Source organism: Seinonella peptonophila, assembly GCF_900129355.1.
GTDB classification, from domain to species: Bacteria; Bacillota; Bacilli; order Thermoactinomycetales; family Thermoactinomycetaceae; genus Seinonella; species Seinonella peptonophila.
In genome coordinates, this window is sequence record NZ_FQVL01000001.1 from 519,044 (window position 1) to 576,714 (window position 57,671).

Annotated in this window: 65 protein-coding genes (1 of these 65 cut by a window edge); 12 read left to right on the plus strand and 53 right to left on the minus strand. The window is 39.6% G+C overall.

Annotated features, from left to right (window positions below):
• Positions 1-56: 56 nt before the first annotated feature.
• Positions 57-536, minus strand: coding sequence for a ferric iron uptake transcriptional regulator (fur, locus tag BUB71_RS02510; protein WP_073151441.1), 480 nt, complete (start codon positions 534-536; stop codon positions 57-59).
• Positions 537-627: 91 nt separating this feature from the next.
• Positions 628-1,293: a stage II sporulation protein M gene (gene spoIIM / locus BUB71_RS02515; protein ID WP_073151444.1), complete on the minus strand. Its 666-nt coding sequence runs from the start codon at positions 1,291-1,293 to the stop codon at positions 628-630.
• Positions 1,294-1,417: 124 nt separating this feature from the next.
• On the opposite strand from spoIIM, the gene BUB71_RS02520 reads away from it, so the two are divergent.
• The gene (locus BUB71_RS02520; protein WP_073151447.1) at positions 1,418-2,425 is read left to right on the plus strand and encodes a hypothetical protein; all 1,008 of its coding nucleotides are present in this window, start codon (positions 1,418-1,420) and stop codon (positions 2,423-2,425) included.
• Between the two features lie 25 nt (positions 2,426-2,450).
• On the opposite strand, the gene BUB71_RS02525 is transcribed toward BUB71_RS02520, so the two are convergent.
• On the minus strand, positions 2,451-2,987 hold the full coding sequence (locus tag BUB71_RS02525; protein WP_073151450.1) for an NUDIX hydrolase: 537 nt from the start codon (positions 2,985-2,987) through the stop codon (positions 2,451-2,453).
• A gap of 90 nt (positions 2,988-3,077) precedes the next feature.
• On the opposite strand from BUB71_RS02525, the gene mciZ reads away from it, so the two are divergent.
• Together mciZ and BUB71_RS02535 are read left to right on the plus strand one after the other, a co-directional pair.
• The gene (gene mciZ, locus BUB71_RS18795) at positions 3,078-3,224 is read left to right on the plus strand and encodes a Z-ring formation inhibitor MciZ (protein ID WP_084730957.1); all 147 of its coding nucleotides are present in this window, start codon (positions 3,078-3,080) and stop codon (positions 3,222-3,224) included.
• Between the two features lie 463 nt (positions 3,225-3,687).
• Positions 3,688-4,506 carry an inositol monophosphatase family protein gene (locus BUB71_RS02535; RefSeq protein ID WP_073151454.1) on the plus strand — a complete coding sequence of 273 codons (819 nt, stop codon included), beginning with the start codon at positions 3,688-3,690 and terminating at the stop codon, positions 4,504-4,506.
• Between the two features lie 16 nt (positions 4,507-4,522).
• Here BUB71_RS02535 and BUB71_RS02540 read toward each other — a convergent pair whose 3' ends face one another.
• Complete coding sequence (locus BUB71_RS02540) at positions 4,523-5,692, minus strand: M20/M25/M40 family metallo-hydrolase (RefSeq protein WP_073151456.1); 1,170 nt, start codon at positions 5,690-5,692, stop codon at positions 4,523-4,525.
• 478 nt (positions 5,693-6,170) lie between these two features.
• Between BUB71_RS02540 and BUB71_RS02545 the strand changes: the two genes are divergently transcribed.
• Positions 6,171-6,371: a hypothetical protein gene (locus BUB71_RS02545; protein WP_073151461.1), complete on the plus strand. Its 201-nt coding sequence runs from the start codon at positions 6,171-6,173 to the stop codon at positions 6,369-6,371.
• Between the two features lie 48 nt (positions 6,372-6,419).
• Here BUB71_RS02545 and lipB read toward each other — a convergent pair whose 3' ends face one another.
• The 6 genes from lipB to BUB71_RS02575 are packed head-to-tail and all read right to left on the minus strand — an operon-like array spanning position 6,420 to position 12,896.
• The gene (gene lipB, locus BUB71_RS02550; RefSeq protein WP_073151465.1) at positions 6,420-7,064 is read right to left on the minus strand and encodes a lipoyl(octanoyl) transferase LipB; all 645 of its coding nucleotides are present in this window, start codon (positions 7,062-7,064) and stop codon (positions 6,420-6,422) included.
• A gap of 27 nt (positions 7,065-7,091) precedes the next feature.
• Entirely contained in the window at positions 7,092-8,327 is a 1,236-nt protein-coding gene (locus BUB71_RS02555; RefSeq protein WP_073151468.1) for a dihydrolipoamide acetyltransferase family protein, read from the minus strand.
• A 27-nt stretch (positions 8,328-8,354) separates the two neighbouring features.
• The gene (locus BUB71_RS02560; protein WP_073151471.1) at positions 8,355-9,338 is read right to left on the minus strand and encodes an alpha-ketoacid dehydrogenase subunit beta; all 984 of its coding nucleotides are present in this window, start codon (positions 9,336-9,338) and stop codon (positions 8,355-8,357) included.
• 2 nt (positions 9,339-9,340) lie between these two features.
• Positions 9,341-10,333, minus strand: coding sequence for a thiamine pyrophosphate-dependent dehydrogenase E1 component subunit alpha (locus tag BUB71_RS02565; RefSeq protein WP_073151476.1), 993 nt, complete (start codon positions 10,331-10,333; stop codon positions 9,341-9,343).
• 13 nt (positions 10,334-10,346) lie between these two features.
• On the minus strand, positions 10,347-11,759 hold the full coding sequence (gene lpdA, locus BUB71_RS02570) for a dihydrolipoyl dehydrogenase (protein ID WP_073151479.1): 1,413 nt from the start codon (positions 11,757-11,759) through the stop codon (positions 10,347-10,349).
• A 36-nt stretch (positions 11,760-11,795) separates the two neighbouring features.
• On the minus strand, positions 11,796-12,896 hold the full coding sequence (locus BUB71_RS02575) for a Leu/Phe/Val dehydrogenase (RefSeq protein WP_073151483.1): 1,101 nt from the start codon (positions 12,894-12,896) through the stop codon (positions 11,796-11,798).
• A gap of 146 nt (positions 12,897-13,042) precedes the next feature.
• Here BUB71_RS02575 and BUB71_RS02580 point away from each other — a divergent pair, with 146 nt between their 5' ends.
• Positions 13,043-13,291, plus strand: a complete 249-nt coding sequence (locus tag BUB71_RS02580; RefSeq protein WP_175552260.1) for a DUF2627 family protein — start codon at positions 13,043-13,045, stop codon at positions 13,289-13,291.
• A gap of 71 nt (positions 13,292-13,362) precedes the next feature.
• Entirely contained in the window at positions 13,363-13,602 is a 240-nt protein-coding gene (locus tag BUB71_RS02585) for a hypothetical protein (protein WP_073151486.1), read from the plus strand.
• A 72-nt stretch (positions 13,603-13,674) separates the two neighbouring features.
• Here the strand turns inward: BUB71_RS02585 and BUB71_RS02590 are convergent, their stop codons facing one another.
• The 3 genes from BUB71_RS02590 to spoIVB all read right to left on the minus strand — a co-directional run bounded on the left by BUB71_RS02590 (position 13,675) and on the right by spoIVB (position 17,887).
• Positions 13,675-15,252 carry a type IV secretory system conjugative DNA transfer family protein gene (locus BUB71_RS02590; protein ID WP_073151489.1) on the minus strand — a complete coding sequence of 526 codons (1,578 nt, stop codon included), beginning with the start codon at positions 15,250-15,252 and terminating at the stop codon, positions 13,675-13,677.
• A 228-nt stretch (positions 15,253-15,480) separates the two neighbouring features.
• Positions 15,481-16,257 carry a sporulation transcription factor Spo0A gene (spo0A, locus tag BUB71_RS02595; protein ID WP_073151493.1) on the minus strand — a complete coding sequence of 259 codons (777 nt, stop codon included), beginning with the start codon at positions 16,255-16,257 and terminating at the stop codon, positions 15,481-15,483.
• A gap of 193 nt (positions 16,258-16,450) precedes the next feature.
• Positions 16,451-17,887: a SpoIVB peptidase gene (gene spoIVB / locus BUB71_RS02600; RefSeq protein ID WP_422785121.1), complete on the minus strand. Its 1,437-nt coding sequence runs from the start codon at positions 17,885-17,887 to the stop codon at positions 16,451-16,453.
• A gap of 164 nt (positions 17,888-18,051) precedes the next feature.
• Here spoIVB and BUB71_RS02605 point away from each other — a divergent pair, with 164 nt between their 5' ends.
• Positions 18,052-18,960 (plus strand): EamA family transporter, encoded by a 909-nt coding sequence (locus tag BUB71_RS02605; protein WP_073151499.1) that lies wholly within the window; start codon positions 18,052-18,054, stop codon positions 18,958-18,960.
• Here the strand turns inward: BUB71_RS02605 and recN are convergent.
• From recN to spoIIIAA, 23 genes are all read right to left on the minus strand, one after another.
• On the minus strand, positions 18,948-20,651 hold the full coding sequence (gene recN / locus BUB71_RS02610; protein WP_073151501.1) for a DNA repair protein RecN: 1,704 nt from the start codon (positions 20,649-20,651) through the stop codon (positions 18,948-18,950). The genes BUB71_RS02605 and recN overlap by 13 nt on opposite strands.
• A 14-nt stretch (positions 20,652-20,665) precedes the next feature.
• Positions 20,666-21,115: a transcriptional regulator AhrC/ArgR gene (ahrC, locus tag BUB71_RS02615; protein WP_073151502.1), complete on the minus strand. Its 450-nt coding sequence runs from the start codon at positions 21,113-21,115 to the stop codon at positions 20,666-20,668.
• A 3-nt stretch (positions 21,116-21,118) separates the two neighbouring features.
• Positions 21,119-21,994: an NAD(+)/NADH kinase gene (locus BUB71_RS02620; protein ID WP_245815495.1), complete on the minus strand. Its 876-nt coding sequence runs from the start codon at positions 21,992-21,994 to the stop codon at positions 21,119-21,121.
• Positions 21,995-22,018: 24 nt separating this feature from the next.
• Complete coding sequence (locus tag BUB71_RS02625; RefSeq protein WP_073151503.1) at positions 22,019-22,552, minus strand: hypothetical protein; 534 nt, start codon at positions 22,550-22,552, stop codon at positions 22,019-22,021.
• 150 nt (positions 22,553-22,702) lie between these two features.
• Positions 22,703-23,518, minus strand: coding sequence for a TlyA family RNA methyltransferase (locus BUB71_RS02630; protein ID WP_073151504.1), 816 nt, complete (start codon positions 23,516-23,518; stop codon positions 22,703-22,705).
• A 9-nt stretch (positions 23,519-23,527) separates the two neighbouring features.
• Complete coding sequence (gene dxs / locus BUB71_RS02635; protein WP_073152736.1) at positions 23,528-25,414, minus strand: 1-deoxy-D-xylulose-5-phosphate synthase; 1,887 nt, start codon at positions 25,412-25,414, stop codon at positions 23,528-23,530.
• Positions 25,415-25,571: 157 nt separating this feature from the next.
• The gene (locus tag BUB71_RS02640) at positions 25,572-26,462 is read right to left on the minus strand and encodes a polyprenyl synthetase family protein (RefSeq protein WP_073151506.1); all 891 of its coding nucleotides are present in this window, start codon (positions 26,460-26,462) and stop codon (positions 25,572-25,574) included.
• Positions 26,455-26,697: an exodeoxyribonuclease VII small subunit gene (gene xseB / locus BUB71_RS02645; protein ID WP_073151507.1), complete on the minus strand. Its 243-nt coding sequence runs from the start codon at positions 26,695-26,697 to the stop codon at positions 26,455-26,457. The genes BUB71_RS02640 and xseB overlap by 8 nt, the downstream gene beginning before the upstream one ends.
• 7 nt (positions 26,698-26,704) lie before the next feature.
• Positions 26,705-28,060 carry an exodeoxyribonuclease VII large subunit gene (gene xseA, locus BUB71_RS02650; RefSeq protein ID WP_073151508.1) on the minus strand — a complete coding sequence of 452 codons (1,356 nt, stop codon included), beginning with the start codon at positions 28,058-28,060 and terminating at the stop codon, positions 26,705-26,707.
• Between the two features lies 1 nt (position 28,061).
• Positions 28,062-28,478, minus strand: a complete 417-nt coding sequence (gene nusB, locus BUB71_RS02655; protein WP_073151509.1) for a transcription antitermination factor NusB — start codon at positions 28,476-28,478, stop codon at positions 28,062-28,064.
• 61 nt (positions 28,479-28,539) lie between these two features.
• The gene (locus BUB71_RS02660; protein WP_073152740.1) at positions 28,540-28,770 is read right to left on the minus strand and encodes a DUF2273 domain-containing protein; all 231 of its coding nucleotides are present in this window, start codon (positions 28,768-28,770) and stop codon (positions 28,540-28,542) included.
• Positions 28,771-28,781: 11 nt separating this feature from the next.
• The gene (gene amaP / locus BUB71_RS02665; protein ID WP_073151510.1) at positions 28,782-29,339 is read right to left on the minus strand and encodes an alkaline shock response membrane anchor protein AmaP; all 558 of its coding nucleotides are present in this window, start codon (positions 29,337-29,339) and stop codon (positions 28,782-28,784) included.
• A gap of 72 nt (positions 29,340-29,411) precedes the next feature.
• Positions 29,412-29,807 carry an Asp23/Gls24 family envelope stress response protein gene (locus tag BUB71_RS02670; RefSeq protein ID WP_073151511.1) on the minus strand — a complete coding sequence of 132 codons (396 nt, stop codon included), beginning with the start codon at positions 29,805-29,807 and terminating at the stop codon, positions 29,412-29,414.
• Between the two features lie 5 nt (positions 29,808-29,812).
• Entirely contained in the window at positions 29,813-31,165 is a 1,353-nt protein-coding gene (gene accC / locus BUB71_RS02675; RefSeq protein ID WP_073151512.1) for an acetyl-CoA carboxylase biotin carboxylase subunit, read from the minus strand.
• 20 nt (positions 31,166-31,185) lie between these two features.
• The gene (gene accB, locus BUB71_RS02680) at positions 31,186-31,665 is read right to left on the minus strand and encodes an acetyl-CoA carboxylase biotin carboxyl carrier protein (protein WP_073151513.1); all 480 of its coding nucleotides are present in this window, start codon (positions 31,663-31,665) and stop codon (positions 31,186-31,188) included.
• A gap of 137 nt (positions 31,666-31,802) precedes the next feature.
• On the minus strand, positions 31,803-32,342 hold the full coding sequence (locus tag BUB71_RS02685) for a SpoIIIAH-like family protein (protein WP_073151514.1): 540 nt from the start codon (positions 32,340-32,342) through the stop codon (positions 31,803-31,805).
• A gap of 14 nt (positions 32,343-32,356) precedes the next feature.
• Positions 32,357-32,986, minus strand: a complete 630-nt coding sequence (gene spoIIIAG, locus BUB71_RS02690; RefSeq protein WP_073151515.1) for a stage III sporulation protein AG — start codon at positions 32,984-32,986, stop codon at positions 32,357-32,359.
• 12 nt (positions 32,987-32,998) lie between these two features.
• Complete coding sequence (gene spoIIIAF, locus BUB71_RS02695) at positions 32,999-33,604, minus strand: stage III sporulation protein AF (protein ID WP_073151516.1); 606 nt, start codon at positions 33,602-33,604, stop codon at positions 32,999-33,001.
• A gap of 13 nt (positions 33,605-33,617) precedes the next feature.
• Positions 33,618-34,805 (minus strand): stage III sporulation protein AE, encoded by a 1,188-nt coding sequence (gene spoIIIAE / locus BUB71_RS02700; RefSeq protein WP_073151517.1) that lies wholly within the window; start codon positions 34,803-34,805, stop codon positions 33,618-33,620.
• A gap of 6 nt (positions 34,806-34,811) precedes the next feature.
• The gene (gene spoIIIAD / locus BUB71_RS02705) at positions 34,812-35,198 is read right to left on the minus strand and encodes a stage III sporulation protein AD (protein ID WP_073151518.1); all 387 of its coding nucleotides are present in this window, start codon (positions 35,196-35,198) and stop codon (positions 34,812-34,814) included.
• Between the two features lie 12 nt (positions 35,199-35,210).
• Positions 35,211-35,417, minus strand: coding sequence for a stage III sporulation protein AC (gene spoIIIAC / locus BUB71_RS02710; protein ID WP_073151519.1), 207 nt, complete (start codon positions 35,415-35,417; stop codon positions 35,211-35,213).
• A 12-nt stretch (positions 35,418-35,429) separates the two neighbouring features.
• Complete coding sequence (spoIIIAB, locus tag BUB71_RS02715; protein WP_073151520.1) at positions 35,430-35,948, minus strand: stage III sporulation protein SpoIIIAB; 519 nt, start codon at positions 35,946-35,948, stop codon at positions 35,430-35,432.
• Entirely contained in the window at positions 35,942-36,943 is a 1,002-nt protein-coding gene (gene spoIIIAA, locus BUB71_RS02720) for a stage III sporulation protein AA (protein WP_073151521.1), read from the minus strand. The genes spoIIIAB and spoIIIAA overlap by 7 nt, the downstream gene beginning before the upstream one ends.
• Positions 36,944-37,270: 327 nt before the next feature.
• On the opposite strand from spoIIIAA, the gene BUB71_RS02725 reads away from it, so the two are divergent.
• Positions 37,271-37,726 carry a hypothetical protein gene (locus BUB71_RS02725; protein WP_073151522.1) on the plus strand — a complete coding sequence of 152 codons (456 nt, stop codon included), beginning with the start codon at positions 37,271-37,273 and terminating at the stop codon, positions 37,724-37,726.
• A gap of 61 nt (positions 37,727-37,787) precedes the next feature.
• On the opposite strand, the gene BUB71_RS02730 is transcribed toward BUB71_RS02725, so the two are convergent.
• Complete coding sequence (locus BUB71_RS02730; protein ID WP_073151523.1) at positions 37,788-38,153, minus strand: CD1247 N-terminal domain-containing protein; 366 nt, start codon at positions 38,151-38,153, stop codon at positions 37,788-37,790.
• A 177-nt stretch (positions 38,154-38,330) separates the two neighbouring features.
• On the opposite strand from BUB71_RS02730, the gene BUB71_RS02735 reads away from it, so the two are divergent.
• Together BUB71_RS02735 and BUB71_RS02740 are read left to right on the plus strand one after the other, a co-directional pair.
• Positions 38,331-39,599 carry an MFS transporter gene (locus tag BUB71_RS02735; RefSeq protein WP_073151524.1) on the plus strand — a complete coding sequence of 423 codons (1,269 nt, stop codon included), beginning with the start codon at positions 38,331-38,333 and terminating at the stop codon, positions 39,597-39,599.
• A 65-nt stretch (positions 39,600-39,664) separates the two neighbouring features.
• Positions 39,665-40,120 carry a DUF441 domain-containing protein gene (locus tag BUB71_RS02740; protein WP_073151525.1) on the plus strand — a complete coding sequence of 152 codons (456 nt, stop codon included), beginning with the start codon at positions 39,665-39,667 and terminating at the stop codon, positions 40,118-40,120.
• Between the two features lie 12 nt (positions 40,121-40,132).
• Here the strand turns inward: BUB71_RS02740 and BUB71_RS02745 are convergent, their stop codons facing one another.
• The 4 genes from BUB71_RS02745 to aroQ are packed head-to-tail and all read right to left on the minus strand — an operon-like array spanning position 40,133 to position 43,411.
• A complete protein-coding gene (locus tag BUB71_RS02745) occupies positions 40,133-41,275 on the minus strand; it encodes a conserved virulence factor C family protein (RefSeq protein ID WP_073151526.1) in 1,143 nt (380 codons plus the stop codon).
• 32 nt (positions 41,276-41,307) lie between these two features.
• Positions 41,308-41,865: an elongation factor P gene (efp, locus tag BUB71_RS02750; protein ID WP_073151527.1), complete on the minus strand. Its 558-nt coding sequence runs from the start codon at positions 41,863-41,865 to the stop codon at positions 41,308-41,310.
• Between the two features lie 17 nt (positions 41,866-41,882).
• Positions 41,883-42,950 carry a M24 family metallopeptidase gene (locus BUB71_RS02755; protein WP_139278977.1) on the minus strand — a complete coding sequence of 356 codons (1,068 nt, stop codon included), beginning with the start codon at positions 42,948-42,950 and terminating at the stop codon, positions 41,883-41,885.
• A gap of 5 nt (positions 42,951-42,955) precedes the next feature.
• Complete coding sequence (gene aroQ / locus BUB71_RS02760) at positions 42,956-43,411, minus strand: type II 3-dehydroquinate dehydratase (protein ID WP_073151528.1); 456 nt, start codon at positions 43,409-43,411, stop codon at positions 42,956-42,958.
• Positions 43,412-43,557: 146 nt separating this feature from the next.
• On the opposite strand from aroQ, the gene BUB71_RS02765 reads away from it, so the two are divergent.
• Together BUB71_RS02765 and BUB71_RS02770 are read left to right on the plus strand one after the other, a co-directional pair.
• Positions 43,558-44,499: a DUF1385 domain-containing protein gene (locus tag BUB71_RS02765; RefSeq protein ID WP_073151529.1), complete on the plus strand. Its 942-nt coding sequence runs from the start codon at positions 43,558-43,560 to the stop codon at positions 44,497-44,499.
• Positions 44,500-44,524: 25 nt separating this feature from the next.
• On the plus strand, positions 44,525-44,818 hold the full coding sequence (locus BUB71_RS02770; RefSeq protein WP_073151530.1) for a hypothetical protein: 294 nt from the start codon (positions 44,525-44,527) through the stop codon (positions 44,816-44,818).
• A 73-nt stretch (positions 44,819-44,891) separates the two neighbouring features.
• On the opposite strand, the gene BUB71_RS02775 is transcribed toward BUB71_RS02770, so the two are convergent.
• The 12 genes from BUB71_RS02775 to gcvT form a co-directional block, all read right to left on the minus strand.
• Positions 44,892-45,242, minus strand: coding sequence for a protease complex subunit PrcB family protein (locus tag BUB71_RS02775; RefSeq protein WP_073151531.1), 351 nt, complete (start codon positions 45,240-45,242; stop codon positions 44,892-44,894).
• Positions 45,243-45,449: 207 nt separating this feature from the next.
• A complete protein-coding gene (locus tag BUB71_RS02780; protein ID WP_073151532.1) occupies positions 45,450-46,382 on the minus strand; it encodes a patatin-like phospholipase family protein in 933 nt (310 codons plus the stop codon).
• 153 nt (positions 46,383-46,535) lie between these two features.
• Positions 46,536-46,979, minus strand: coding sequence for a transcriptional regulator MntR (gene mntR, locus BUB71_RS02785; protein ID WP_073151534.1), 444 nt, complete (start codon positions 46,977-46,979; stop codon positions 46,536-46,538).
• Between the two features lie 189 nt (positions 46,980-47,168).
• On the minus strand, positions 47,169-47,915 hold the full coding sequence (locus BUB71_RS02790; RefSeq protein WP_073151536.1) for a metallophosphoesterase: 747 nt from the start codon (positions 47,913-47,915) through the stop codon (positions 47,169-47,171).
• A gap of 86 nt (positions 47,916-48,001) precedes the next feature.
• Positions 48,002-49,708: a protein kinase family protein gene (locus BUB71_RS02795; RefSeq protein ID WP_073151538.1), complete on the minus strand. Its 1,707-nt coding sequence runs from the start codon at positions 49,706-49,708 to the stop codon at positions 48,002-48,004.
• A 32-nt stretch (positions 49,709-49,740) separates the two neighbouring features.
• A complete protein-coding gene (locus BUB71_RS02800; RefSeq protein WP_073151540.1) occupies positions 49,741-51,456 on the minus strand; it encodes a hypothetical protein in 1,716 nt (571 codons plus the stop codon).
• A gap of 100 nt (positions 51,457-51,556) precedes the next feature.
• Positions 51,557-52,378 carry a lipoate--protein ligase family protein gene (locus BUB71_RS02805; protein ID WP_073151541.1) on the minus strand — a complete coding sequence of 274 codons (822 nt, stop codon included), beginning with the start codon at positions 52,376-52,378 and terminating at the stop codon, positions 51,557-51,559.
• Positions 52,378-52,854 (minus strand): NUDIX hydrolase, encoded by a 477-nt coding sequence (locus BUB71_RS02810; RefSeq protein WP_175552261.1) that lies wholly within the window; start codon positions 52,852-52,854, stop codon positions 52,378-52,380. The genes BUB71_RS02805 and BUB71_RS02810 overlap by 1 nt, the downstream gene beginning before the upstream one ends.
• On the minus strand, positions 52,851-53,480 hold the full coding sequence (locus BUB71_RS02815; RefSeq protein ID WP_073151543.1) for a DUF4937 domain-containing protein: 630 nt from the start codon (positions 53,478-53,480) through the stop codon (positions 52,851-52,853). Before BUB71_RS02815 ends, BUB71_RS02810 begins: the two co-directional genes overlap by 4 nt.
• 349 nt (positions 53,481-53,829) lie before the next feature.
• A complete protein-coding gene (gcvPB, locus tag BUB71_RS02820) occupies positions 53,830-55,281 on the minus strand; it encodes an aminomethyl-transferring glycine dehydrogenase subunit GcvPB (protein WP_073151544.1) in 1,452 nt (483 codons plus the stop codon).
• A complete protein-coding gene (gene gcvPA, locus BUB71_RS02825) occupies positions 55,278-56,624 on the minus strand; it encodes an aminomethyl-transferring glycine dehydrogenase subunit GcvPA (protein ID WP_073151552.1) in 1,347 nt (448 codons plus the stop codon). The genes gcvPB and gcvPA overlap by 4 nt, the downstream gene beginning before the upstream one ends.
• Positions 56,621-57,671 carry the 3' portion of a glycine cleavage system aminomethyltransferase GcvT gene (gcvT, locus tag BUB71_RS02830; protein ID WP_073151554.1) on the minus strand. It continues 59 nt past the right edge of the window, so only the last 1,051 of its 1,110 coding nucleotides appear in the window; its start codon lies off the right edge, out of view — the gene reads right to left on this strand; it ends in the stop codon at positions 56,621-56,623. The genes gcvPA and gcvT overlap by 4 nt, the downstream gene beginning before the upstream one ends.

Below are 57,671 nucleotides of genomic sequence, written 5' to 3' on the forward strand. Positions count from 1 at the left end.
GAAGGATTTTTTTATGTATCATACAAAATAAAACGCGAGAGCTTTCTACGAAAGCCTCACGTCACTCTAGAACCTACTAATTTTTTAGGATCAGTCACCTGATCCTTACATCGATGACATACACCATGAAAAGTCAGACGATGATCAACGATTTGAAAGTCAAACTCAGTTTCAACCCGGTGTTCAATTGGGCCAAGCAAATCCTCCATAATCTCATCAACCGTACCGCAATTAAGGCAAATTAAATGATGGTGATGGTGTTCAGCACCTTCAGCACGAAATTCGTACCGTGTAACACCGTCTCCAAAATTAAGCTTGTGTATGATCTGTAAATCACTAAGTAATTCCAGTGTGCGGTAAACAGTGGCAAGTCCGATCTCCGGAGCTTTTTCCTTCACCAACAGGTAGACATCCTCAGCGCTCAAATGAGCCTCCTCATTTTCTAATAGCACACGGACAGTCGCTTCCCGTTGGGGGGTCAATTTGTAGCCGTGGGCGGATAATTGTTGCTTAATGTGATTTACCCTTTTTTCCACACTCACACCCCCCTATACATCTGATTCATATTATAGGGGAGAAGACATCACTTCGTCAAATAATATAACAAAAAGTATTAGGTGAGAATCATTATAATAATTTAAGTGCCTGCATTCCAACTTCTGGAACAGTCTGTTTCATCAACCAAGGTGAAAGATATGCTTCCATTCCAGCAGCGACTAATAATGAACCGACTAACATGGTTACGACAAGTGAATAAGAAACAAATTGGGGATAGATTCTCCCGCGATGTTTAATCAGACGATTTCTTACTAAAGTGATTGAAAAATGTAATCCCAGTACAGCAATGATAATCATAGCAGGGATGATAAATAAATTTTGCGGTACAACTGATACAAAAGCAAACCAAAACCCTTTCCAACTGAGTTGATGTACGAGAAAGCCAACCGTAAATCCTACCACAAGTCCTTTCAGGAAAATCAAAATCAATATAACTGGCATCCCTATTATCGAAATCCCTAGTATCCACATGATGCCCACTGTCTTTAGATGATCACCAATTGCATGTTGAAACATAATCTCGGGATCAGCGATCTCATTTTGACGGAGTCCTTGAAAAAAGTACCCTAGATAATTTAATAAACCTTCTTTTTGAGTTCCATCTAAGACATTAACCAGTACTGCACCAAATATAACTCCCATCATCAATAATACCGTCACAAAAAGATAGAGTGATTTTTGTGTTTGGAAATGATGATGTAGTGTTTGATTCCATTGCTTTTTACGAGAACGCATACTCACTCCTCCAATCTCTTCTACTCTATGAAAGAGTAAGCGAAAATATTAAAAAATCATCCTCGCAATACAAATAGAAAAGTTTATAATAAAAGTAGATTTAATCGGGAAGGAAGTGAGAAAATTGGCTACAGCTTTATTGGAAAAAATAGATGATCAGACATTAGCACAAGATGGTGTTCCCAAAGAAACTTATGGAAAAGTAAAAGATACAGCAAATAGCCTTATGAGCTCCTTGGCAGAGCAAAAAAACAACCCTGCTTATTTTCGTAGTCGAGATATTGCACAACAAGAATCTTTTCAAAGTAAAGCCGGTTTTATTAATAGTCTACCTACCAAATATGTCGCTGGTTTAACTGTTCTGCAATCGATAGTCAAATTACCATTTCGGATGTTAAATAGCAATCTATTAGGCACATTAGACTTAACAGGTAATACACCAGCCAGCCATGACAGAGGTGGTAGTGATCTTCAACAAATTCTTAACTACTACTGGTCACGCTATCATAAAAAAATTGAAAAAGAAGCCAAAAATAACGAACCAGATTCTGAAATGCTTGATGAATTTATCGATAGTCTCAAGGACCAATGGCTCACCCCTGAACAAAAAAAGGAGCAACGAGAATCTCCTGAAGGTGCAAACGATCGCAACCGTTCGATTCTGACAGGCGACCTTTCCTATATCTATGAGCCCACAAAACCTCACGAACTACTTACTGCTGATCAACTCTTAGCTCGTGCTTTTAAAGGCAGAGAAGACTTTGTTCGACAAACTGAGCAGCAAATGGGCAAAGGACAACCCAATAGTCAAACACATGAAGAGTTACTCTTGGATGAGGGTCGGTTAGAGCAGGCACGCGTAGGTGAAAAAGGTTTACAACAATTTGAAACGGCAGATCAAATCCTTGCTCGTGCTTTTAATGGTAAAGAAGATCAATTAAGAGACGCCAATACCCAAATGCTAATTGGAGACTTGCTGGAAGGTACACAACTAGGCAAGGTAAATTCAAATTCAAATGAACAGTTGTTGGTAACTCCTGGGGAACGAAATCGAGCTGATGAGAAAGATCGAGCCATGCACTTAGAAATGAATCGCGAACGTTTTCGAGAAAGAGGAGGACGAGAGCGATAAAAAGGACGGTTGTTGCCCGTCCTTTTTATTTTCTTTGCAGTTGCCAATAATAGATGGCTGCAACTGTTTTTGCATCACAAATGAGTCCAAGCTGCATTTGTTCCAAACAAGTCTCTAAATCATACTCTACAAGCTCTACAAACTCGTCGACATCTGGCTGTTGCTCTCCTTTTTCCAGTCCTTCTGCCACATAAATATGTAGAAATTCATCAGCAAAGCCTGGTGATGTGTAAAAAGAGGTAAGATGATAAAGCTTCGAAGCACGATAACCTGTCTCTTCCTCTAACTCACGCAAAGCACATGCTTCTGGTTTTTCATCTTGCTCTAATTTACCAGCAGGAATCTCTAAAATGGTTTTTTCCAGCGCTTTGCGAAATTGTCTAACAAGCACAAGTCGATTCTCGGGAGTAATGGCGATCACGGCTACTGCGCCAGGGTGTTTGATCACCTCTCTTGTGGAATAACTTCCATTCGGCAGTTGAACCTGATCTACATAAAGCTCTACAATGCATCCCCGGAAAATGAGCTTCCGGCTAATTGTCTTTTCTTGAAATTGAGTCAATTCAGCTACTCCTTCACAATTAAAATGTATAATTCCCTTCTCTTTTGCGTAAGCCATCTCTAAATAGAAGTTTAGGAGGGGATTGGTTTTATGAAAATAACGACTGATCGTCAAGGAATACGATGTGTAGGGAAATCATGGGAAATTCGTGCATATTTGCGCAGGTTGGCGTGTCATCAAATCACTTTATATCAATTTTTAAATCGGCAATATTCACATGAGCAAAAAAACAAATAGACAACGTCATGTACTCTCATCTAGCAGCGTTATGGTTACGGGCACTTGTGTTATAGAAGTAAAACCTCCTCTTCAGGCTACAAAGATGTATGGATGGGCACTGCGTCTGTTCGCTCAGCTCAGTATCAACTCAGCTACAGCGTTCATCGTAAGACTTACAGCGTTAGCTGCTTAGCCGAAACTTGTGCGGAGTGTGCAGACAGTACTGCCGCCTATTCTTCGCTATACTTAACAACGCTTTGTAGCGCCTAAAAAAATGCGAGTGAAGAAACATTCTAGATATATTGCGAACCAATTTCTGTTGGGATCGCTACTTGATCTACTCTGCTTTCTCAATGTAAGATTCTTCTTCAGTCTGAAATATTTGATGGAAATATTAATCAACAGAAGGTATTCAAGCCATTAACATAGAATTCTAGTGCCAAAAGTGTATTATACATCTTCTAACCTAAGGGTGATTTCATTGCAGCAACAATATAAAGAAATCTATCAACAAACACTGCATTGGGTTACAGAGGCCAGACATTTGATTTATCAATATCTTGAAAAAGGCTCCATCAAGCATCAATCAAAAAGTCATGTAAATGATCTAGTAACAGAGGTAGATCAGGTAGTAGAGCAATTTTTTGTAGATAAAATTAACCAATTATTTCCTGATCATCAAATTATAGGTGAAGAAGGAATGAATCACTCACAGGTCAGACAATCTGAATATGTTTGGTATATTGATCCGATCGATGGAACAAGTAACTTTGTTACACAACAACGAGATTTTGCTATTTCCATCGCTTTATATCATCAAGGTGTCGGCGTATTTGGTATTATCGATGATGTGAAGCAAAATGAGTGCTTTCATATCTGTAGTGGAATTGGGTGCTTTCATAATGATGAACCTCTTCAGCTAAAACTGCAACCCACTCGACTACTTGATTCGATTTTGGCCATTAGTTTTCATTTTACTTCAACTAATGGGCTTCAATTTGGGAAGCAATTAATCGAAATCGGTCCACATATTCGTGGTATCCGATCATATGGAGCTGCTACTTTTTCATTATTACGTGTTGCCTTAGGTCAAATTCAAGGTTATTTAGTCCCCCATTTAAGTCCATGGGACATTGCAGCAGGTCAATTACTTGTTAAAGAAGCTGGCGGTATTGTTACTGACTTTTCGGGAAAGCCTCTTACTCTTGATCAACCCACAACTCTATTAGCCGCTCATCCATCAATCCATCAAGAGTTACTTGCTTTTATTCAAAAACTCCCACTATATCAAAAAGATTGATATGTGGGAGGTAGCATTAGACTCCAGCTAATTGGTCTGATCGATCTGTTGTAACAGCAATCTCTTTTACTGTAGCCGTTTGTGCCGCCAGAGCTACTACTAACTCAGCAGCTTTAGATAATTCTTGGATAGGCATTCTCTCTTCAGTCGTATGGATTTTTTCATAGCCTAACCCTAAATTCACAGTGGGAATGCCATATGAATTAAAAATATTGGCGTCACTCCCACCAGCGGTCGAGATTAAGAATGGTTCTCTTCCAATCGTTTTTAATGCAGTCATCGCATGTTGGATAACGGCATCTTGAGGAGTATATTCAAAGCTGGCAAAGGAAAGATCCGTTTCAGCCTCAACCGCTCCACCATGAGTCAATGCAGTTTGACGGAATGTTTCTACCATCTGATCGGCATAGTGTCGAAGCTTTTCCATATTGCAACTTCGGACTTCTGCAACAATTGTTGCTTCTTCTGGGACAATATTCATTGCCACCCCACCATGAAATTGTCCAATGTTTATCGTTGTTTCATGATCAATTCTGCCTAATTTGATCTTTGAAATCGCTTTACTTGCTATTTGAATCGCACTAATCCCTTCTTCTGGATTAATCCCAGAATGGGCCGCTCTTCCACGAATTTTAATGCGAGCCTTCATATGTGCGGCGCAGGATGCGATGATCTCACCAACTGGACCATTTGAATCAAGCGCATATCCATGTTCCGCACGGATTAATGCAGGGTTCAAATGTTTTGCCCCTATGAGCCCAACTTCTTCCCCTACTGTAATAATAAATTGAATAAGTCCATGCTCAATTCGCTGCTCCTGTAACAGTCGAATTCCTTCTAATAGCGCAGCGATTCCGGCTTTATCATCACTTCCTAGAACCGTGCGCCCATCACTCATTACATACTCTCCATGAATGATGGGATTTACCCCGTTTCCTGGAGTTACTGTATCCATGTGACATGTAAAATAAATCGGAGTAGCATACATCTGTGTTGGAGGGAGCGTTGCGATCAAATTACCAGCACCTAAACCTGTCTTGCTTGCAGAGTTATCTTCCATGACAGAAAGTCCTAATCGACTTAATTTATCATGCAATCGATCGCATATCTCCCGTTCATTACCCGATTCACTATCTATTTGTACCAGTTCCATAAATTCATCCAGTAGTCGTTGTATCTGTACCACTTTTAGTTCCCCCAATTAATCGAAATCATTTCTTAGGGTGGCATAATATTATCATACCACGATTTTATAAAAAGAAGAGCAAGACTTAAATGAAATATAATGATAACGCTTTCATTTTGTCTTTTCTAAAATATCCCTATTATACATCGATTCTGTTTAAAGTACAATTTATTAGTTACCACGATCATATTTAAATCAATTTATGTACATGCTAGGAAAAGATATGGATTTCCTGCTATTCATCGAGTAGAATATTTTGGTGAGGTGAGTGAAAATGCATCCACGGATGATTCGTTGGGTTGTCTATATTGTGATCTTTTGTCTGTTGGCAAGTTCGTTAGCAGCAGCGATTAGCTCATTTGTACTATAATCTTCATTCTTTTCTTATGTACAAGCACAATTTTTCTGCTTATACTTTAAGAGATGAACTTATACTTGTATCGATCTTTATTGTGTGTGAGAAAGGCAGGTGTATATTATGGAGCTGTTTATGGTTACGTCTTTAGTGATAAGTACCATTCTCGCCGTTTATGGTACAGTTTACAATAAGAAGACAAAGAATATGCCTGGAATGGTTATCGGAGGTGCCTTCACTTTAGGGCTGGGATGTATTGCGCTGCTCGCTGTATATGATTTTATCTTTGGAGTGGACAGCATCCTCCCATATGTACCTTGGTAAAGAAGAGCATACATAAATTGAAAAGCACTCCTGTGATGGGAGTGCTTTTTATTGGCTAAAAATGAGATCGAATGATTTTTTCACCTGATGCATTACCTCTGTTATTTCAATTTTCACTTTCAGTATTTTTTCCATTGAAGTAACACCATACTGTGTAATCCCACAAGGAACGATTGTTTCAAAATATTTCAGTTCTGTATTTACATTTAATGCAAACCCATGACTTGAAATATATCCTCTCCGATGTCGTCCTCGATGAAATTTAACCCCAATCGCGGCAATTTTTTCTTTGCCTACCCAGACACCCGTATATTTTTCTCTTCTTGAAGCAACAATTCCCCAAAATGATAAGGCATCAATCAACCCTTGTTCTAATTGACGGAGATAAGAGCGCGCCAAATTACGTTGCTCACCGAGATAAAGAATGGGATACCCTACCAACTGTCCAGGTCCATGATAAGTAACATCCCCACCACGATCTATCTCAACCACTTCAATTTGTCGTTGGCAATACTCTTCTGTTGTTAATAACAAATGCTTTTGATCAGTTGTTCTACCCAGTGTAATAGTATGTGGATGTTGCAATAAAATCAATTGATTCTCTGCACCATCATCTACTTTTTGAACCCACTCTCTTTGCATTGACCACGCCTCATGATAAGGAATGATGCCGAATCTTTGTTCATGTAGCATGTTGTAATATCCTCCTAAAAAGGCATCCTACAGGATGCCTTTTGTATCTGGTCCATACGCTTCAAGTCGTTGCTTTACAGCTTGTAAAAATCGTCCACTTATCCATCCGTCAATAATCCGGTGATCAATCGATAAACATAAATTCATCATGTCACGGATTGCAATCATTTGGTCGATTACGATCGGTCGCTTCACAATCGCCTCAAATGATAGAATCGCTGCTTGAGGTGGATTGATGATGGGTTGAGATGCTACTGATCCAAATGCTCCTGTATTATTTACAGTAAATGTACCACCTTGCATATCTGATACTTCTAGTTTTCCACGAAAGGTTTTCTCTTTTAAACGATGAACACTTTTTGCTAGTCCCAGTAAACTTACTTCATCAGCATCATGAATTACAGGCACAAACAACTCTCGTTCTGTTGAGATTGCCATAGAAATATTAATACGTTTCTTATGAATAATTTGATCTTCTTGCCAAACAGAATTAAGTTGTGGAAACTCCTTCAATGAATCAACTACTGCCTTAATGAAAAAAGGCATAAAAGTTAGGGAGATTCCTTCTTTCTCTCGAAACTCTTCTTTCATGCGTTGGCGAAATGCCACTAAACCAGTTACATCAGCTTCCATCATCACCCATGCATGTGGAATCTCTTGCTTACTTTTTACCATTCGTTCAGCAATTGTTCGACGAATCGGTGTTAGCGGAATTACTTCATCTTCGGTTTGACTCGAAACAGTTTTTTTCTCAACTGAGATAATAGGCTCCGACTCTTGTTGATCTGTATGTTCAACTGGTGGCTCGATTTCCTTTTTTCCTTCAACGATCCGCAGCACATCTTTGCGCGTAATTCTTCCTCCCATGCCCGTACCACGAACTCGACTCAAATCAATTTGATTCTCCTCAGCCAATCTTAAAACAGCTGGAGTATAGCGTTTTTTCATCGAAGGAGAAGCCTCCTCTAACTCCTCTGTTTCAAATTCTTCAACCACGTCAATATTTGCAATTTCTGGTTCAATCTGCTCAATTTGCAAACGACAAATGACATGTCCAACAGCAACAGTTTCTCCTTCGGCAACAATAATCTCTTGGAGGATACCCGATTGTGTGGAAGGTACTTCTGCATTGACTTTATCTGTAGCAACTTCACAGATGGGTTCATATTTTTTCACTACATCCCCAGGACGTTTTAACCAACGAGCAATCATGCCTTCTGTGACACTCTCTCCTAGTTGAGGCATCGTTAGATCGATGATCATCAGTCCACCTCCTCAAAATCATCTAGATTAATACTCTGCCAATGTACGTATCGCCCGTTCAATTTTCTCCGTATTTAACATAAATTCCCTTTCTAAAACCGCATTAAAAGGCATCGCTGGGACATCTGGTCCTGCTAAGCGCTGAATAGGTGCATCTAATTCATAAAATGCTTCTTCAGCGATCAAAGCAGCAATCTCCCCACCAAAACCACCTGTCTTACTATCTTCATGAATGATGATCACTTTTCCCGTTTTGGCAACCGCTTCTAAGATAGCTTCACGATCAAGCGGAACTAACGTTCGTAAATCTAGAATATGTACTGAAATACCATCCCGAATCAACTCTTCTGCCACCTGCATGGTATGATGAACCATTAATCCATATGTGATCACAGTCACATCTGTACCTTCACGCTTTACAGCAGCTTGCCCAAGAGGAACCGTATACTCTTCTTCTGGAACTTCATCTTTGATCAGACGATAACATCGTTTATGCTCTAAGAAGAGAACAGGGTCCTCATCACGAATTGAGGATTTTAATAAACCTTTCACATCATATGGAGTAGAAGGCGCCACAATTTTTAAGCCTGGTACACTCGCAAACAATGCTTCTATACTTTGTGAATGATAAAGAGCGCCATGTATTCCTCCTCCATAAGGAGCGCGGATCACTAAAGGGCATGTAAAATCATTATTAGAACGGTAGCGCATTTTTGCTGCTTCACTCACAATTTGGTTAAATGCCGGCAAAATAAAGTCGGCAAATTGCATTTCAGCGACAGGTCTTAATCCATATGCGGCTACACCCACTCCAACACCTGCAATTGCCGATTCTGTTAATGGAGTATCTAGCACACGATCAGGACCAAATCGCTCATATAAACCCATTGTTGCTCGAAAAACACCTCCTCGCACTCCAACATCTTCACCTAATACAAATACACGAGAATCGCGTTCCATCTCTTCACGTAATGCTTCAGTGATTGCTTCAATATATGAAATGACAGCCATCTCTATCTCCCCTCATCTGTTGCATAGATATATCGATACAGATCGGAAGGATCGGGATCAGGTGCCTGCTCTGCATATTCTGTCGCTTCATTAATCTCTTTTGTAATTCGGGCTATAACGCGATGTTCATAGTCATCGGATAGAAGCCCTTGCTCTACTAAGTAATTGCGAAACAACTGAATAGGGTCACGCTTTTTAGCTAGGTCGACTTCGTCCCGACTACGGTAACTTGAATCATCGTCATCACTCGAATGAGGCTGTAATCGATAAGTCACTGCTTCAATCAATGTCGGCCCTTCTCCGCGTCGAGCCCGATCTACAGCTTCCTTCATCGCCTGATAGACTGCAAATACATCTGTGCCATCCACAGTCACTCCTGGAAAACCATATCCGTTCGCTCTTGCTGCAATACTCTCTCCGGCCACTTGTTTTCTAAGCGGGACAGAAATTGCATATTTGTTATTTTCTACCATAAAGATAACAGGCAACCGATGAACACCAGCAAAATTACATGCTTCATGAAAGTCTCCTTGATTAGCGGAACCTTCTCCACAAGAAGTAAAAACGACGTGATCACTACCTGTCAGGCGACCTCCATAGGCAATACCTACTGCATGAAGCACTTGGGTTCCGACAGGGGAAGAGCCACTTAATATTCGAAAACGACGGTCACCGAAGTGTCCTGGCATCTGACGACCACCACTATTTGGGTCCTCTTTACGCGCAAATGCAAACAAGAGTTGATCACGACAAGTTTGTCCAAGAGCTAACATTAAACCTAGATCGCGATAATATGGACATACCCAGTCTTTCTCGTGATTAAGTGTATATGCAACGCCCATATGAATTGCTTCATGACCTTGGCAAGAGATTGCGAACGGGATGCTACCTGCACGATTGAGAAGCCACATACGATCATCTAATTTTCGAGTCATCAACATGTAACGATACATTTCCAATACTTGTTCATCCGTTAAACCAAGCGATATATGCATCTGTCTCTCCTTCCTAACCTTTGTAGTTAATCGCTCCGCTCACTTCCTGAAACACCTCTGCTAGAGTCGGGTGCGCATAGATAGCTTGACCCATTTCCCAACTAGCTGCATCAAAAACCTGAGCTAAACCAGCAGTTGCGATCAGCTCGGTTACTTGTGAACCTATCATGTGGATGCCCAAAATATCCTCATTTTCTCTGTTTACAACTAATTTGACCCATCCATCTGTTTCACCTGAAACAACCGCTTTGGCAATCTGTTTCATCGGAACAATCGCATGTTGAATTTGATACCCTTGCTCCATTGCATCATCTTCTGTAAGACCGATACTTGCTACTTCAGGTCGACTATATGTGCACCGTGGGATCAATTCTGTAGCAAGTGGAGAAACAACTTTCCCTGCCATATGTTCTACTGCGATCACGCCTTCTCTTGAAGCAACATGTGCTAACTGATAGCCGCCAATGACATCACCAATCGCATAAATATGTTTTTCTTTAGTCTGCATAAAGTCATTTACTTCAATATATCCTTGACTGTATTGGATGGCTGTATTTTTCAATCCAATTCCTTCTACATTTGCCTGACGTCCAATCGAGATTAATACTCTTTCAACCTCAACTACATATTCTTGGTTACCTGTTGAGATTGGAACATAAATACGATTCGCTTCACGTTCAATTCGATCTGCCAAAATCTTAGCATTCGTATAAATTTGCACTCCACGCTGTCGGAGAATACGTTCCATTTCACGACTGATCAGTCGATCTTCTTGGGGCAAAATTCGCTCCATTGTTTCAACAATCGTTACCTGAACACCAAAATCCTGAAGAAGCGAGGCCCATTCAACACCAATTACGCCCCCGCCAACAATTAAGATTGAGCGAGGAAGCTCAGTTAATTCAAGAATTTGATCAGAGGAAAGTATCATATCACCATCAAATGGTAACTCATCCCATTCACGCGGTCTTGAACCAGTTGCTATGATCACTTGTTGAGGAATAAGAATAACCGGTTCTCTTTCCTCAGAAGTGACTGAAATCGTTCCTGAGAGAGGTGAAAAAATAGAAGGACCTAAAATCCTACCGGTCCCCTGAAAGCAATCAATTTGGTGATGCGAAAACAACTGTTCAATGCCCTGCTGCAATCGCTCGACAACCGTCACCTTCCGCTGCTGAATTTTTTCCCAATCAAGAATTAACTGTTCAGCATAAACCCCATATTCGTGACTCGACTTCATCTGAGCATAGAGTGAAGCGCTCTTTAAAAGTGTCTTTGTCGGAATACAACCTTTATGCAAGCAAACTCCACCCAATTTTTCTTTTTCAACAACAGCAACTTTCATTCCTTGTTGTGCAGCATGAATAGCAGCTACATAGCCACCAGGCCCTGCACCTAGCACAACAAGATCATAATGTTCGGCCATTCTCCTACTCCACCGCAACTTTCTACTTTAGATTGATCACCGTCGATCAAAGGATAGGACACTCCGTTCCTGCTGGAGATATGTACTTTTCACGCGTCCTAAAGCTTGAATCCGTTGTTCAGCTAAACGATCAGCAGCAATCGAACTTGGAATTTGTTCCTGCTCAGCAATTTGAAATACCCTACTGATATTATCATAAATTCGTTCAATTTTCTGCATGACTCGAGTTCGATTATACCCATACAACTCATCAGCTACATGTATCAAGCCACCAGCATTAATCACATAATCAGGTGCATAAAATATTCCCTTTTTCATCAATATTTCGCCATGTATCTCATCTTGTAATTGATTGTTGGCTGCACCTGCAATCACTTTACATTTCAATCGATCAATCGTTTGGTCATTGACCACAGCTCCCAGTGCATTTGGGGAAAATATATCACAATCAACATCATAAATATGATCGGGGGGTACAGCTTCTACTCCCCAATTTTCAATCATACGATCAACATGGGGTTGATAGATGTCAGTTACAATGATATGCGCTCCTTCTTGATGTAAATATTGACAAAGAGCATAGGCGACACTTCCAGCACCTTGAACTGCAATCACTCGATCCCTTAAAGAATCATCACCAAAAGCAAACTTGGCAGCAGCTTTCATCCCTTTATATACGCCATATCCTGTCATTGGAGAAGGAGTTCCTCCTGAACCAAATACTGGAGAAACGCCTGTAACATAACGTGTTTCCATTAGAATATGGTCCATGTCTTCTTCTGTTGTTCCTACATCTTCTGCGGTTATATATCGTCCATTTAGACTTTGAATATACCGCCCATATGCCCGAAATAGAGCTTCACTTTTGTCCTTTTTGGGATCTCCAATGATAACTCCTTTTCCGCCTCCTACCTGTAAACCAGCGATAGCAGCTTTATATGTCATACCACGAGCAAGCCGCAATGCATCCTCAATCGCATCTTCTTCAGTTGCATAAGTCCACATCCGTGTACCACCTAAAGCGGGACCTAATGTAGTATCATGAATAGCAATAACTGCTCGCAATCCTGCATCTCGATCTTGACAAAATACAACTTGTTCATAATTATATCTCTCTAAATAATCAAAAATAGACATCTAACTCCTCCTAATTCCTTAAAAACCCACTTTTAACCTTACCCTATCACCAACAGTGGATGGAAACAATCCCTTTTCGCTCATGACTGGAACATTTCCCATAACTTGTGTAGGATAAAAGAGAAGTTATTGAAAGGGGTAGCCTTGTGAAACCAATCTACCAACGAATCTTTGCTATTCTTCTGCTATGCCTTCCTGCTGTAATAGGGATTTATGGTTGGAAAATACTTCGTGACGCCGTCTTCGACCTTTTTGCTGGTCAACCCGTTAGTTGGTTAAAAATTGGCGGCGGTAGCTTATGTTTATTATTCGCTTTATATGTGATTGGAGGCTTTATTTTCTATCGTGACAAAAAAAGAAATAAAATCGATCCTCGGCTACTAAAAAATAAATAAGTCCACTCATTCTTGAGCCTAACTCCACATAAGATAGAGTGTGATGATCCCTTAGAGGGGAATGATGGTAGATGACGAAAAAGCGGCGAATCCGTGAAAAACAGAAACATCAACCACCGAAACCTCACTATGCGCTACAGGCAAATCGATTCAATCAGTTGATCATCGCACCTTTAGTCAAGGAATATAACCGGCTTATGTCTGCTGGACTTTATGATGAAGCCATTCAAGTTTATCAATCCATTTCATCAGCGAGAAAACAACAAAAAATTCTTCTACACAAAAAAGATAAATATCTGCACTCCAAATAACACATAAAAAAGAAGTTGATCAAAGTTTATTTGATATCAACTTCTTCCCTTTTTCTTTTTTTCTAATCCTAGTCAAATCAAAAATTCAGCGTTCTTTCCCTGATGATTACCTTCTTTTTTCATCAGATCCAACAAAACTGGGTCTGTATCAAACCAAACTTGATCCACTTCAGCAGGGAAATTGCGGAAGCTAAATAGAATCGGACTTTTTAACTTAGCAAACTCCTCAGGACGAAGCAAAGGAACACCTGTCTCGGAATAGCGTTTCGAAGCAAGATCACGTTTGTGTCCATCCGAAACGCTATAAACCGTTTGGTTACCGGACAACTCACTAAAGTACTTCTGCGTGTCTACATCAGTCGCGCCTAAAATTAGTTTATATCGACAGTTATCATTAATAATCTTCCGTCCATTTTGCTCATAAATTGCATCTAGCTGAGACATAGATTGAATAAAGATCATCATATGGACATTCCGGCTTCGCAACGTTGCAAGCGAGTTATTAAATTGTGGGATTTGACCTAATTGAGCGAACTCATCCATCAAAACAAGAACGGGAGGGTACTGACCTTCTTCACGTTGAGATAAATGATTGATTACTTGGCTAAAGATAATCGTCCAGATTTGTTTATACTGGTTTAACAAATGTTCTGGCACACTCAAATAGATTGTCGCACCTTCTTCTAAAGTCTCTGGTGTCCAATCGCATCTTGAGGTACTACGTTCAATACCTGGATCAGTAGCCAACATGACCAAATGTGAACGAAGTTCCCCGAGTACTCCTCCTAATGTTTTCTCAGGCAAATTCCCTACACCAGCTAAAACATTTACATTTGGATAAAAACTTTCTGTTAGCTCTTTAATCAGCTCAGCATCTGGCGTTGTCATTAAACGTTGAGCAACTTCTCGAAGTGTTTGTCCTCGATAGTACGCCTCAAGCAAGGCCGCACTAAAAATACCTTGTGCAGTTCGATTCCAGAAAGGATCACCAGCACTTTTTGGTTCAGGCATTAAGACCCGAGCCATTTCTTGGGCACCTTGACTATCTTTAATAAATTGAATGGGGTTATATTGTGCACAATTATCAAGAGTGGGATTAAAAGTATAGCTTTTACCGGGACGTAGATGTGCAGTCTTTTCTGAAAGCTCACCTTTAATATCGACACAGATGACTGCCCCTTCCCAACGCATCAGGGTTGGAATTGCCACACTTTTAGATTTACCCATACCAGATCCCCCGACGATCAGGATATGACCATCAATCGTTGGAGGTTTTTCAATCAGATTATTCTTCATTTTTCCTAGGACAATCCCTTTATTACCAACCAAACCAGATTTCTTCATCTCATTCAACTGTGAAAAACGCGATTTCCCAAATGTCCCCTTATCTTGACGATAATGCAAAATATATCCTGATCCGGTTAAAATAATCGAACCAATTAAGCAAAGTCCTACTAAAGTCATTGGTGCTAATTCGAAATAGTAGCCAATAAGAAATAAGAGAACAGCATTTATTAAAAAATGAATGATATAACTAAAATAGTTTGGAAACATATCCAGTAATATTTTAGCAAGTGATTGATTTAATTTGGCGGGTATCGTTACAATAAATCGAATAACCTCGCCATCTCCTTTTCCTGGAGAACTCATAAAACTTCCCCCCTATAACCAAGCTGTATCTGAGTAATATTGATGATTGTGTTATTTCATACTCTAGATTCTTATTTATCATTTTATATTGATGCACTAGGCAAATCAATCCATTCGATATAATGGAAATCGACTAATTTCATTGTTTATTTCTTTTAACGATCAAAGAACGATTCTACACAAAAAAAAGATCTCCATCTATAATTTATAGAAAGAGATCTTCTTGAATTAACCAACTTTATGTTCAATTCGTAGTTTATCAGCCACCATAGCGATAAACTCACTATTGGTTGGTTTCGCTTTTGTAACATTAATCGTGTATCCAAATAGATTCCGAATCGAATCCATATTCCCTCGACTCCAAGCCACTTCAATAGCATGACGAATCGCCCGTTCAACGCGGCTTGGTGTAGTATTAAATTTCTCAGCAATTCGAGGATAAAGAGTCTTTGTGATTGCACCTAATAAATCGACTTCCTTATAAACCATTGTAATCGCTTCACGCAAGTAGAGATAACCTTTAATATGGGCGGGGACACCAATTTCATGAATAACATTGGTAATATTGGCATCCAGATTATGATTTCTATGCAGAGGTGTAGTAATATTTGATTTTGTTTTAGAAACTCCTCCCCCCATCATTTGACGAATTCGATGGGTCAATACCTCCATATCAAATGGCTTTAGAATGTAATATGAAGCACCTAGTTCAACCGCACGCTGGGTGATACTTTCTTGGCCAAACGCCGTAAGCATAATGATCTTGGGCAATGGCTGAATCTGCAACTCTTGAATTTGTTCAAGGACTCCCAGCCCATCCAAATGTGGCATAATAATATCTAAGACCAAAACATCAGGAACTTCTTGTTTTAATAGCTCAATTACTTCACCACCGTTATATGCAACTCCGATCACTTCCATATCTTCTTGACTAGAGAGATGTTCTTTCAATAGCTCTGCGAACTCACGATTATCATCAGCCAAAATCACTCGATTCTTTTTCAAGATTAACCCTCCTATTCCGACCATTCATCATTCCTATTTTCTGTTTCGACATGTTTGTAAAACCTTCCTCCTGAAAGGGGTAATATTTCTAAAAATTACCTTAATTCACCTCCTCATCCCCCTTGAAACAGGAAAATGTTACTATATCACTCACCAATTGACATAAGACGAAAAATTGGAAATATTTATTTCCCTAGAATCTGTTTTCATTCCATTCTACACAGCTTTTATATTTTCCTGCTGATTTTTGAGCAATTTTCAAATGTAATAGCAAAGAAAAAACCAATGGTTCTCCAAAAGAACCAATGGTTTTCTTGATGATTCCTGCATCCTGTAACATCCACTCAATAAATGTACCATAACCCGAAGTCGGATCATTAACCAATACATGTGTTACTGCACCGACCAGCTTCCCATTTTGGATAATAGGACTCCCACTCATTCCTTGAACAATACCACCCGTTTTACGGATTAAACGAGGATCTGTTACTTTAATAATCATTCCTTTAGTGGCAGGAAACTTTTGTTTCATTACATGCATAATCTGAATCTTGTATTCTTCAACTCGCTGCCCTTCAACTACTGTTAAAATTTTGGCTGAACCTTCTTTAACTTGCTCAGCTAAAGCGATGGGAAGTGGATGGTTGTAGCCTTTTTTAGTGGGCATTTTTTCCATATTCCCAAAGACACCAAACGGTGTGTTTCTAGTAATATTACCTAAAACATGTTCCTCATCAAAAAAGATAGCACGCTTTTCTCCTGGTTCTCCTGATGCACCCTTACGAATTGAAGTAACATTTGACCGAACTACTCGACCTTCTCCTACTCGTAATGACTGACCAGTATCTACATCTGTAATCATATGACCAAGGGCACCATATTTCTTACGATGTGGATCAAAGAAAGTTAATGTCCCAACTCCAGCAGCTGAGTCACGTACATAAAGACCAATTCGGTAAATTTTCTCTTGTTGATCAAAATAAGGATGAAAAGAACAATGATATGGTTTCCCTTCACGTAAACCCTCAATTTGAATAGGATTACCTTTTTTACCTGCTTCTTCAATCAATTGTCCAAGTTGTTGTAAGTGACGAATTTCTTTCCCATTCATGCGAATAATATAGTCACCAACGCGAACTTGATCATTTTCCAACTGGGGTAGTGGATATTTTCCCACAACAAGAACACCTGCTGACTTTAACTTGACACCAATTGATTGCCCTCCTGGAATCACATGAATATCAGGCATTACACTAATACTACATTGTTTAATTGGTACAAGCCCAAACAGCTTAAAAATTAGTCTTGTATTCCCAATCGAGCGAGGTGCAATCACCATTCCACGCTGCATGGAAGAATTTTTCATGCGATGTGGAATCATCCCCAAATCAACAATCTGAGGGTTAGCAACAGCTGGCTCTGCTAAAAATGGTAAATGTATTGAAGCTTTCTGCATCAAGCGCATCTCCGATGGCAGTGATAGCCATTGTTTGAAGGGAGATGTCAAACTGAGCAAACCAATGAGAAGCACAAGGAGAAATCCAACTCTCTTTTTGCACATATGATTCAATCTGCACCACTCTCCCACACACTTCCCGTCTATACTTTCGCCATCTGTACCCATTAACATAACCTTGAGTTGGATTGATTATGTTACATAAAAGATTCCTTTTTTATGCGAAGAAAGGTCGGAAACATTAGCGGTTTCTTTATGCTTTACTTTTTGACAAGCTATTTTTGATTCGCTATTGTAAGTCAAGGCGATTCACATTCATAGTAAAGGAGTGACAAAGATTGCAGTGGAGAGGTGGCTTCTTTGTTTTTCTAGGAGCGGTTAGTTACGGTGTGTTATCCACTTTTGTAAAATTAGCATATCAAGCTGGTTTTACTGTAGATATCGTTGTCGGAACACAGATGATTGTAGCCACCTTACTATTATGGCTCATCAATTTAGGCTATTCATTAAATAGATCAAGCATAAAAAAAGCATCTCCATTTACTAGAAAACAACTTTTATTACTTCTACTAACAGGTTCCTTGACAGGACTAACTGGCCTTTTTTATTATTCCTCATTACAGTACGTAAATGCCTCATTTGCCATTTTGCTACTTTTTCAATTTAGTTGGATGGGGCTTCTTTATGAGGCAATATCCAGGAGACGCTGGCCTAATAAAGCAAAATTAATCTCGCTCATCATTTTACTTTCAGGAACTTTGCTTGCAACAGATGTATTAACAGGTGAAAAAAACCAATGGAATTGGATAGGGATCAGTTTTGGGTTACTTGCAGCCATCTCATATGCTGGATTTCTAATTTTAAGTGGGAAAGCGGCTGTTGAGATGAATCCGATCAGACGAAGTGCTTGGATGACTACTGGTGGTCTATTCCTTATATTACTTATCTATCCACCTACATATTTAATTCATGGAACAATTCATTATCAAATATGGATCTATGCCCTTCCTTTAGCTGTGTTTGGCCCTGTTCTTTCTACCATTTTGATTGCAAAAGGAGCACCATTGATTAGTCCCGGACTCACCTCTATCCTAGGGGCTGCTGAATTACCTTCTGCGATGGTCATGTCAACTTTGGTTCTTCATGAACAAGTAAACCAATTACAGTGGTTTGGCGTCATTTTAATTTTGCTGGGAATAGCGATTCCAGAACTTCTGCATAATAAAAAGGATCGTTACGAAGTGTAACGATCCTTTACTCTGTTTGCTAATGCAAGCATCTCTTCTGCATGTTTCATGGTTGTTGAAGTTACTTCAGCTCCGCCAAGCATTCGAGCAAGCTCCCGAATTCGTTCGACTCGTATTACGGGCTGGACAAATGTTCGGGTAAGTGTTCCATCTGTTTCCTTAAAAATGCGATAATGATGGTCTGCCATGCAGGCGACTTGTGGCAGATGTGTAACCGCAAAGATTTGATAATCATGAGCAAGCCTAGCCATTCGCTCAGCAATCGCTTGAGCCGCACGACCGCTCACCCCTGTATCGATCTCATCAAATACCAATATTTCTAGGTTTCCTCTATTTGAGAAGACTGATTTTAAAGCTAACATAATTCTAGATAATTCCCCACCAGAAGCGATCTTTGCCAGTGAACGAAGTGGTTCTCCAGGATTTGGCGAAATCTGAAAGACCACTTCATCTTGTCCTGATTCCTTAAATCGATCTTTACGCATGGTTTGAGGCAGGAAGGCAATATGAAATACGGTAGAACTCATCTGAAGAGCAGTCAACTCATTTTCAATGCGACTCTCTAACTCTGAAGCTGCTTTTTTTCTAAGGGCAGTTAACCGACCTGCGAAGTCTGCTAACGCTTCTTCACATTCGACTTGTTTTCGCTTTAATTCCTCTACTCGATCATCACGATGTTCCAACTTTTCCAAGTCAGCCGCAATTTTATTTCGATAATCAATGATTTCTTCAATTTCTTGTCCGTATTTTCTTCTTAACTGATGTAAATAGTGCAATCTTTCTTCAATATGATGATAACGTTCAGGATCAAATTCTAGTTGCTCTCGATAATCGCCTACCATACGTGCAACTTCTTCAAGTTGATAAAATGAAGATGAGATCATATCATACAATGACCCGACTGAATCATCAACCGTTGCCATCTCATCTAGCTGCACCAGTGCTTGACGCAATTGGTCTAGACCTTGTCCTTCTCCCATTAAACGTTCATATGCCAAAGATGCGCTTGACATCAACTTTTCCATATGAGCCAAACGGGATTGCTCTCGTTCCAACTGTTCCCAGTCTTGATCCATTAGCTGTGCTTGATCAATTTCCTGAATCTGATATTGGTAAAGATCTAATCGACGCGCCAATTCTTCGTTATCAAACATCAGCTGTTCAAGCTCTTGACAAACTTGGCGATATTGATGAAAGCACTCCTGATATTGCTCACGAATTTCAAGGATAGACTGACCCGCAAATTGATCCACTAACTCAAGTTGTTCGTCCATATGTAACAGTGACTGGTGTTCATGCTGGCCACATATATCGAGTAATCGTGATCCGATTTCCCGAAGCATTGTCACAGTAACCGTTTTACCATTTACACGACAAATACTTTTACCTTGAACCGTAATTTCTCTCCGTATAATGAGTAAGTCCTCTTCTTCTTCCCAGCCCCATTCTTTCATCCGAGACCACACTACATGATGGGTAGGCAACTCAAAAACTGCTTCAATGATCGCTTTACTGGCTCCATGTCTAATATAGTCAGTTGAAGCCCTTCCACCCATCACCAAAGCTAATGCATCGATCAAAATCGATTTTCCTGCTCCCGTTTCACCTGTCAAAACATGAAAACCAGTCGAAAATTCAATATGTAGTTTCTCGATAATGGCAAACTGCTGAATCGCTAATTCTGTGAGCATGGGTTATCGTACTCCTAAAGCATATCGATAAATCGTTGTACTGTTTCTGAAACCATACTACGTTCTCGGCAAACAATCAAAATGGTATCATCACCAGCAATTGTACCAATAATTTCTGACCAGTCTAATCGGTCTAAGAGAGAGGCTACTGCATGAGCATTTCCTGGTAGTGTTTTAATTACGATTAGATTTTCGCTTTGTTCAATCCCGATAAATGACTCCTGTAACATCCGCTGTAGCTTTTGAAAAGGATTAAAACGTGGGTCTGCTGGCAAGGAATATTTATATCCACCTGTCTCTGCAGGCACTTTGACAAGGTGTAATTCTTTGATATCTCGTGAGATTGTAGCCTGTGTCGCTGGATACCCTTCTTTTTGCAGCGCCTCTACCAAATCATCCTGCGTCTCGATTTCTTGACCACTGATTATCTCTCGAATTTTGATATGTCTCTGTGCCTTTTTCATTTCCTATCCACCCATCTTATCATCAACGATTTCCCCATATAGCTTTTTACGTACTACTTGAAAAAAAGATCTCTCCTGCCACTTAATTAAATGTGTTTCAAAGGTTGATGTTTGAATGCGAATGATATCCTCGCTCTGTAATGGATACCCTAACTGACCATCAATTGTTAACCCCATCTCCTGATGAATAGCCGATACTTGCACTTCAAGAATCGATGCTGCTGGTAAAACCATCGGTCGCGAAGTAAGTGTATGTGGGCAAATCGGTGTAAAGAGAATCGTCTTCAGTTCTGGCCAAGCAATCGGACCACCACAAGATAAAGAATAAGCTGTCGATCCTGTTGGGGTTGATAAAATCACACCATCCCCAGAGTAATGACCAATACAATTGCCATCCATACTTACTGTACAATTGATCATACGGCTAAACGATCCTTTTGCAATCCCCACATCATTTAGAGCAATTCCTTGTTCAATCACTCTACCATCTCTGACTAACTCAGCTTGTAGCATCATTCTTTTTTCAATGTAGTAGTCCTGCGAAATAACACGATCAACTGCATCAGATAAATCATGAGGCTCTGCTTCAGACAAAAAACCTAAATTCCCAACATTAAAACCTAGAATAGGGATTTGAAATGGAGCAATCTGTCTTGCAATACCTAATAGTGTTCCATCCCCTCCGATCACAAAAACGATCTTCACAAACTCTGGATATCGCTCTATGGGCAATGCTAATTCATGTAGACCTGTTTTTTCTGCAACTGATGGCTCAATATAAACCTGGACACCTTTTTCCTGTAATAATTGAATCAATTGTAGAAGAACTGTTTCAGCTTTTTTTTTATCTAGATTTACTCTCATTCCAATCGTTAACAAAGTAGCAGCACACCCTCTATGAACTCATCGGGACAAGGAATCAACAATCATCCCAAGGATAAAAAAGAGTAGATAATACCAAGGACGGTAGTTTTTAGCAGTTTGTCTGAAATCAGGAGCGTCAACTTCAATTAGCATAAGCTCTTCTTTCTCTTTTTTTATGTATAACATACCTTGTGTACGGTAAATAAGAAATAATGGTAAAAAGTAATCACGTAATCCAGGCCCAGTCATTTTAAGCGGTCGTTTTAAACGCTCTAAAATAACAATAAAGCGCTCGCCATCTTTTTCTGCAAGAAAATCAACATATAGACGACTTGGGTATGTCTTCTCTCCATCTACCTCAATCGAAATAGGTATCTTGATCTTTTCTTCTACTACTTGATAGCCTTTTGAACGAAGAAAGTCAGGAATTTTCCCGGAAATTTGCTCTTCATTGTCTTTTTGTGGCCCTTTTATCCATTCACTAAACTTAGTTGGTAGCCAGTTTCGCAAAAGCAAATATAAAGTAACAATCAATATTCCATACAATACAAATGAATCACCGGGACGAGTCACAATTGATCACCCCAAAGTCAGCAAAACCGAAGCTGGAATTATTTTCATATATTGAAAAAGTCATTTTTAGAATAGCACATCCAGTAATACTTCGACAAGCAAAAGAACAAGACAACAAAAAGAAGAGATGTCTTAATGACACCTCTTCAATTAACTTTTTTGTTGATGGGCTTGTTCAACAATTGAACTTAACTGAGCCAATGGAAAAGGTGAGTGTTTTGTCAGACCTTTTCGGAAATAACCTAGAAATTCAATATTCCCTTTCCCACCAAGTATAGGAGAAGGAATGAAATCTAATGGAATTAAGTCATAATCCATAACAACTTGATAAATTCTTTGCAAAACCTGTAAATGTACCTTTGGATCGCTAATAATGCCTTTATTGCCTACTTGATTCTTTTCTGCTTCAAATTGAGGTTTGATTAAAGCAATAATATCTCCTGGTTCCGCTAATAACTGCAAGAGATTGGGCAGAATTTGACGAAGCGAGATAAAAGAGACATCAATCGTCGCTATATCGGGTTGTCCTACTGCCAACTGCTCAGCGGATAGATAGCGAAAATTAGTTCGTTCCAAGATGACAACCCGTTCATCTTGACGTAACTTCCATGCTAACTGTCCATAGCCTACATCAACTGCATAGACATAGTTTGCTCCATGTTGCAATGCACAATCGGTAAATCCACCTGTTGAAGCCCCAATATCTAGAACAATCCGGTTTTCAATAGAGAGATCAAAAATGGATAACGCCTTTTCTAATTTTATCCCGCCCCGACTTACATAAGGATGCTCCGGTCTTTTGACCAAAACATCTACATCGAGAGGATATGACATTCCGGGTTTATCTGCCACTTCCTGATTGACGAAGACTTGACCTGCTTTAATTAAACGATTCGCTTGATCAAGGGTTTCAAATATTCCACGTTCAACTAATAACTGTTCAAGACGTTGCCTCTTTTTAGACATCATGATCCCTCATGCCCTTTGTTTTCGTTTTACCGTAATCCCTCTAATCTGTTGAATTATTCCATCTGATGTGAGCCCAACTTCTTTTAACTGCTCTTGAATGGAACCATGTTCAACATAATAATCCGGTACGCCCATTCGACTTACAAATGCTTGTACTCCTTGTTCCTCATAAAATTCCAGAACAGCACTTCCAAAACCACCTGCTAATGAAGCCTCTTCAACTGTTAGAATGGGCAATTTTTCTTCAGCTAGTCCTAATAATAATTCTTTATCGAGCGGTTTAGCAAATCTAGCATTAATTACACGTATATTTAAACCCTCTTGGGCTAAAAAGTCAGCTGCTTCAAGTGCTGGAGAAACCATTGTTCCAAAAGCTAATATAGCAGCATCATTTCCTGAGCGGAGAATCTCAGATTTCCCAATCGGAATCTTATTCCATTCTTGATCCATCGCAATGCCAGTTCCTGATCCTTTCGAATAACGGATCGCAATCGGACCATCATCATACTGAGATGCAGTATAAAGCATTTGACGAAGCTCATTTTCATCTTTAGGCATCATAATGGTTAGATTAGGCTGATTTCGTAAGAAACTAATATCATAGATACCTTGATGAGTTTCCCCATCTTCACCTACAAAACCTGCACGGTCAATAGCAAAGATAACATTTAGGTTTTGGCGGCACACATCATGAATCACTTGATCATAACCGCGTTGTAAAAATGTTGAATAAATTGCTAAAACCGGTTTCAACCCTTGCGTTGCAATCCCAGCTGCAAAAGTAGTAGCATGCTGTTCCGCGATTCCTACATCAAAACAGCGTTCTGGAAAATGCTTAGCAAAATCTTCTAATTTGGAACCTGTTAACATAGCTGGAGTGATAGCTACAATCCTTTGGTCCTGCTGAGCTAATTCGATCATCGTTTTACCAAAAATGGATGGATACTGTGGTGCAGAACTTGCTTTTTTCTGAAATGCGCCAGATTCAATCTTATATGTCCCCACACCATGATAATTGACAGAATCGTTTTCAGCAGGTTCATAACCTTGCCCCTTTTTCGTCACAACATGAACCAAAACAGGGCCTTCTGTATCTCCTGCTTGTCGCAATATTTCCATTAGTTCTTCCAGCTCATGTCCATCAACTGGACCTAGATATGTAAGTCCCAACTCTTCAAATAAGACACCATCAACCACCAAGTATTTCAAGCTATCTTTTACTCTTTCTAAAGTCTTTTTGAAAGGCTGCCCAGCTACTGGGATTTTTGCAAGCAACGCTTCCATCTCATCTTTAATCTTATTATAATGACGATGAGTTCTTAATCTTCCTAAGTAATTATGCAAAGCACCCACATTTGGACTGATGGACATTTCATTATCATTTAAGATAACAATTAAATCTTTCTTTTCGACACCAATATGGTTAAGCGCTTCCAGTGCCATCCCACCAGTTAAAGCTCCATCACCAATTACTGCGATCACTTTATGATCCAATTGCTGCAAATCACGAGCAACGGCCATACCCATCGCCCCTGAGAGAGAGGTACTACTATGTCCTGTCTCCCAAACATCATGCTCACTTTCGCTCATTTTGGGGAATCCACAAAGACCATGATATTGGCGCAATGTTGGAAACTGTTCTCGTCTCCCCGTTAGAAGTTTATGTACATAGGCTTGATGTCCGACATCCCATAAAATCTTATCTTTCGGACTTTCAAATAGATAGTGCAGAGCAAGCGTAAGCTCCACTACACCAAGATTCGAGGCAAGGTGCCCCCCCGTTTCAGATAAACTTTCAATCAAAAAATTGCGAATCTCTTTTGCCAATTTGGGTAAATCTTCAATTGATAATTTTTTTAATTCATCAGGAGAATGAATCTGCTCAAGAAGCAACAACAACCGCCTCTCTTTCTTTTCATTGCATATAAAAGGAATATATTTGTATGCAATTGATCGCTTTTTTCAAAAGTTAGCTAAAGTAAACTCATTATAACACATGCTTAAAAAAATTCTATATTTCAATGTGTAAAACTATTAAATCAGATGATGATTATCGTTTACGAGTTAATAAATAATCAGCAATATCGAGTAACCTTTGTGGGTTAAGTTCAGTTGTTTTTAACAGTTCCTCCTTGGCGGTATAGGTCAAACGTGCTAATAATTGTTGTGACTCTTCTAATCCTAAAAGTGAAGGATAAGTCGACTTTAAGTTTTCTTGATCACTTCCAACTGGTTTACCGATTAATTCTGGATCACCTATTATATCTAAGATATCGTCCTGGATTTGAAATGCAAGCCCTAAACGATAGGCAAATTGTGTCAATGAAGTGAGTGCTTCTTCTGATGCACCACCAATTCGAGCTCCTGTGCGAACCGAAAATGCAATTAAATCACCTGTTTTACGACGATGAATCGCTTCTAGCTCTTCGACAGTAATCTGTTTATCCTCACTGAGTAAATCATCCATCTGTCCACCAATCATTCCAAAGGCACCAGCATGCTTAGCTGTCTCTTCAATAATGGCTAATGAATCATCAAAAGATAGCTTAGCAGCTCGAACACCCTTGGACATTAAAGTGAAGGCTTCTGTTAAAAGCGCATCACCCGCTAACACAGCCGTTGCTTCATCAAATTTTTTATGGTTTGTTAATTTCCCTCGTCGATAATCATCATCATCCATACATGGAAGATCATCATGAATCAGTGAGTAGGTATGGATCATCTCAATAGCACATGCCAAGGGATAAGCTAACTCTTCCGGTTTATCACAAGCTTCTACAGTTGCTAATACAAGAATAGGACGAAGACGCTTACCGCCTGCCATTAACGAATATTTCATCGATTGGTATAGCCGATCAGGCACTTCACGATAATGATTTAAATAATCTTCTAGTTTCGTTTCAATTATCTTGCCTTTCTCATGGATGTACGTCTCAATCATTTGAGTCCTCCTCAGGTTGAAATGGTTTTTTTACAAATTGGTTATTCTCCTCTATTAGCATTTCAATTTTTTGCTCTGCCCAATCCAATTTGTAACCACAATGTTGTGCCAATTTCATCCCTTCGTTAAATAAACGAATCGACTCCTCCAATGAAATATCGCCCTTCTCCAGTTCTAATACTACTTCTTCTAGTCGTTCCATTGCGGATTCAAACGATAGTTCCTGCCTCTCCATTTCATTGTCACTCCTCTGTAGACCATACTTGACATTTTACTGCCCCATCACTTAATCGAACACGCAAGAGATCACCCGATTGTACATTTTTAACTGAGGTGACAAGCGATTGGTCATGATAGCGATAAGCGAGAGAATAGCCTCTCTGCATTACTTTTAATGGACTAAGAGCTTCTAATTGAACGATTTGTTTCATCAATTGCTCACGATACCTCTCTAACTGGTGATTCATTGACAATTGCAGACGATTCTTCAATCGTTCCAACCGTTCTTGATTGGTTATTAGCTTACCCTTTGGACTCAAAAGACGAAGTTTCGACATGAAATGTTCAAGACGTTGCTTCTTAATTTGCACCTGTGAATCCAAGCGATCTCGAATCATGGAGCCCCACTGATCCACTTGCTGAACATACTGTTGGATCTTTACTTTTGGTCCACTATATTGTAATCGTTCTTGCCAATTGGTTAAAGTTTGTAATCTTTGATCGAGTACGCGCCTTTGTGCTTGAATCAAACGATGCTGAAGTAATCTTAACTGTTCTCTTAATTCAATCTGATCTGGTACGATCATCGCTGCTGCTGCAGTTGGTGTTGCAGCTCGATGATCAGCTACATAGTCACTAATCGTCGTATCTGTTTCATGACCTACTGCAGAGATAACTGGCAAAGTTGTGCGAAAAAGACTATCCGCTACTTGACGTTCATTAAAGGCCCAAAGTTCCTCTAATGAGCCTCCCCCTCTCCCTACAATCAGTACATCTACATCCCCTTGTTGTGTTAAGATTTCTATACCCTCTGCAATTTCATTAGCTGCATTTGTCCCTTGAACAGCGACTGGAAAAAGCAAGATCTCTGTTAATGGAAAGCGTTGCCTCATTGTTATGATAATATCTCGAATAACAGCTCCACTTGCCGAAGTTACAACACCTACTCGGCGTGGGAAACGTGGCAACGGCTTTGCTGGAGCTGAAAAATAGCCTTCCTGCTCTAATTGTTCCTTTAAGCGAACAAAACGAGTGTATAAATCACCAATACCACTCATTTGCATTTCTTGAACATATAGTTGTACTTGACCTTCACGCTCATACATGGAAAGTCTAGCAAGTGCAAATACCGAATCACCATTTTGCGGACGAAAACGCAATCTTCGATTTTGACTTGAAAACATAGCAGCTTTAACACGTGTCTGCTCATCTTTTAATGTAAAATACATATGTCCACTGCGTTCATGCAGGGTAAAATTGGTAATCTCGCCCTTTACCCAGAGTGTTTGTAATTGAGGGTCCTCATCGATCTTGGAACGAAGATGTGCAACGAGGTCAGAGATTGTCCATATTTTGGTTTGCTTTTTCCTACGCCTCATATTAGTCTGTCACCTGACCTTCTTGGTTCTCTCGAACCCATTTCCCTAAACATCCATTAATAAAACGACTCGCTTCATCTCCACTATATGACTTAGCAATTTCAACAGCTTCATTAATAACCACTTTAATTGGGGTCTCCTGTTCATAGAGCAACTCATAGAAGGCAATTCGCAGTATTGCCCGATCAATAGATGCAATCCTGTCAATGCTCCACCCAGACTTTAGACATTTCCCTATTACTTGATCTATTTCATTTAAATGTTGTTGGATTCCATTAACTATTTGTTGATAGAAGAGAAAAGTCTTTCGATCCAATTTTGTTCTTTGTCTATGGATTATTTGGCTTTGTTCATCAGGTTGAAACTCAAGCTGATAGAGTGTAGTTAGTACGCTCTCTCTAGCCAATCTTCGATTCATAATATCTCCCTCCAATAAAAGAACCCAGCCTTATGCTCTGGCTGGATTCTAACAATACACCTTATTTTCGCATAAACTTATCCAGAAGTATATTGTCTATCATCTGCTTTACATCTTCTTTTCGATCGAATTGAACACCGATTAAATAACTAAGCCCCAAAATAATGGAAAAAAAGAGCATCTTCCAAAAACCAAACCACAGATAAATAAAACCGAGTAAGAGGCCCAATAAAATACCAAAAGTCTGACCTTTATGCTGCTCAACAAATAACCATATTCTCTTTATATCCATCGCTTGACGCCTCAATTCACTCGAACTCTAGCACGATCAGATTTTATAGCAGTCTGAATAATGTTGACAGAAACATCATCGACATCGATTCCAGCAATGGTTTCTACTTGATTTTTGACTGTAGTTTGTAATTCATTGGATAATTCTAGAAAAGGGCGATCTCCATCTACTGTGATACGAAAGCCAATATGAACAGCTCCTGTATCAGCATGTAAATGGACCCTCGCTGTTAACTCCCGAATCCCCTTAATTCGATCTGCTGCCTTTCTTGCTAAAGATTCAAGTGTTTCAATAGAGATTCTTACTTGACCAATCTCCGTCTCGTGATCAACACCAACAGCTCCTCTACGGGAACGACTTACACTCACCCATAATAAACGCAAAGCGAGTAAAAATAGAAGAACTGCGATAATCGCAACAATTACTTGCATTTGAAAATCGCCTTCAAGAAATTGAAAAGGCGTCTTTTCAATCAAGGAAGGCATATATGCTGCCCAAGCAACAAATATCGCCAAAAACCCCACGATCACACTTGTTAGTAACAAAAGTGAACGATCCAATAAACGCATCAACGGACCTCCCATTTCTTCATTCAACACACAACTTGCTGTCATGACCGATTGATTGTTGAGTGAGGGCCCCTACCTTACACGTTGCACAGGTGTTGATTCCTGTGTCTCCTCTGTTTGTGGAAACTTTAGTCCAGCAATCCGTACTACAATTCGATCGATTGGTAAACCTGTCATTTCTTCCACTCGCTCTTTCACCTGAGACTGAACGAGCTGACCCACTTCGACTACTTGCTCACCGTAGTGAACAATGATGGCAACATCAATTTCAATTTTATCGCCTAATTCTACTTTTACACCTTGACGTAAATTTTTCCTGCCTAGCCATTGATTTAAATCTCCTACTACTCCACCTTTTAATCCTGCAACACCTTCTACCTCTGTTGCCGCTAACCCACTGATTAATTGAATAACTTCGGGTGAAATATCAACTCTTCCTGGAACTTTCGTCTCTTCTTGTGGAGCCATTTACCCTAACTCCCTTCATACAAATCTACTTCTTCTAAAAATTGATTGTGAAAATCACCTTCTCGAAATCGTGGATGTTTCAACAGACGTTGATGGAATGGGATGGTTGTATAGACACCATGAATCACATATTCTGCAAGTGCTCGCTCCATTCGCTCAATCGCCTCTTGACGGGTATTACCCCATACAATTAATTTTGCGATCATCGAATCATAGTGCGGAGTAATTTGGTATCCTTGATAACATGCGCTATCAACTCGAACACCGATCCCTCCAGGTGTTAAATAGCCTTCGATCGTTCCTGGTGAAGGTCTAAAATTCTTTTCTGGATTTTCTGCATTGATACGGCATTCAATCGCCCATCCATCAAACTCAATCTCTGCTTGTGTAAAAGTCAGCGGTTCCCCAGTGGCAACCCGAATCTGTTCTTTTACCAAATCGATTCCTGTGATCTCCTCAGTTACAGGATGTTCAACTTGAATACGGGTATTCATTTCCATAAAATAAAAATTCCCATCACGATCTAAAAGAAATTCAATCGTTCCAGCTCCTGAGTAGTCAACAGACTTAGCAGCTTTCACAGCAGCTTGTCCCATTGCTTCACGTAACGATGAATTTAATGCAGGTGATGGTGCTTCTTCCACCAACTTCTGGTATCTGCGCTGAATAGAACAATCCCTTTCCCCTAGATGAACAACGTTTCCATGATTATCGGCCAATACTTGGATTTCAATATGCCGTGGTTCTACTAAGAATTTTTCCAAATAGACTCCTGCATTTCCAAAGTTAGCCTCTGCCTCCTGTTGTGCCAAGCGGATTGCTTTGGTTAGCTCTTGCTCTGAATGAACAATTCGCATCCCTTTTCCTCCACCACCGGCAGTCGCTTTTACAATAACAGGATACCCAATTTCCGCTGCAATTTGCTTTGCTTGATCCATATCTTGGATGATACCTTCAGTCCCTGGTACAACTGGTACGCCTGCTTGCTTCATTGTCTCTCTCGCGGTCGTTTTATCGCCCATCTGAGCGATCGCGTTCGGTGGTGGGCCAATAAATGTAATACCGCAAACAGCACAAAGCTCAGCAAAATCTACATTTTCAGCCAAAAATCCATACCCTGGATGAATCGCATCGACTCCAAGCAGTGTCGCCGTACTCATTAAATTCGTCATATTGAGATAGCTATCCTTGGCCATAGCAGGTCCAATACAAAAAGCCTCATCAGCTAAGGTTACATGAAGTGCTTCACGATCAGCTTCTGAATAGACGGCAACGGTTTGAATCCCAAGTTCACGACAAGCCCGTATGACGCGAACGGCGATTTCTCCCCGATTGGCGATTAGGACTTTTTTAAACATGATTCCTCCCCTTCCCGTCTTTAAGTCGTTCGTACCAAGAATAATGGTTGACCAAACTCAACCAATTCTCCGTTTTTGACAAGAATTTTTTCAATCGTTCCATTTACTTCTGCTTCAATTTCATTCATGAGTTTCATCGCTTCAACAATGCAGACTACCGAGTCGACAGATACTGTATTTCCTTCTTGTACATATGGATCTGCATCAGGAGAAGGGGATCGATAAAATGTACCTACCATTGGTGATTCAATTTTATGTAAACCCGCGTCCTCCACCTCTTTTGTCTCTTGTGTAGGTGCAGGTGATTGAGTAGTTACCGTACTGTTTTGTGCAGTAGGCGGCGGTAGTTGTACCACAGGCGCTACTGGTTGAACAGCTACTTCTCCAACCGCTTTCTTAATTGTAATTTTGGTTCCCTCATGCTCCATATGAAATTCAGCAACTTCTGCTTTTTCGACTAATTGAACTAATTCATGAATATCCTTTAGCTCTAATGCCACTTGCTTCCACTCCTCTCTAAAGACATTTTATGTATCCAAAATACTACCGCTTTTATGATAATGTTTTTTTACAACTTTGGCTAGTCTGCTAGCAGGATTCCAATCATGAAAACAAAAAAGCCCCCTGAGGGGAAGCTTTAAGAACGATATCCTATCGAGATCATGGTGGGATCGACTCGGAAGTGTTGTCCAACCATACTAATTAGATGAACTGCTTCAGTACTTGTTAAGCGTTCGCCTTGTACAATTACATCTACTTTATTTTGATGATTCATGACCACGACATCCCGATACCCTTCTTTTCGAATTGCTTCCTCTAAGGAAGACTCTTGTTGATCCACCTTCATTAATTGATTTACTTTTTGCTCTGCTACCTTTAGTTCTTTTTCTGATGCTCGCGGATTAGAAAGTGTACGCATGTATTCTTCAGTCAACTTCGAACGCAGTGTATCTCTTTGTAAGTGGTAATTGACAAAATAATCATGTTTACCCATTTGCTTACTTACTGGTTTTCCTTGTTCTACTTCTTTCATTTGCAAATCAAGCTTAGGCTTTTGCATCATTTGATTTGCTTGTTGTACAGGCTGTGATGGCCCTGTCACAATATAATATGCGGATAATGCTACCATCAATGTTAGCATGGAGACGAGCCAGACTGTTTGTTTATTCACTGTCATTTTCAAATTCCTCCTCAACCTCTTGGTAAAACTGAAATTCGGTGTAATGGAACATCGAGTGTTCGTTGAATTGCTTCTATTACAACTGCTTTTACTTGTAAATTCTCTACCCCCTCAGCAACGACAAGCACACCACGCACCTTTGGCTTGAGTCGTTTTACCACTAATGGTTGCTCACCATTGTTATTACGATAAAAGGTTGGTTTTTTATCATCGGTACCTTGGCGAATTGATCGATTGCCCCCCTTGGTGTCCATCTCTGTCGTCACTTGCTCAGAATGATGTTCATCAATTTGAACAACATCCTCCTCAGTTGAATCTAAGTTAACTATGACAGAGACATCATCCACACCTACTATACGGTCTAATACTTGCTCAAGATCGCGTTCATATTGCCTTTCATATGTTTCCATATTTGTATGTGAATTTGATGCTGAATTGACAGATGAAGCTGATTTGGAGGTAGTTGGTGTATTAGATGGTGAAAATGATATAGGCTCTTCTTTCATCTCAAACAGAGAAGAAAAGAATAAAAGTCCAACTCCCAGTAACCCCAAAAATAGAATACGACGGTAAAGTTTTTTTTGTGTTGGATTTTCACGCCATCTCTTTTCTACTTCTGCCCACCACTCTTTTAACACCATACCTCACCCGCTTTACTCAAACTCCATTTGTACTTTTTTTGGGTCAATACCCCAAAATTGTTGAAGATCTTTTTGGATTAAATCTTTCAAATGTTGTTGATTTCTTTTCTGTTCTACATTATCTCTTTGGATAAATGGATCTATTTGAATTGGATCAACTTTCTGATTGGTTGAATTAGGATTTCGTAAAATGAATAAAATTTGATTTAAATGTGGTTGCTGGTCTTTCCATTCAACCGATATCTCGATCTGTCTGACGAGCTGTGGATAACGTTGATCCAATAATTTTTTTAATTGCTGCTCGAAGTTACTTTTCCAAGTTTTTATCCACTCATGTTGTTGATTACTTTTTATCTCCTCTGCTTGTCGCTGAATCGTGGCAATGGAAGGTATCGCTGCTTCCTTACTGGCATTTTGATCTCCTTTTAACAATTGATCTACTGACAATTGATCTGTAAGCAGTTGAAGAATTGGCTGTAAGATTGCTAGAATAATCAATAATCCCAACACCAACTTTACATAACGCGATAACGACTGTTGAGGTAGTAATAGATCTATAAAAGTAGCGATCAAGACAAGTAGAATAATCTGCTTTAACCAATCACTGATCCACTCCATTCATTACACCTACCTACCGCATCATCACTGCTATGTTTCCAGCACTTACCATGATCGTAATTGCCAAAAAGAACATCAAACCAACGGCGGCTAAAGCCGCAAAGACATAAACAAGTGTCCGCCCTATTATTCCAAGACTTTCGATAATGGGGCTATTTCCTAATGGCTGAAGAACAGCGGCAGAAAAATGATAAATCAACGCAAGTGACAGAATCTTCAGAGCTGGGAAGGCGCAAATCATCAAAAGAATGATAACACCAGCTAAACCTAGCGTATTTTTCACTAACAGCGATGCACCAAGTACAGTATCTGCTGCATCAGAAATGGTTCGACCGATAACTGGAATAAAGTTTCCTGTTACATATTTAGCGGTACGAATCGCAATCCCATCGGTAACAGCAGCAGTCGCACCTTGAATCGAAAGGACACCTAAAAAAATCGTTAATGAGCCTCCCAGTAAGGTAATACTGAACTTATTCATCAAGCGTGCCAATTGATCTACTCTATATTTATCAGAAATGGTGCTTACAATGCTTAAAATCGTAGAGAAAAAGAAAAATGGTAAAATGACTAAGTAGATCAATAGACTGACAATATGAATCATGAAGATGATGAAAGGATGAAATAATGCGACTGATGCCAAGTTGCCCATTGAAGCTAATAGTGTTAGTAATAGTGGCACAGAAGCAACCATAAAATCGACCATTTGTCCGATTGCTGCCTTCGCTGCGGTGACTGCACTCGAAAAACTTTGGATGGCTAAAATTAATATCACCATAAATACTACAGCATAAGCCACCCGACTTACTTGGTTTTGTTCAAATGCGGTCTGTAATGTCTGTAAAATCATGCTTAAAACTGTTAGGACAATAATCATCCCTAAAAGCTTGCCATTGTACAAGACTTCATGTAAAAAATACCGCAGCAAACCCTTTCCAAACTCCGCTAATGAAAATTCTTTACTGTTCATCGATTGTAAGAAGGTAAATATATCCTGGGGTAGTCCTGCCGAGAAAAACTGTTGGTATTCTTGATGAAAGCGATCCCAAAAATGTTTCATTTCCTGAGTTGGTAAATGATCAAACTGGGAACGGATAAGCGGATCAATCATTGATTTTCCATCAACTGCTTCGACTGATGCTGGAAATATCAAACTGATGATAAAGAGCAAACCTATTATTAGATTCTTCAAGCTGCTCATCCTTTGTTACGGCAGAATATTAATAATGGTTTCGATGATTGTAATAATAATCGGGATCGCCATGACCATAATTAAAATCTTTCCAGCTAGTTCAATCTTTGCTGCAATTGTTCCTTGACCTGCATCTCTGGTAACTTGCGCCCCAAACTCAGCAATATAAGCAATACCAATAATCTTCAGGATGGTCTCTAGGAAAAATTGATTTACCTTTGCTTGATTCGCTAAGTGTGCTAGGACTTTCAGTATTTCAGTTATTTTACCAATCACTGTGAGAAAGATAACAATTCCGACAAAAGTGGCTAGTAAGAAAGCAAACATCGGTTTTTGCTCTTTGACTAAGAGGATCAGGATGGTGGCCACCACACCCAAACCAACCACCTGAATCATCTCCAAGTGATACTCCCCCTAAGAATGAAACAGAAAAACATTCTTAATTGTCTGGAATAAATCGCGAATGAGCATTGCAACCATGAAAAGTACAATGATAAAACCGATTAATGTGACCCAATGGGCCCAATCTTCCTTACCCATTTGTTTTAAAATTGTGTGAATCATTGCGACAATGATCCCAATCCCAGCAATTTGAAATACTGCGTCTACATTGTAAGGCATGGGCTCTCCTCCTCAATAAAGCAATATCACAACTAATACGCCGCCTAGAACGCCCATTGTTCGAAACATCTTTTCATATTGTTCTTGCTCTAATCGAGCCTTCTCTTCTACAACTTGTAACTGCTCTTTTGCACGGTCTATATGTTGAATTTGATCCAATCGATCTGATCGACCTAATACAGAGCATAAATCAAGAAAAATCTCTTTCTCAGTCCCTTTCAAAGATGTCTGACCCCATACTTGACGAATCGCTTTATGAAAACAATGATAAGTTGTGTCGCCTTCGTTTTTTTGAAGCTCTTCATAACTAAATCGAAAGATATCCGCAATCTTGTCGATCTCCCGCACGGAAATTAGTTTACAAATTTCAAATAGCGGACGATTTCCATACTGAATCTCTGATCGTAATAGTGAGAATGCGGTTAGCAATTGGCGTATTTGCTTTGGTCTTTGTCGCACCTGCATGGCCAGGTGAAATCCAAGCCAAGTGCTAGTAAGGACTGTAATGAAAGAACCGACTAGTTTCAGCATGATTGACTCACCATCGTTTGAACGTATTCAATCTTTTGTAGCTGATTGTCATAAATGGTCGAGATGGTTCCAGGTCCTTTGGAACGATCCAAAAAGATATAGTAAGAGAATATCCTCTCTGCTATTAAAGAGCGTAATATAGGTCGTTTTGTTACATCAGTAATTCTTGAGCCATGGAGTGTTGCAATGAGACGAACGCCTGTGTATACAGCCTCTTGAATTGCCCGTCCATCTTCTTCACGACCCAATTCATCGACAATTAATAGATCAGGTGACATGGAACGAATCATCATCATCATTCCCTCAGCTTTTGGGCAAGCATCTAACACATCAGTTCTTAATCCTACATCAAATTGAGGAACGCCATGAAGACATCCTGCAATCTCCGAACGTTCATCAATAATGGCTACTTTATGATGGTTGCCCACTATTCTTGCTAAATCGCGAATACAAGTTGTTTTCCCGCATTGAGGCGGAGCTACTATCATAATATTCTGCAATCCATCTTTATTATAGATGTAAGGAATGAAATGCTGCCCAGCTCCCTTTACTTCACGAGCGACTCGAATGTTAAAATGCGTAATATCTCGTAAATGGGTTACCTTGCCATCTTGCAAAATGGCTTTCCCAGTAATCCCTACTCGATGACCTCCTGAAATGGTGATATATCCCTTCTGCAATTCTTCTTCAAGAGTATAGAGAGAATGTTGGCTTACTAAATTTAGAAATCGCTGACATATTTCCGGTGTCGCAATCATGGCATCGATAGGTGATTGGGAGAGTATTCGTTGATCTTGCTTGATATAAAAGACACCATCTGTGAAGATCAGTTCAATCGGTCGAAGCTGACGGAGCCGCACTTCTTCTAATTGTTGCTGTTTTCCTTTTTCGAGGGATAAAATCACATGTCGGACAACTTCTGGAAAAATCGCAACTAACTGTTGATTGATGATTACACCCCCTGTCCACCTTTTACCTCCAATCTTATGGAGCATGTGATTCCTTTATTCCATTAATTGTGATAATTATTCCCATTTTGTGCATTTGCTTCAATTCTCAATTCAGTAGTATAATAAATTCAAACCAATGTCCATTTCTGCCCGTACACAACAGCGTCATTGGACGATGGTAACCAATGTTCGTCTACCGGGTAGAGCCAAGCATACACGCTTGATGCTACCAGAATTGGAGGTCTTTGACCGAATCTTAGGGCATTTTAACGATCAATTCATTTAGTCAATCAGTTTCAACGATGGGAAAACATGTCATCCTCTTACTACGACTTCTCGGAGAATCCGGGATCCCAACAACAGGGTCGTCTGATGCCCTCGCCCATCCGTGAGTGGGCGGGTCGCATCTGGAAGAGCCTTCAACCGCTCGCCAACAGGCAGATGACGCTGGAGGAGTTCACTCTGGTCACCCGTCAACTCTACCCGTTTCCTTGCGGGCACGAGCTGACGGAGGCAAAAAAGCAGAGCATCTCCGGTGAACTCAAGAAGGAGCCGCTGCGGGAGTTCTACCAGGGACAGGAGTGGATCGAGTTCGACCCCAACTGGAAGCAGGTCTCCCCGAGCCCGCTCACCTATGAAGTGGGTGAGCTGCGATTCGGCTGGAAGTGCTGCCAGGAGGTGAATCTGAAGGTCGTCATCCACCTCTCCCAGAAGAAGCTGACGATGAAGGTCACCTCCGAGGTCGACGGGGAAGAGCCGTACCTCCCCCAGATCTACGAGGTCACCAAGGAGGAGAAGGGAAACATCTCCTTCGATCTGACGAACTGATCAACTGATCGCCGCCCATCCGACCGCCCCCCGGAGCAGCTGCTCCGGGGGGCGGTCGTCTTTATGATTCGCTATCTTTTTTGTCCTCCTCTGGAAAAAGCTCATGATGACAATTGGGACAGAGGAGCGCAAGATCATCATCCTCTAAGTCATCCTCATCAACCAATACCTCTTCTCCACAATTTGGACATGTAATTGAATATTGATCATCATAAATCTCTAATTCAAGTTCGTTTAAATCTTCATCGATTGCCTCTGTATACTCTTCTAGTTCAGTTTGTCGCAATTGTAAGTGTTCCTGTTCCTTGACAAGTTCCTCCTGTAAATCAAGCAAACGTTTTAATATGAGGTATTCATGGCTTTCCTTATTCTTACATCCTGCTAACATCCCTTGAAGATAGGCAACCTCTCGCTGTAAATGTTGCAAATGAGACCACTCCTTTGCACTTCATCGATATTAGGAATAGTGTCACCGCTTATTCCAGAAACAGTCGAAACAATTATTGGCAAATTGATTTTAAGAGAATTTGATGGTCGTTATTTTATTTGCATTGGATGAAAAAATGGGGAAATGGGGCAAGCTATGGCAAAAGGAGGAAGCTTTATGGAGCAAAGCGTTAAACAATCAACTGGATCACCAAAACCGGTCACTCTGTGGATTTTAAGTATGATTCCTATCTTAATGGTATTGGGCAATTCTATGATTATCCCAGTACTTCCTACTATTCGTTCGATTTATCATGTTAGTTCTTTTCAAGTAAGCCTATTAATCACGCTTTTTTCAATTCCCGCTGCATTCATTATTCCCATTGCTGGAATTCTTTCAGATCGAATTGGCAGAAAAAAAGTGATCATTGTTAGTCTGATCATTTACGGTATAGGAGGGTTATTCTCGGCTGGTGTTGCGATCTGGAGTAAAGATTCCTTTATGCTTTTGCTGCTTTCAAGAATTATACAAGGGATTGGAGCAGCAGGAACAGCACCCGTTGCAATGGTTTTAGCAAGTGATCTCTACAAAGAGGAAGAAAGAGGGAAAGCGCTTGGAATCATAGAAGCTGCCAATGCAGCAGGTAAAGTGCTCAGCCCCATTGTTGGTGCTCTCTTAGCCACATTGATCTGGTATGCCATGTTCTTTGCTTTTCCCATTTTAACGATCCCTTTGGTTTTTCTCCTGATCAAATATGTAACAGATGCACCGCTAAAAAATGTTCCAAAGCTAGCCCAATATCGGAAATCGATTCAGAAAATTTTTTATCGACAGGGACGCTGGCTTTACGTTGTCTTCTTTGTCGGACTCGTCACGATGTTTACCATGTTTGGTGTACTCTTCTACTTTTCTGAATACCTAGAACAAAAATTTAAGTTAGCTGGAATGATGAAGGGATTTATTTTAGCCATTCCATTACTTGGATTAGGATTTACAGCTTATTGGACAGGGTCACATATAAAAGAACGAACTCGAAAAATGAAACATATAATTTGGATTGGGCTTCTTCTATTGACAATCTGTACGACTCTACTAATCTGGATTCATCAGTTTTATTTATTACTTGCTATTTTATTAGGTATTGGGATTAGTAGTGGACTTATTATGCCTTGTCTGAATACGTTGATCACTTCTTCTATTGGGATGAAAGAACGCGGTTTAATCACTTCTTTTTATAGTAGTGTCCGTTTTCTTGGTGTTGCTCTAGGACCTCCTATCTTTGGTGCATTGACAAAACATCCTTACTTGCTTTTTCTAGGTACAGCTTCTGCACAAGTGATCGCAATCCTGCTCGTTCTATTTCGTTTACGGCAACCTCAAAGATTACGGGGAAAAGGAGAACGATCTCGTCTTTATCTCCATAAAAATCATTTTCAGTCAACTTAATATTACTAAACTTGTCCGCGCTCGCATACTCCTATATGGAACGAGGAGAATTGGAGGAAATAGAGATGCGCGGAGAGCTTCTATTAGTCATTTTAATTATAATAGGTCTCGTGGGTCGATCACCCTTGATCGCTACTGCTGCGAGTCTCTTACTCATTCTTAAACTCGTTCATCTGGAACATTATTTTCCATCTGTCGAACGACGTGGTCTAGAGTTAGGCCTACTTTTTTTAACATTAGCTGTCCTCGTTCCCTTCGCTACAGGGCGTATTACATGGAATGAAATCTATACTGTCTTTACTTCAATACCTGGAATTCTGGCCCTCTTAGGTGGTGCAATCGCTACATATATGAACGGCAAAGGGCTTGACCTATTAAAAATCGATCCACAGTTAACCGTAGGAATGGTTCTGGGATCGATCTTTGGCATCCTTTTTTTGCGCGGGATTCCAGTTGGGCCATTGATGGCGGCTGGATTAACCGCACTATTTCTAAAACTAGCCTATTACCTTTTCGAATAAAACAGAAACGATTTATTGTTCAGGATTTGCTTGTTGACGACTGCGAGTCATCTGTTGCCAAACAGTTCCACTCGCTGCCTCACCTTTTTCAATCCGTTCCAATGCGATTTGAGTCTGCATCCTGACCTCAAATTCGGGGTCTTCTAAAGCCTTTTGTAATGCTGGAATCGCTCGTTCATCCCCCACTTCAAATAAGAATCGTGCTGCTCGCCAACGAACCAATTTATTACGATCAGACAAGGCATCAGACATAGCAGGAACAGCTTTTGGCGAACCTAAGTCTGAAAGGCAATCTCCTGCCGTTCTTCTCACCATTGGTGATGAATCGGTTAATGCTTGACAAAGCAATGGAAGAGCAATCTCATCCTCAAAATAGCCTAAAATCACAACAGCTTGGCGACGAATTGACATCTTCTGATCCTTTAATGCTCGTTCTAAGACGGGCATTGATGCAGGCTCTGGTTCTAATTGATCAAGAGCGCGATATCGAGTCTCCCAATCAGGCGCATCCATCGCTGCTTTGATTTGATCCAGAGTCATTTTAGGTTCTGGTTCTACATTCTGCTGTGCTGATCGTATAATTAATTGTTGTAGCCGTGTATCATTATATGTAGCTTCCAATTCAGCGACTACTTGCTCACCAACTTGTTCTAAATCGCCATAACGAGGTCGTTGTACTACCCATTTTCGTTCAAAAATATGATTCGATACATTCTTTTGCACTTCCAGCACAGCTTCTGTAAATCGATTTGATAATCCAAATCGGCGTTCCTCATCACTTCGGCGTAATTTCACTTGTAAAGGAATTCCCTTTAACTGTTGTACCTCAACCGTGATTTCAAGATATGATGGATCTATTTCAGTTTCCTTTGCATCGGTTTCAGTCGAACGGTGTTCTACATCACCTAATGCGTTTCTTGCTGCACTCAGTATCTGTTGCCAATCTGCCTTTGGATGACGTTCCAATGATATAAAATCAAGCACTTGAAACACACCTGTAACTCCATCAATCTCTAATAAACGCCGTAAGTAATCGGGAGCACCATCTTTCTCCTGCTTCTGGAACTGAAGATTTTTCCCTTCAGGTAGGGATTGATCAAGGTTTAGCTTCATTGCATTTGGACTTGGCGTTGGTTCAATGGATAGAATCTTCAATTCCCCACACCTCCCATAAAAATCAGTCGATATTATGCCCTTGAAATATAGTCACCACTTCTAGTATCGATGATTAAACGATCTCCTATATTGATAAAAAGTGGAACCTGAACTACATAACCTGTTGATAGCGTTGCCGGCTTACTACCTCCTGTTGCCGTATCACCACGAATCCCAGGGTCAGTTTCAACCACTTCAAGTTCTACAGAATTGGGTAACTGAACCCCTAAAATTTCATTTTTAAAGATGACAAGACTTACATTCATATTTTCTTGTAAAAAATTAAGTTCATATTCAAGTTGTTCACGAGACAGTGTAGTCTGCTCATATGTTTCATTATCCATAAAAGTATATTCGCCGCCACTTTCATAAAGATACTGCATTTGTCTTGTTTCAACTAGTGCTTTTGGCACTTTTTCCCCTGCACGAAAAGTACGTTCAGCGATATTACCATTACGGAGATTCCGTAACTTTGAACGTACAAATGCAGCTCCTTTACCAGGCTTTACGTGCTGGAACTCGATTACTTGCCAGACATCTCCATTTAGTTCAATTGTTAATCCTGTTCGAAAGTCGTTTACGCTGATCATCTTTATTCCTCCATCAATCAAATCGCAATAAATTCTTTTGTTGCTTTTGTTAATCGAATGGCACCTGACTCTGTTATCAGTACATCGTCTTCAATTCGTACGCCAAATTCATTTGGAAGGTAAATACCTGGCTCTACAGTTACCACCATACCGGGTCTTAGTACTTCCTCACTCGTTAATCGCAAAGAAGGCGCTTCATGAATCTCTAAACCGATCCCATGTCCTGTTCCATGACGAAAGAAGTCACCATAACCATAACTCTCTATCACATCACGCGCAATCTGATCTACTTCTTTCCCAGTCATTCCAGGGCGCATTGTCTCTAAAGTCTTCTCTTGTGCCTCTAATACAATACCATAAATTTCACTATGCTTCTCATCTGGCTTACCTAAGAAAAATGTTCGTGTCAAATCAGAAACATAGCCATCTACAAAACAACCGAAATCAAAAGTAATCATTTCGTTATGATGAATGATTTTCTCACTTGCAATGCCATGTGGAAGTGAAGAACGATGTCCAGAGGCAACAATTGTAGCAAACGAAGGGCCTGACGCTCCCATCTTCCTCATTAAAAATTCAATGCGTGCTGCAATTTCCTGTTCAGTATTTCCCGGACGAATCTCTTCTAACATTTGTTCATATACCTGATCTACAATCCTCATCGCCCGTTGATGTGCTTGTAATTCTTGATCATCTTTTATCAACCGAAGTTCCTCAACAAAGCCCTTGATTGGAACAAGTTGCGTTTCATGGCATAGGTGTAACAAGATACGATACTCAGCATATGTTAAATGCTCTTCCTCAAAAGATAATATTTGAACCGACTCCTGCTGGCATAGCGCCGCTACACGCTCAAATTCATTCCCGTCGTGCATTTCAACTTGAAAATCAGGTGATTGTTGACGCGCTTGCGTCATATACCTTCCGTCAGTGACTAAGAATGCTTTGCTTAGAGTAATGAGTAAGATTCCAGCCGTGCCTGTAAATCTACTTAGATATGTTCGATTTGGTATACTCGTAATCAAAATACCTTCAATCTGTCTTTCCCTCATCTGAGTTCTTAAAGTTTCTAAGCGCTTTTCCAATCCTTTCACATCCTCTCAATCTCCTCTAAAGCAAATAGCTGCTGAAAAGCTAGTAAGGCTAATTCATAACTAGCACTTCCAAACCCACTAATCTGACCTTTGGCAACACCAGCTATCACTGAATGATGACGAAACGAGTCCCGTGCATGGATGTTCGATAAATGAACCTCAATCACTGGGACTGTAATAGATGCAACTGCATCACGCAGTGCATAGCTATAGTGGGTATATGCACCTGGATTTAAGATAATCGCATCATAATGTGTATCCGCTTCATGAATAGCATCGATTAACTTTCCTTCATGATTTGATTGAAAAGCATCAAGCTCCCACCCCAATGTAGTAGCCTTCTCTTGTAATTGCTGATTAATCTGTTCAAGTGTTAAATGCCCGTATATATCTGGTTCTCGGTTTCCTAAACGATTGAGATTTGGACCATGTATTACATAAATTTTTTTCATGATGGATAAACCCCTCTCAGTACATACGTTACATTATATCATTGATTTGTTTTTACCATTCAATGTCTACATGAACATCAAAGATATCGTTTCATGTGTGACTTTGCTATACTAGGTATGAAAGAATAAAGGTGGTGCCAAATTCCATGTCAGAACAGATCACTCAATATGGTGGTCAGGCTGTAATTGAGGGTGTGATGTTTGGTGGAATACACTCACAAGTAACAGCGGTCCGCCGTCAGAATGGAACAATCGAAACATACGAAGTTTCAAAAAAACAAATCTCATGGGTCGATACATTAAAGAAAATCCCAATTCTTCGTGGCATTGTCGCTTTAACTGAATCAAGTGCAACAGGAGCAAAGCACTTACAATTTGCTAGTGACAAATTTGCTGAAGATGAAGAAGGGGAGCCCATTTCAAAATCCCAGTCATCATGGGCTTTATATCTAGGTGTTGCTGTAATTGGTGTGATCTCACTCATTATCGGTAAAATGATCTTCACAGCCTTGCCTGCTTTTTTAGCCAGTATAATTTTTGATCCTTATGTTAAAAATTTAATTATCCAAAACTTATTAGAAGGCGCGATTAAAACGATTTTACTGCTAGCCTATCTACTCATTCTCGTTCAAACTCCTATGATCAAGCGACTGTTTCAATATCATGGAGCTGAACATAAAGTGATTAACGCTTACGAAGCAAGACTTGAGTTAACAGTAGAAAATGTTCAAAAACAGTCCACCCTTCACTACCGTTGTGGCAGTAGTTTTATGATTTTAACCATTATCGTAGGGGTTTTCGTCTATTCATTTTTTAGTTATGACAGTGTTTGGGAAAGAATATGGATTCGCTTATTGCTGTTACCACTAGTCATCGGACTCTCTTATGAGTTATTGCGTATTACAAATGCAGTACGTGAAGTTCGTCTTTTAAAATACCTTGGTTATCCAGGTCTGTGGTTGCAAAAACTTACAACAAGACAGCCTAATGATGATCAAGTTGAAGTAGCCATCGCAGCCTTTCAAAGGATGCATGAATTGGATCAGCAAAGTGAGAATGTTACATCTCAAGTGGCGCAACCCTGTTAAATCTTTCAAGAAAAGAGGGAGATGGATGTCTACTTTTTCAACGACTCAAAAAGGTTGGCACTTCCTTGTCTTAGCCCTATTCGCGATTGGATTTATAGTTGAATTGATTCAACACCCCATTTCCATCATTCTTCCTTTAGTTCTGATAGGGGTCATTTATTATCTATACAAATTCCCGCCTGCATGGCTGATCCGATTAAGTACACGTACAGATAGAAGGTTTATCCATCCGAGATCACAACCCCAAAAAGCAATAAACAAGCGAGCAAAAAAACACTCGTTTCGAGTGATCAATGGCAAGAAAAAACGCTCTCTTTAAGCCCTGATTGAAAATAAGCCCATTACCATTGTTGAAGTTGTTCATAATAAAACCAGTTCATATGTGAACTGGTTTATTCTTGTTCTAACCATTCCACCATAACAGGTTGATAAATCTCTAATAACAAGTAAGGGCTTATCACAATTTGCGGAAAAACCATGCCTTTCTGAGGATGAGATTCTTTTACATAAATGATGGTACCATCCTCCGTTTCCTCCTGTCGCATAATCTCTAATTTATAACCAGGATTAGGCCGCTCGCCTAAAGCAATTAACAAATATTCAAGATTTGGCAATTGGAAACGATGTTGACCTTGTTGTGTTTTCTTCTCCTGCATCCATTCAAGTACAGCACTGGGCAATGAGCGATGTTCGACATGCGGTATGAGTCGGTAATTATAATTCTTCGGTTGATGTAAGGACATGTGTTTTCCGCTACAGAAGTATGCTCCTGTAAACGGACTTCCTCCTTTCTAGAAGCAATGGGGTCGTGTTTTCGACATCCCACATTCGATTATTAGTCTCTTTTTTAGTGTAACCTATTCGCACATACTTTTCCCTCAAGAATATTACCAAAGTTAATTCTTTTTTAGGTTAGCGATCACCATTCTTTTTAGTCCGTTATGGAATAGTTAGATTACTTTGTCTTTTGCAACCGGCTGATAGCGTGTCTGAATATATTTTTCAATTGTCCAATTATCAAAGAAAACCTCAGCAGCTTTTACACCAGAGCGAAATAACTGTTCCTTCTTTTCTCTCGATATTGAAAAGTCAGTTAATTTCACTTCCAATGAAGGAACTGTAATGGTACGTAACTGATCCTTCTTATGAATGTATAAATTATCATGAGCATCCATCATCGTCAAGAACATCGATGTAAACATGCTAATCGGACCATGAATTTCATGAAAATGATGTTTCTCCTTTGAAAATAATCGAAGCCCAAAAGTAGGACGTTCAGGCAAATCATCAAATATCCAAACTGGAAAGTTACTTAGGACTGCCCCATCAACTACATAACATTCTTTTGTTGTTTCTCGATTTAAAATTTTGGTTGGTTCAAAAAAGAATGGGATACTACAACTCATTCGTACTGCTTTTGCAACTGAAAAGTTGGCTGGGTCATAACCGTAACGAGGCAAATCACGTGGTAGAACCATTAAATTCCCTGTTGTAATATCAGAGGCGATAATGTTTATCTCCATTTCATGATTCAAATCGGCAAAAGTGCGAACCCCCTTCCGAGCAAGTAAAGAATCAATCCATGCTTCTAAGGGAGATGCAGAATGCAAACCTTTAGATAGCCAAACTTTCAATGCAGAACCAATATAAGGAATACGCTGGATAGGCGACTTATGAATCAGTTGGCTCATATCAAACTCTAATAACAATTTATATAGTTCATCTGCACGAAAACCCGCTGCTAAAAGCGTTGTCACGATTGATCCAGCTGAAGTTCCTGCTACTCTTTTCCATGTAAACCCTTTCTTCTCTGCAACAAGAAGCGCTCCCACTAAACCAATCACTTTCACACCGCCGCCCTCGACGACTAAATCAGCATCCATCTTTTCTACCCCTCCATCCAAACTGGACGCTAGGAGGTCTTCTTATCTGAGGTAGAAATATTGTGCATAAGAACTCCTAGTCAATTTTCCATTAACCTCCTCTTTATGTTATGTGAAAAATGACAAAAAAACCCCTAGAGTTCATCCCAAGGGCTACAATGTGTTTATGTCCTTCTCCAACGAATTGGATGCATCTTTAAGTGAATGTAGTTGTTGAATCAAGGATGGATTCTTTTCTAGACAATCAACTAAGTTTTCAATGCAATGGATCGAATCCCAACTAAGATGATGCTCAATCCCTTCGACATCTTTATATATTAATTCCTCGCTGACACCTATCAGTCGAAGAAATTGTTCTAATAGTAAATGACGGTCCACCAACTGCTTACCCATTTTTTTCCCTTTAGAGGTGAGGACTAAACCACGGTATTTTTCGTATACCAAATATTGTCTTTGGTCTAATTTTTGTACCATCTTTGTAACGGACGAGGGGTGAACTTCCAACGCCTCTGCGATATCTGATACACGAGCATAACCTTTTTGATCAATAAGCTTATATATATTTTCCAAATAATCTTCCATACTCGGTGTTGGCATAGGTGCCCTCCCTATTCTCTTTTCATCCTCTATATTTTACATTACATGTAACCTATAGGTAAATATCGAGAAAAGTCCGTTCATTATCATCGACAATCATCTAGATATTACCAATCAAATGTATGTTTGTCAACTAATTTTCTGAAAAAGACAGGTTTTATGAAGGGTTTCCTTCTTGTTTATTAATATTCAATTATAAAGCCACTGTGTCAAATCAAGTGGTGCAAATTTTAGATAATCACAAGCAACCAAGCATAACTGTACCTCATCTATGTTACCTTGAATCGCATCGTAAGCAGACGAGCCATGTAAATGACCAAAAAGGCAGAGGCGAACTGAAAATTCTTTTAACAGCTGAAAAAAACCTGATTCCGTACATCCTTTTGTCAATGGCGGATAATGTAACATGCAAATAATCGGTCGATCAGGATGATGTTTTCTAGCATCAGTTAAAGCAAGTTGTAGTCGACCCACTTGTCGTTCATAAATTTTGCGATCTGTTTGTTCCTGGAATGAATAATCTCCTGGTAAATTCCAACCTCTTGTCGCTACTACAACATAGTCCTCCACTAATGTCCAGTCTGCATCGATCCATTCCATGCCTTCTGGAAGTGCTTCACGAACTTTCTTTTTGCTATGTGCATAATAACAATGATTTCCTGGAGATAGCACTTTGTTACCTGGCAATTGGGCAATCCAGTCAAAATCCCAAACAGCTTCACTCAAACGTAGTCCCCAACTTATATCTCCAGGAATGAGAACAGTATCAGATACCCCCACGTGTTCGACCCAATGATCTCGGATCAAATCAAAGTAGCGTGGGTTCCAGTCAAATATATCCATTGGTTTTTCGATATCCTGTTTGGGATCAATCTGATAAAGATTAACTTTATGTCGAAAAGATAAATGTAAATCACTTAACCCAAAGATTGCCATATTCCCCTACGCTCCTCTGTTGATCAATACACAGTTTCCATTATTCATCTTTATCTGTAGAAGCGCAACTGATTTGTAAGACCGCTTCAATATAATATGGTTTTCCCTTCGACATTGAGCGTTACTCTTTGAATAATGGGAGCGATCTGTCTAGAATAAGTTAAGTTTTTCTGTTCATTTCCATCATAAAATTGAATCATAGAACGTGTATGAGTTGTATAAATATGAACCTTTATCAATTTACTTCCTTGCTGAATCCAATCTGTTTTTTTCACGGCCATTTTCTTCAATTGCTCCTGTAAATAAAAAAGCTCAAGTCTTGATTTTGCATTCCAGTAAGCTTTCCATTGTTGATGATCAGTAGTGAGTAGATTAATAGAAAACGGATATTGCATGGTTACCGGACGAATCATAAACGACTTTTTCAAATGAAGCTGTTCCACTGTTGAACCTGGAAACAAAACGGTTTTATTATTCATGATTTTCCCTTGACCGAAAACCAACCGCCAAGGAGTCGGATATAAATAAGAGATTGAACGATTGACTCGTTTTTTAACCAGTTCAGTCCGCGGCTGTTTTACCACAACCATTCCTTTACCTTCTATCCGCACAATAAAAGAAGATGCTATGGGTAGAGTGCCAATTCCTATCCATTTTAGCTTTGATCCAGATTCTTGAAGCTGAACCGCCAAAGGTTTCCCTCGCTCATATTCAATGATATAATGATATATTTTTCTTGGTTTCACGCGAAACTCCGATGAGATCAACATCGGCAACTGCCGTTTTCCTGACCGTTGATATAGAATAATCCGCCCATTCGAAGAGACTGTCAAGCCATATTGCTTTTCTTTATCTTTTTTTGATTGTAATAAAAAATAAAAAGTAGAACCTTTACCCATCGAAAAACTACCTGTAATACGAGAAAATCGATCCACACCCACAGGCAATTGGTATTCCCTGTCTCTGTTTCGAAGATCGAACCAAGCAGGATTCGTGTAAAAATGATCGTTTGCTTTATCTTGCTGTGGCAGGCAAGTATGATAGGTACTTGTACTTTTCACTATGAAAATGAACATCATGAAAACTCCACACAGAACCACCCATTTCCAATGAGGCTGTTTTTGTATCGTCTTTTTCCAATATTCATCTAAATAATCATTCAATATTTCCATAAATGTTTGCATGGTCATCTTAGAGGTGATGACCTGTTTAATCAATTTAGATATCGATGAAGGGATCTTATTTACTTTCAACTGAATAAATAAATCTTCTACTCCTGAATCATAAAATTGACCAGTTAGTAAAAAAGGTAATAATTTTCTCCAACTCTCATGCTCTTCTTCAAGATGTTCCACAGAAAAAAACAGTAATAAGGGATCACCTTCCCGAACCAGTATTTTTTTTGGATCACATGCAATGTGTAGAGGAAGATTCGTTTCTTTTACATACACGATCACTTGCAAAACTTTAAGTACAAATTGCATTGCTTGATACAGTTCCATAGGACGATTCGGATTTACTTCTAACAATAAAGGTTCCCCGGTATTTGGAGGATGCACCAAAATCAATTGATTATCTTCAAGAATCATATCAAGAATCGGAACGATATAAGGATGTTGTAACTGCTGCATTAGCTGGTTTAAACTCATCTCTTTTATCGTTAAATCATATAAAGGAATTTTTTGAAGGCAAAGAGAGGTACCATCTAATGACCTTGCTTGAATTAACTGCCCTGTTATAGAGTCAATTACATCTTCAACAAAAAATCTTTGATCATACTGAGAATGTAACAAATGAATTCACCCTAATCTATTGATACATTTAATTATTTATTTAATATTCTCAAAAGATATTTGTCAGTTCTAATATGAATATACTGAAAAATCATCGGCTGTTTTAGTTGATAGGTTAAGTCCCTGCTCTTTTTATCTTGTTGAATGGTAAATCGAAGCCGTTCTCCTTGGTTCATCATGACCAGTTCCGTTTCATCTTTAGGATTCCATTTCTTGGGCAATGGGATAGAAGATAATCGTTTCATTTGCGTAGTCACTTGTACTAATTCGATTGAATGGCTTGGATGATAAAAGAGAATAAATCGCTCAGAAGTTAATGACTCTAATTCAATCAGAGGTATACTCTTTTCATCATCTTGCCCCTGCCACCGGTAATGAAAAGTTGGACAATATGGATACTGAAATTGGGATTGTTCCATCAATATGATTTGTTTAGACTGCTCTACCAGATTTCCATGTACTAATTGCCCACCATCTTTCTGTCTCCATAATAATTGAGCCCTATTATTTTTTGTTACTTTCACTTGTTGGATATGGGTCATCCAATTCCCAAGAAAAAAGAGCTGGTACTCCTTTTCACTTAACACCGGTCCCACGATCAACCACTTTTGATCTTGTGAAGATACATTTATGTAAAGGGGCTTATTGGGCTGAAAGATCAATTGAAATTTATATTCCTGCTTTGGCTTTAAATGAAAGGTCGAACTGGCGCGATCTTGCGTGGAAATCTTTTTCTTATGCCCAGCAATGATATAGGGATATCCTTGATGATCAAAATGTAGACCAAAGCGCTCCTTATCAGGAGTAACAAAAAAAGCAGAAAAAGGCGATACTTCTTTCTGAATAAAGGAGAATTGCACCACTGTTGGTTGTTTTAAGGTTTGATTCATATATAAGCTACTAATCTTTTGATCGTGAAAAGAGATTTGAGGAATGGTGATAACATCAGCATGTTTATTCTGCTGAACGCTTGTAGAAGAGACTGGTTTTAGCCAATCATTAACAAAATGTAAGCTCAAGCCCATTCCTAACATAGAAAATGCTGTAATCCCAATCCACCAATACTTTTTCCCCTTTCTTGAATGAACCTTTCGTCTAGGAACGGTTGCAAAATGAGCTTGTTCACATAGTTGTAGCATATCTTCGGGTGTAATCAATGGCTCAAAACTTCGGTAAAGTAACTCTCTAATCTGGATGGGTAAACAACTTTGTAAGGATGAGATAGTAGCATCTTTTTTCCCGGTTAAAAGAAAAGGAAATAAGCCTCTCCAACTATTCTCAAATTGTTCAACAGCTTCTCCAACTGAACTGCAAAGTTTTACAAACAAAAGATAAGGTTGGTGAACCAAGAAAATATCTTCTGGCTCCATATGAACAACCATAGGGATCTCATAATGAAGCAGATGAATCGCTGTTCGTAGCAGATTTTGATATAGCTTGATCGCTTGATCTGGTAGCATCGGTTTTTTTATTGTGACTAACTGAGTTAAAGGGCGAAGTTTCATATATGGATGAACCAAAATCAATCGATTCCCAGACTGTATCACTTGTTTGATAGGGTATAAATATGGATATGTAAGCTGTGCCATCAATTGTTGCACATGGTTGATATCACGATATGGATTATAAATCTCTTGAAGATAAACTTGTTCCCCTTGGGTTGAATTAGACAAGATAAGCTGACCTTTTGGATACCGTATCACATCCTTTACCTGAAAAGTCTCGTAATAGTGCTTTTCCTCACTCAAGTTCAGTTCCTCTTTTCTAAAATATACTATCGCTTCCGAATGATGAAAAAGTCTATTACCAATTATACTAAATTTTTTCTAATCTTCCATCTTTAGATTTTTATCTATGAAAAGTCCAATTCGAATGTGCATATTTTTCCTTAACTAACCTTTCCGCAAGATCCTCTTCATACTTTGATAACGCCCCTTTTCTAAACGAAACACCTAACCCTTCTGAAAACCCGTTCAAAAGTGCATTTTCAAGCTCCAATATGGTAGGTAGTGGATGTAACCATTCTGCCAATGATGTGGATCTTCTTTGAAAATCGATTTGTAAATTTTGACGTTGTCTCTCTGAACGAAAATTTAGTAACTGAAATAAAACATGATCATGCGATGCTAAAAGCAATGAACCATGTTGCAGCAACATATTATTTTGACGAGTTTGGGCACTTCCAACTAGTTTTCGTCCATCAATCTCAATTTCATATGAGGAGGAAGTATCAAAACAAGCTGCCGATGTTAGAGATCCTTTTGTGATTGCCTTTGAATTTGTTTTAGATAGAGGCAAATCGAACTGTTTTAAGGCTACAACCAATCCTTGACTAATCCATCGGTGAGAATCGGTTATAGATTTTGGAACCATTTCATTTTCAAGCGGCGAGATTAAACTATAAGTGACCTCTTGATCATGTAGGACAGCTCTTCCGCCTGTTAGTCTACGAACCATTTCTACATTGTGTAGCTTTAATTGATCCTTCTTTACTGCTTGCTCCGCTTTTTGAAAATAACCTATCGAAAGACCAGCAGGTTTCCAACCATATAAGCGTACAGTTGGTGGAACAAGACCTTTCCGACAAGCAATCATCATCGCCTCATCAATCGCCATGTTAAGCGCAGGATGAAATCTTTGATAAGTAAGAAATCGCCATTTCTTCCCCATTAACGATCCTCCTCATATTCAATTCGATGCTCAACTTGCTTTGGCAAATGATGAATACTCGTTCGAAGAAACGCTGGATAGAGTGGTGCATCTTTCAGTTCATCCAAAGGAATCCATTCAAATAGAAACTTGGAATCATTTTCTTCGATGGTAAATCTTGTTTGATCTAAAATCGGATTCCAATTGACCGGTTGAACTAAATAATAAAAGCACAGTTCATGAAAATTTGTGCCTTTATCCAGAAAAAAATTCTCTACTATGTAACATAGCCGATTAATCTTCACTTCAATCCCTAATTCTTCCTCCATTTCTCGAATGACCGTTTTGGTAGATGGCTCAAACCATTCACACCTTCCGCCTGGCAACAACCATGTTTCCCAGTCAATAAATCGGTGTAAGAGAACTTTCTGTTGATGAATCAAGATTGCAGCTACCCGGTAATTAAAACGATCTTTTTCTTGATGAAATGATATCAATTTTGTACGCTCCATTCTTGTTCGAGTTTTATGCATCGTCCATGAAATTGCTGAACATCTGTGCCATATGTCCAATCTAATAACTTTGGTTGTAAATGATCTTCGTATGCTTGATACTCCATTTCACCCCTCCAACGTGTCACGACAAGGAAGCGATCACGATCAATCTGTTCTTCAGCAAAAAAGCCTCCCAACATTCCAGGCGCATGTGACATGCTAAGATTCCAAACACTCTGCTGAACTAGCATAAATTGTTCTCTTTGCCCTGTTTTTACGCGAATATCACTAATTTTCATCAGGCTATCTTCATTTATAGGCCCAGCTAAGAAATCCTCGTCGACTTGTCCAGGTATATCAATAATTTTTTCATATTCCTGGGTAGAGCAATAACGGACGAGATGTTGGGAAACACATATAGACTGATATTGATGATAATTTTGTTCGTAACTGTGCTGGTCTTTCCAACATGTTAAAATTGATGCCTCACTTGATTTCTCTACATTCCAACCACCTAACTGCCCTATTAATCCAGCGATCTGCAAATCTTGAATTCTATTTGCTTGCGCTTCCGAAAAAGCTTGCCGCTGTGAAATGGGCACTTTACAAATTGTCCATGTCACAATCATGTCAGGGTCCCCTTTATCAGAGAAAATCACCAAAATAATCCATAAACACCATTTCTGTTTCTCTGTTTATTTGCTTTTTCCTTTTTCATTCGTTGATAATCAGATATGAAGTCAAAGTAACTATTTCCACATTTTCTTTTAACAAAAACCCATTCACTCAAGATAATCCAATTAAGATTCTTATGCATATTAAAATAATTTGTTTCTGCATTCTAATAGATAAACTGTAAATAAAAAACTCCAGTGTTTGATCACAAACCTGGAGTCAATTCGTAAACAAAGATCATTCTATTTCTTAGTCATTTTCTACATTGAATATACATATCTAAAGTTATCTGCATTGATAGAACTAGTCCTCTTTTCTCCATCGTAAAACTGGCTTTCTAGCTGCTCGCACTTCATCTAATCGCTTCACAACTGTCGTATGTGGAGCATCTTGAACAAGTTCTGGCTCATGTTCAATCTCCTTGGCAATTTGCAGCATCACATCTATAAATTGATCTAATGTTTCTTTGCTCTCTGTTTCTGTTGGTTCAATCATCATAGATTCTTCTACGATTAACGGAAAGTAGATGGTAGGTGGATGAATTCCAAAATCGAGTAAGCGTTTTGCGATGTCCAGTGTCCGAACGCCTTGCTCCTTTTGTCTTTTACCAGAAAAGACAAATTCATGCATACAGTAACCTTTATAAGGAACATCATAAGCTTCTGCTAGAGATGCCAGTAAGTAATTTGCATGAAGCACTGCATTTTCCGATACTTTTTTCAAACCATCTGAACCCATCGTCCGAATGTAAGTATATGCACGAACAAGAATTCCAAAGTTTCCATAATAGCTCTTCACTCTGCCAATAGACTGTAATAAGCCGTCTTTCAAATGATAGGTGCCATCTTCATTCTGTTCAATTATGGGTGAAGGAAGGAATGGAACTAATGCATTTTTTACACCAACTGGTCCCGCTCCTGGTCCGCCGCCACCATGAGGGGTTGTAAATGTCTTATGCAAATTGAGATGAACAACATCAAAACCCATATCTCCCGGTCTTGAAATTCCCAAAATAGCATTTGCATTTGCCCCATCATAATAGAGCATACCGCCAGCTTGGTGAACAAGGTTAGCTATTTCGATTATTTCCCGTTCAAATAATCCTAGTGTGTTTGGATTGGTTAACATTAAAGCAGCAGTATCTTCACCTAACACTTGACGGAGATGCTCAATGCTTACAAGCCCATGCTCATCAGAGGGAATGGTGATTGTTTCTAGACCTGCTACAGTAGCACTTGCGGGATTTGTACCATGCGCAGAGTCTGGAATAATCACCTTTGTACGTTTAAAGTCTCCCCTACTTTCATGATAGGCGCGAATCATCATCAAGCCCGTCCATTCACCGTGCGCGCCTGCCGCAGGTTGCAGGGTAACCTGTTCCATACCCGTGATTTCAGCTAGGTATTTCTGCAATTCCGCTAGCATTTTTAGAGCCCCTTGTACAGTCTCTTGGGGTTGATAAGGATGAATATGGGCAAAGCCGGATAATCGAGCTACATCCTCATGCAGTTTTGGATTATATTTCATCGTACAAGAACCTAATGGATAAAACCCATTATCAACCCCGTGATTGCGCCTTGAAAGTTCTGTATAATGACGGATCACATCCAGTTCTGAAACCTCTGGTAATTCAGCTTTACCTTCACGCTTTAACTCATCGGGAATTGCATAAGTAGGAACATCTGATTTAGGGAGGCTGTATGCAATCCGATCTTTACGACTCCGTTCAAAGATTAAGGGTGTATTCTTGTTCATAGCACTCCCTCCAATGCTACAGCAAACTGATCAATCTCTGCTTTTGTTCGAACCTCTGTTACCGCAACGAGTAATTGATGATTCCGTGTAAGGTCAATTTTTCCTAAATCGAATCCAGCAAAAATTTTCTTGGATAATAAATCCCTACATATAGCCGCAGCCGGTTTCGAAAAATGAATGACAAACTCATGGAAAAATGGGGATTGATTGACCAACGATACGCCTGGAATCGAAGTAAGACGTTCGGCGGCATAATGTGCCTTATCGTAATTTAGCTTAGCCACCTGTTGCAAGCCTTCTTTACCAAAAGTAGACATATACACAGCAGCCGCTAATGCATTCAGTGCCTGGTTTGAACAAATATTAGATGTCGCTTTATCTCTACGTATATGCTGCTCTCGAGCTTGCAGCGTTAAAACATAACCTCGATTCCCATCTTCATCAACTGTTTGGCCTACAATTCTACCAGGTATCTTCCTCATCAATTTTTTCGTTGTGGTAAAAAAGCCACAATGAGGTCCACCATATGAAGTCGGAATGCCAAACGGTTGTGCATCTCCAACCACAATGTCTGCTCCCCATGCACCTGGCGGTTCAATGATAGCCAGTGCCATCGGATTCGCTTGGACAATGAATAGCCCTTTGTGTTGATGAATCAGCTCAGCTAGATCAGCAAATGTTTCCAAGCTACCATAAAAATTAGGAAATTGAACAATAACCGCTGCTGTCTGATCATCAATTGACTTACGCAATATCTCCAAATTGGTTACTTCATCAACAAGCGGAATATCGATTAACTGTAATCCAAACCCTTTTGCCTGTGTTTGCAACACTTCTCTCGATTCTGGATGCAGTGCACCAGATATCAAGATCTTCTTTTGCTTTGTGACAGCTGCTGCAACATTTGCCGCTTCAGCTAATGCAGTTGCACCATCATACATCGAGGAATTCGCGACTTCCATCCCAGTTAATTCAGCAATCATCGTCTGAAATTCAAAAATAGCTTGCAATTCGCCTTGACTAATCTCAGGCTGATAAGGAGTATATGCTGTGTAAAATTCGGAACGCGAGATAATATGACCAACAACACTGGGAATATGATGTTGATAAACACCTGCTCCCAAAAACGAAGTATAGTCTTCTAATGACTGATTCATATTTGCTAACTGTTTCATATGTTTCATGAGCGAAAATTCAGCAAGTGGCTCAGGTAATTGATAACTTCTTTTCAAACGGATTTGCGAAGGTATATCAGAAAACAGTTCCTCGATCGAGCGAACGCCAATTTTTTCTAACATTTCTTGTCTGTCTTGGTCAGTGGTAGGTAAGTAGCGATATTTCATTTGACAACCTCCCCGTTTTTCTGGTTGCGTTTATAGAACGGACGTGGCACAACAATCGCTTCTATTCGATTCCTCCGAATCTCAATTTCTATTCTCTGCTTGATCTGTGCATATTCTTGATCTATTAAGGCAAAGCCAATCCGTTTTTGTGTGGTAGGTGATTGTGTTCCACTTGTCACAAAGCCTATTTCCTGTTCATTACAGTAAACAGGATATCCAGTCCTAGGAATGCCACGACCGATCATTTCGATTCCTACTAAGCGGCGAGCAGGGCCAGCTTGCTTTTGTTTGACCAAAGCATCTTTTCCAATAAATGCATTCTTCTCTGTCTTGACCGCAAAAGAAAGTCCTGCTTCAATTGGTGTAATTGTATTTGACAATTCATTACCATAAAGCGGTAAACCTGCCTCTAAGCGAAGTGTATCTCTTGCACCTAATCCACAAGGAACAAGCCCCTGTTCCCGTCCAATTTGTAAGAGCTTTTTCCATAAATGAATACCTTGATCAGCTGGGCAATATAATTCAAACCCATCTTCCCCGGTGTAACCTGTTCGAGACAAGATTACTTTTATATTAAAAAGCGGGACATCGCAAACAAAATGAAATGGTTTTATATCATTCACATCTAATTTTAAATGAGGCTGTAAAATTGAAGCTGCATATGGTCCTTGTAAGGCAAGCATTGCGATTTCTTCAGATTTATTTACTAGTTTCACGTCACCTGATTGATGGGTCTGAAGCCAAGCAAAGTCTTTTTCAATATTTGCTGCATTCACAACCAGTAAAAATCGCTGCTTTTCAACACGATAAATCAAAAGATCATCAATCGTGGTACCTTTTTCTGTACAAAGCAAACTATATTGAGCTTGCCCAACTCTGCACTGTGAGAGATCGTTTGATGTTAATTGCTGTAGAAATAGTAAAGCATCCGAACCACTTACCTCTATTTCACCCATATGTGATACATCGAATAAACCTGCACGCGTGCGTACTGCTTCATGTTCTGCTTTAATACTAGAGAAACGAACAGGCATCATCCAACCACCA

Coding starts and splice junctions, on each gene's coding strand:
- spoIIM (WP_073151444.1), bottom strand. CDS start 1,293: ATGCGTTCTCGTAAAAAGCAATGGAATCAAACACTACATCATCATTTC.
- mciZ (WP_084730957.1), top strand. CDS start 3,078: ATGAAAATAACGACTGATCGTCAAGGAATACGATGTGTAGGGAAATCA.
- BUB71_RS02545 (WP_073151461.1), top strand. CDS start 6,171: ATGGAGCTGTTTATGGTTACGTCTTTAGTGATAAGTACCATTCTCGCC.
- lipB (WP_073151465.1), bottom strand. CDS start 7,064: ATGCTACATGAACAAAGATTCGGCATCATTCCTTATCATGAGGCGTGG.
- BUB71_RS02555 (WP_073151468.1), bottom strand. CDS start 8,327: ATGATCATCGATCTAACGATGCCTCAACTAGGAGAGAGTGTCACAGAA.
- BUB71_RS02560 (WP_073151471.1), bottom strand. CDS start 9,338: ATGGCTGTCATTTCATATATTGAAGCAATCACTGAAGCATTACGTGAA.
- BUB71_RS02565 (WP_073151476.1), bottom strand. CDS start 10,333: ATGCATATATCGCTTGGTTTAACGGATGAACAAGTATTGGAAATGTAT.
- lpdA (WP_073151479.1), bottom strand. CDS start 11,759: ATGGCCGAACATTATGATCTTGTTGTGCTAGGTGCAGGGCCTGGTGGC.
- BUB71_RS02575 (WP_073151483.1), bottom strand. CDS start 12,896: ATGTCTATTTTTGATTATTTAGAGAGATATAATTATGAACAAGTTGTA.
- BUB71_RS02585 (WP_073151486.1), top strand. CDS start 13,363: ATGACGAAAAAGCGGCGAATCCGTGAAAAACAGAAACATCAACCACCG.
- BUB71_RS02590 (WP_073151489.1), bottom strand. CDS start 15,252: ATGAGTTCTCCAGGAAAAGGAGATGGCGAGGTTATTCGATTTATTGTA.
- spoIVB (WP_422785121.1), bottom strand. CDS start 17,887: ATGTTAATGGGTACAGATGGCGAAAGTATAGACGGGAAGTGTGTGGGA.
- recN (WP_073151501.1), bottom strand. CDS start 20,651: ATGCTCACAGAATTAGCGATTCAGCAGTTTGCCATTATCGAGAAACTA.
- ahrC (WP_073151502.1), bottom strand. CDS start 21,115: ATGAAAAAGGCACAGAGACATATCAAAATTCGAGAGATAATCAGTGGT.
- BUB71_RS02630 (WP_073151504.1), bottom strand. CDS start 23,518: ATGTCTAAAAAGAGGCAACGTCTTGAACAGTTATTAGTTGAACGTGGA.
- BUB71_RS02640 (WP_073151506.1), bottom strand. CDS start 26,462: ATGATTGAGACGTACATCCATGAGAAAGGCAAGATAATTGAAACGAAA.
- xseB (WP_073151507.1), bottom strand. CDS start 26,697: ATGGAGAGGCAGGAACTATCGTTTGAATCCGCAATGGAACGACTAGAA.
- xseA (WP_073151508.1), bottom strand. CDS start 28,060: ATGAGGCGTAGGAAAAAGCAAACCAAAATATGGACAATCTCTGACCTC.
- nusB (WP_073151509.1), bottom strand. CDS start 28,478: ATGAATCGAAGATTGGCTAGAGAGAGCGTACTAACTACACTCTATCAG.
- BUB71_RS02660 (WP_073152740.1), bottom strand. CDS start 28,770: ATGGATATAAAGAGAATATGGTTATTTGTTGAGCAGCATAAAGGTCAG.
- amaP (WP_073151510.1), bottom strand. CDS start 29,339: ATGCGTTTATTGGATCGTTCACTTTTGTTACTAACAAGTGTGATCGTG.
- BUB71_RS02670 (WP_073151511.1), bottom strand. CDS start 29,807: ATGGCTCCACAAGAAGAGACGAAAGTTCCAGGAAGAGTTGATATTTCA.
- accC (WP_073151512.1), bottom strand. CDS start 31,165: ATGTTTAAAAAAGTCCTAATCGCCAATCGGGGAGAAATCGCCGTTCGC.
- BUB71_RS02685 (WP_073151514.1), bottom strand. CDS start 32,342: ATGACAGTGAATAAACAAACAGTCTGGCTCGTCTCCATGCTAACATTG.
- spoIIIAG (WP_073151515.1), bottom strand. CDS start 32,986: ATGGTGTTAAAAGAGTGGTGGGCAGAAGTAGAAAAGAGATGGCGTGAA.
- spoIIIAF (WP_073151516.1), bottom strand. CDS start 33,604: ATGGAGTGGATCAGTGATTGGTTAAAGCAGATTATTCTACTTGTCTTG.
- spoIIIAE (WP_073151517.1), bottom strand. CDS start 34,805: ATGAGCAGCTTGAAGAATCTAATAATAGGTTTGCTCTTTATCATCAGT.
- spoIIIAC (WP_073151519.1), bottom strand. CDS start 35,417: ATGCCTTACAATGTAGACGCAGTATTTCAAATTGCTGGGATTGGGATC.
- spoIIIAB (WP_073151520.1), bottom strand. CDS start 35,948: ATGCTGAAACTAGTCGGTTCTTTCATTACAGTCCTTACTAGCACTTGG.
- spoIIIAA (WP_073151521.1), bottom strand. CDS start 36,943: ATGCTCCATAAGATTGGAGGTAAAAGGTGGACAGGGGGTGTAATCATC.
- BUB71_RS02725 (WP_073151522.1), top strand. CDS start 37,271: ATGCCCTCGCCCATCCGTGAGTGGGCGGGTCGCATCTGGAAGAGCCTT.
- BUB71_RS02735 (WP_073151524.1), top strand. CDS start 38,331: ATGGAGCAAAGCGTTAAACAATCAACTGGATCACCAAAACCGGTCACT.
- BUB71_RS02740 (WP_073151525.1), top strand. CDS start 39,665: ATGCGCGGAGAGCTTCTATTAGTCATTTTAATTATAATAGGTCTCGTG.
- efp (WP_073151527.1), bottom strand. CDS start 41,865: ATGATCAGCGTAAACGACTTTCGAACAGGATTAACAATTGAACTAAAT.
- aroQ (WP_073151528.1), bottom strand. CDS start 43,411: ATGAAAAAAATTTATGTAATACATGGTCCAAATCTCAATCGTTTAGGA.
- BUB71_RS02765 (WP_073151529.1), top strand. CDS start 43,558: ATGTCAGAACAGATCACTCAATATGGTGGTCAGGCTGTAATTGAGGGT.
- BUB71_RS02770 (WP_073151530.1), top strand. CDS start 44,525: ATGTCTACTTTTTCAACGACTCAAAAAGGTTGGCACTTCCTTGTCTTA.
- BUB71_RS02775 (WP_073151531.1), bottom strand. CDS start 45,242: ATGTCCTTACATCAACCGAAGAATTATAATTACCGACTCATACCGCAT.
- BUB71_RS02780 (WP_073151532.1), bottom strand. CDS start 46,382: ATGGATGCTGATTTAGTCGTCGAGGGCGGCGGTGTGAAAGTGATTGGT.
- mntR (WP_073151534.1), bottom strand. CDS start 46,979: ATGCCAACACCGAGTATGGAAGATTATTTGGAAAATATATATAAGCTT.
- BUB71_RS02790 (WP_073151536.1), bottom strand. CDS start 47,915: ATGGCAATCTTTGGGTTAAGTGATTTACATTTATCTTTTCGACATAAA.
- BUB71_RS02805 (WP_073151541.1), bottom strand. CDS start 52,378: ATGGGGAAGAAATGGCGATTTCTTACTTATCAAAGATTTCATCCTGCG.
- BUB71_RS02815 (WP_073151543.1), bottom strand. CDS start 53,480: ATGATTGTGACATGGACAATTTGTAAAGTGCCCATTTCACAGCGGCAA.
- gcvPB (WP_073151544.1), bottom strand. CDS start 55,281: ATGAACAAGAATACACCCTTAATCTTTGAACGGAGTCGTAAAGATCGG.
- gcvPA (WP_073151552.1), bottom strand. CDS start 56,624: ATGAAATATCGCTACTTACCTACCACTGACCAAGACAGACAAGAAATG.